General features: G+C 37.8%; 54 protein-coding genes (2 of these 54 running past the window's edge). 34 read left to right on the top strand and 20 right to left on the bottom strand.

What is annotated here, in order from left to right:
* Positions 1-331, bottom strand: the 5' portion of a protein-coding gene (ssb1, locus tag QQS39_RS16845; protein WP_099076296.1) for a single-stranded DNA-binding protein SSB1. The gene continues 197 nt to the left of window position 1, outside the view; only the first 331 of its 528 coding nucleotides appear in the window; it begins with the start codon at positions 329-331; the stop codon falls past the left edge of the window.
* Between the two features lie 251 nt (positions 332-582).
* Here ssb1 and uvrA point away from each other — a divergent pair, with 251 nt between their 5' ends.
* The 3 genes from uvrA (at position 583) to QQS39_RS16830 (ending at position 6830) form a co-directional block, all read left to right on the top strand.
* Complete coding sequence (uvrA, locus tag QQS39_RS16840) at positions 583-3417, top strand: excinuclease ABC subunit UvrA (RefSeq protein WP_285805006.1); 2835 nt, start codon at positions 583-585, stop codon at positions 3415-3417.
* 667 nt (positions 3418-4084) lie between these two features.
* Positions 4085-5416, top strand: coding sequence for an SLC5/6 family protein (locus tag QQS39_RS16835; protein ID WP_151436249.1), 1332 nt, complete (start codon positions 4085-4087; stop codon positions 5414-5416).
* Positions 5417-5480: 64 nt separating this feature from the next.
* On the top strand, positions 5481-6830 hold the full coding sequence (locus QQS39_RS16830; RefSeq protein WP_285805005.1) for an L-cysteine desulfidase family protein: 1350 nt from the start codon (positions 5481-5483) through the stop codon (positions 6828-6830).
* 113 nt (positions 6831-6943) lie between these two features.
* Here the strand turns inward: QQS39_RS16830 and QQS39_RS16825 are convergent, their stop codons facing one another.
* The 3 genes from QQS39_RS16825 to dnaB are packed head-to-tail and all read right to left on the bottom strand — an operon-like array spanning position 6944 to position 10735.
* The gene (locus tag QQS39_RS16825) at positions 6944-8140 is read right to left on the bottom strand and encodes an amino acid aminotransferase (RefSeq protein ID WP_151436247.1); all 1197 of its coding nucleotides are present in this window, start codon (positions 8138-8140) and stop codon (positions 6944-6946) included.
* 53 nt (positions 8141-8193) lie between these two features.
* Positions 8194-9285, bottom strand: a complete 1092-nt coding sequence (gene alr, locus QQS39_RS16820) for an alanine racemase (protein WP_285805004.1) — start codon at positions 9283-9285, stop codon at positions 8194-8196.
* 40 nt (positions 9286-9325) lie between these two features.
* Complete coding sequence (gene dnaB / locus QQS39_RS16815) at positions 9326-10735, bottom strand: replicative DNA helicase (RefSeq protein WP_023583065.1); 1410 nt, start codon at positions 10733-10735, stop codon at positions 9326-9328.
* A 155-nt stretch (positions 10736-10890) separates the two neighbouring features.
* Here dnaB and QQS39_RS16810 point away from each other — a divergent pair, with 155 nt between their 5' ends.
* Entirely contained in the window at positions 10891-11874 is a 984-nt protein-coding gene (locus QQS39_RS16810; RefSeq protein WP_285805003.1) for a quinone oxidoreductase, read from the top strand.
* 67 nt (positions 11875-11941) lie between these two features.
* Here the strand turns inward: QQS39_RS16810 and dusA are convergent, their stop codons facing one another.
* Complete coding sequence (dusA, locus tag QQS39_RS16805) at positions 11942-12880, bottom strand: tRNA dihydrouridine(20/20a) synthase DusA (protein WP_432711559.1); 939 nt, start codon at positions 12878-12880, stop codon at positions 11942-11944.
* 238 nt (positions 12881-13118) lie between these two features.
* On the opposite strand from dusA, the gene QQS39_RS18750 reads away from it, so the two are divergent.
* The 6 genes from QQS39_RS18750 to potD all read left to right on the top strand — a co-directional run bounded on the left by QQS39_RS18750 (position 13119) and on the right by potD (position 19068).
* Complete coding sequence (locus tag QQS39_RS18750) at positions 13119-13199, top strand: hypothetical protein (RefSeq protein WP_432711558.1); 81 nt, start codon at positions 13119-13121, stop codon at positions 13197-13199.
* A 143-nt stretch (positions 13200-13342) separates the two neighbouring features.
* Positions 13343-14629 carry a S8 family peptidase gene (locus QQS39_RS16800; protein WP_196736508.1) on the top strand — a complete coding sequence of 429 codons (1287 nt, stop codon included), beginning with the start codon at positions 13343-13345 and terminating at the stop codon, positions 14627-14629.
* A gap of 546 nt (positions 14630-15175) precedes the next feature.
* Complete coding sequence (potA, locus tag QQS39_RS16795; RefSeq protein ID WP_098941766.1) at positions 15176-16291, top strand: spermidine/putrescine ABC transporter ATP-binding protein PotA; 1116 nt, start codon at positions 15176-15178, stop codon at positions 16289-16291.
* Complete coding sequence (potB, locus tag QQS39_RS16790) at positions 16275-17135, top strand: spermidine/putrescine ABC transporter permease PotB (protein ID WP_151436242.1); 861 nt, start codon at positions 16275-16277, stop codon at positions 17133-17135. Before potA ends, potB begins: the two co-directional genes overlap by 17 nt.
* Positions 17132-17911, top strand: coding sequence for a spermidine/putrescine ABC transporter permease PotC (gene potC, locus QQS39_RS16785; RefSeq protein ID WP_036934543.1), 780 nt, complete (start codon positions 17132-17134; stop codon positions 17909-17911). Before potB ends, potC begins: the two co-directional genes overlap by 4 nt.
* Positions 17912-18024: 113 nt before the next feature.
* Entirely contained in the window at positions 18025-19068 is a 1044-nt protein-coding gene (gene potD / locus QQS39_RS16780; protein ID WP_151436241.1) for a spermidine/putrescine ABC transporter substrate-binding protein PotD, read from the top strand.
* Between the two features lie 152 nt (positions 19069-19220).
* Here potD and QQS39_RS16775 read toward each other — a convergent pair whose 3' ends face one another.
* The 6 genes from QQS39_RS16775 to QQS39_RS16750 all read right to left on the bottom strand — a co-directional run bounded on the left by QQS39_RS16775 (position 19221) and on the right by QQS39_RS16750 (position 25015).
* Positions 19221-19523: a helix-turn-helix domain-containing protein gene (locus QQS39_RS16775; protein WP_151436240.1), complete on the bottom strand. Its 303-nt coding sequence runs from the start codon at positions 19521-19523 to the stop codon at positions 19221-19223.
* Positions 19524-19549: 26 nt separating this feature from the next.
* Positions 19550-20623: a fimbrial protein gene (locus QQS39_RS16770; RefSeq protein WP_285805001.1), complete on the bottom strand. Its 1074-nt coding sequence runs from the start codon at positions 20621-20623 to the stop codon at positions 19550-19552.
* Complete coding sequence (locus tag QQS39_RS16765) at positions 20623-21141, bottom strand: fimbrial protein (RefSeq protein ID WP_285805000.1); 519 nt, start codon at positions 21139-21141, stop codon at positions 20623-20625. The genes QQS39_RS16770 and QQS39_RS16765 overlap by 1 nt, the downstream gene beginning before the upstream one ends.
* Positions 21141-23660: a fimbria/pilus outer membrane usher protein gene (locus QQS39_RS16760; RefSeq protein ID WP_285804999.1), complete on the bottom strand. Its 2520-nt coding sequence runs from the start codon at positions 23658-23660 to the stop codon at positions 21141-21143. The genes QQS39_RS16765 and QQS39_RS16760 overlap by 1 nt, the downstream gene beginning before the upstream one ends.
* Before the next feature lie 36 nt (positions 23661-23696).
* Complete coding sequence (locus tag QQS39_RS16755; protein ID WP_151436236.1) at positions 23697-24377, bottom strand: fimbrial biogenesis chaperone; 681 nt, start codon at positions 24375-24377, stop codon at positions 23697-23699.
* A 98-nt stretch (positions 24378-24475) separates the two neighbouring features.
* Positions 24476-25015: a fimbrial protein gene (locus tag QQS39_RS16750; protein ID WP_151436235.1), complete on the bottom strand. Its 540-nt coding sequence runs from the start codon at positions 25013-25015 to the stop codon at positions 24476-24478.
* Between the two features lie 853 nt (positions 25016-25868).
* Here QQS39_RS16750 and yddG point away from each other — a divergent pair.
* From yddG to QQS39_RS16655, 19 genes are all read left to right on the top strand, one after another.
* Entirely contained in the window at positions 25869-26783 is a 915-nt protein-coding gene (gene yddG, locus QQS39_RS16745; protein ID WP_285804998.1) for an aromatic amino acid DMT transporter YddG, read from the top strand.
* A 229-nt stretch (positions 26784-27012) separates the two neighbouring features.
* Complete coding sequence (locus tag QQS39_RS16740) at positions 27013-28287, top strand: bifunctional O-acetylhomoserine aminocarboxypropyltransferase/cysteine synthase (RefSeq protein WP_285804997.1); 1275 nt, start codon at positions 27013-27015, stop codon at positions 28285-28287.
* A gap of 468 nt (positions 28288-28755) precedes the next feature.
* A complete protein-coding gene (locus tag QQS39_RS16735) occupies positions 28756-29343 on the top strand; it encodes a TetR/AcrR family transcriptional regulator (protein WP_151436232.1) in 588 nt (195 codons plus the stop codon).
* Between the two features lie 26 nt (positions 29344-29369).
* Entirely contained in the window at positions 29370-30230 is an 861-nt protein-coding gene (locus tag QQS39_RS16730) for a transcriptional regulator (RefSeq protein ID WP_285804996.1), read from the top strand.
* A complete protein-coding gene (locus QQS39_RS16725) occupies positions 30230-30748 on the top strand; it encodes a FidL-like protein (protein WP_006536331.1) in 519 nt (172 codons plus the stop codon). Before QQS39_RS16730 ends, QQS39_RS16725 begins: the two co-directional genes overlap by 1 nt.
* A gap of 707 nt (positions 30749-31455) precedes the next feature.
* Positions 31456-31734 carry a BMC domain-containing protein gene (locus tag QQS39_RS16720; protein WP_004249182.1) on the top strand — a complete coding sequence of 93 codons (279 nt, stop codon included), beginning with the start codon at positions 31456-31458 and terminating at the stop codon, positions 31732-31734.
* A 20-nt stretch (positions 31735-31754) separates the two neighbouring features.
* A complete protein-coding gene (locus QQS39_RS16715) occupies positions 31755-32039 on the top strand; it encodes a BMC domain-containing protein (RefSeq protein WP_006536329.1) in 285 nt (94 codons plus the stop codon).
* A gap of 14 nt (positions 32040-32053) precedes the next feature.
* Entirely contained in the window at positions 32054-32332 is a 279-nt protein-coding gene (locus QQS39_RS16710) for a BMC domain-containing protein (RefSeq protein WP_006536328.1), read from the top strand.
* Positions 32333-32405: 73 nt separating this feature from the next.
* Positions 32406-34073, top strand: coding sequence for an acetaldehyde dehydrogenase (acetylating) (locus tag QQS39_RS16705; RefSeq protein ID WP_088494443.1), 1668 nt, complete (start codon positions 32406-32408; stop codon positions 34071-34073).
* Between the two features lie 26 nt (positions 34074-34099).
* On the top strand, positions 34100-34363 hold the full coding sequence (locus tag QQS39_RS16700; RefSeq protein ID WP_285804995.1) for a EutN/CcmL family microcompartment protein: 264 nt from the start codon (positions 34100-34102) through the stop codon (positions 34361-34363).
* A 7-nt stretch (positions 34364-34370) separates the two neighbouring features.
* The gene (locus tag QQS39_RS16695) at positions 34371-35519 is read left to right on the top strand and encodes a 1-propanol dehydrogenase PduQ (RefSeq protein ID WP_285804994.1); all 1149 of its coding nucleotides are present in this window, start codon (positions 34371-34373) and stop codon (positions 35517-35519) included.
* Positions 35520-35575: 56 nt separating this feature from the next.
* Complete coding sequence (gene cutC, locus QQS39_RS16690) at positions 35576-39004, top strand: choline trimethylamine-lyase (RefSeq protein WP_285804993.1); 3429 nt, start codon at positions 35576-35578, stop codon at positions 39002-39004.
* Between the two features lie 100 nt (positions 39005-39104).
* Entirely contained in the window at positions 39105-40055 is a 951-nt protein-coding gene (gene cutD, locus QQS39_RS16685; RefSeq protein ID WP_151436228.1) for a choline TMA-lyase-activating enzyme, read from the top strand.
* Between the two features lie 13 nt (positions 40056-40068).
* On the top strand, positions 40069-40584 hold the full coding sequence (locus QQS39_RS16680) for a BMC domain-containing protein (protein WP_285804992.1): 516 nt from the start codon (positions 40069-40071) through the stop codon (positions 40582-40584).
* The gene (locus QQS39_RS16675; RefSeq protein ID WP_285804991.1) at positions 40584-41228 is read left to right on the top strand and encodes a phosphate propanoyltransferase; all 645 of its coding nucleotides are present in this window, start codon (positions 40584-40586) and stop codon (positions 41226-41228) included. The genes QQS39_RS16680 and QQS39_RS16675 overlap by 1 nt, the downstream gene beginning before the upstream one ends.
* Before the next feature lie 17 nt (positions 41229-41245).
* A complete protein-coding gene (locus QQS39_RS16670) occupies positions 41246-41938 on the top strand; it encodes a hypothetical protein (RefSeq protein ID WP_285804990.1) in 693 nt (230 codons plus the stop codon).
* A 35-nt stretch (positions 41939-41973) separates the two neighbouring features.
* Positions 41974-42390, top strand: a complete 417-nt coding sequence (locus QQS39_RS16665; RefSeq protein WP_151436224.1) for a DMT family transporter — start codon at positions 41974-41976, stop codon at positions 42388-42390.
* An 84-nt stretch (positions 42391-42474) separates the two neighbouring features.
* The gene (locus QQS39_RS16660; protein WP_004245856.1) at positions 42475-42801 is read left to right on the top strand and encodes a DMT family transporter; all 327 of its coding nucleotides are present in this window, start codon (positions 42475-42477) and stop codon (positions 42799-42801) included.
* 169 nt (positions 42802-42970) lie between these two features.
* Positions 42971-44329: a protein-tyrosine phosphatase family protein gene (locus tag QQS39_RS16655; protein ID WP_285804989.1), complete on the top strand. Its 1359-nt coding sequence runs from the start codon at positions 42971-42973 to the stop codon at positions 44327-44329.
* Positions 44330-44414: 85 nt separating this feature from the next.
* On the opposite strand, the gene QQS39_RS16650 is transcribed toward QQS39_RS16655, so the two are convergent.
* Positions 44415-47492 (bottom strand): MexW/MexI family multidrug efflux RND transporter permease subunit, encoded by a 3078-nt coding sequence (locus QQS39_RS16650; RefSeq protein WP_285804988.1) that lies wholly within the window; start codon positions 47490-47492, stop codon positions 44415-44417.
* Positions 47493-47504: 12 nt separating this feature from the next.
* A complete protein-coding gene (locus tag QQS39_RS16645; protein ID WP_285804987.1) occupies positions 47505-48605 on the bottom strand; it encodes an efflux RND transporter periplasmic adaptor subunit in 1101 nt (366 codons plus the stop codon).
* A gap of 209 nt (positions 48606-48814) precedes the next feature.
* On the opposite strand from QQS39_RS16645, the gene soxR reads away from it, so the two are divergent.
* Positions 48815-49264, top strand: coding sequence for a redox-sensitive transcriptional activator SoxR (gene soxR, locus QQS39_RS16640; RefSeq protein WP_075673527.1), 450 nt, complete (start codon positions 48815-48817; stop codon positions 49262-49264).
* A gap of 6 nt (positions 49265-49270) precedes the next feature.
* Here the strand turns inward: soxR and QQS39_RS16635 are convergent, their stop codons facing one another.
* From QQS39_RS16635 to QQS39_RS16605, 7 genes are read right to left on the bottom strand one after another with little or no spacing between them, the layout of a single operon-like run.
* A complete protein-coding gene (locus tag QQS39_RS16635) occupies positions 49271-49702 on the bottom strand; it encodes a hypothetical protein (RefSeq protein WP_285804986.1) in 432 nt (143 codons plus the stop codon).
* On the bottom strand, positions 49692-50396 hold the full coding sequence (locus QQS39_RS16630; RefSeq protein WP_285804985.1) for a ubiquitin family protein: 705 nt from the start codon (positions 50394-50396) through the stop codon (positions 49692-49694). Before QQS39_RS16630 ends, QQS39_RS16635 begins: the two co-directional genes overlap by 11 nt.
* Positions 50377-50940: a type III secretion protein gene (locus QQS39_RS16625; RefSeq protein ID WP_285804984.1), complete on the bottom strand. Its 564-nt coding sequence runs from the start codon at positions 50938-50940 to the stop codon at positions 50377-50379. Before QQS39_RS16625 ends, QQS39_RS16630 begins: the two co-directional genes overlap by 20 nt.
* Entirely contained in the window at positions 50921-51682 is a 762-nt protein-coding gene (gene sctJ, locus QQS39_RS16620; protein ID WP_285804983.1) for a type III secretion system inner membrane ring lipoprotein SctJ, read from the bottom strand. The genes QQS39_RS16625 and sctJ overlap by 20 nt, the downstream gene beginning before the upstream one ends.
* A gap of 2 nt (positions 51683-51684) precedes the next feature.
* On the bottom strand, positions 51685-51969 hold the full coding sequence (sctI, locus tag QQS39_RS16615) for a type III secretion system inner rod subunit SctI (protein ID WP_151436217.1): 285 nt from the start codon (positions 51967-51969) through the stop codon (positions 51685-51687).
* A gap of 23 nt (positions 51970-51992) precedes the next feature.
* Entirely contained in the window at positions 51993-52247 is a 255-nt protein-coding gene (locus tag QQS39_RS16610; RefSeq protein WP_285804982.1) for an EscF/YscF/HrpA family type III secretion system needle major subunit, read from the bottom strand.
* Positions 52248-52298: 51 nt separating this feature from the next.
* The gene (locus QQS39_RS16605; RefSeq protein WP_285804981.1) at positions 52299-53369 is read right to left on the bottom strand and encodes a hypothetical protein; all 1071 of its coding nucleotides are present in this window, start codon (positions 53367-53369) and stop codon (positions 52299-52301) included.
* A 296-nt stretch (positions 53370-53665) separates the two neighbouring features.
* On the opposite strand from QQS39_RS16605, the gene QQS39_RS16600 reads away from it, so the two are divergent.
* The 4 genes in view from QQS39_RS16600 to QQS39_RS16585 are tightly spaced (at most 27 nt apart) and all read left to right on the top strand, a layout consistent with a single transcriptional unit that may run on beyond the window.
* Positions 53666-54421: a helix-turn-helix domain-containing protein gene (locus QQS39_RS16600; RefSeq protein WP_151436214.1), complete on the top strand. Its 756-nt coding sequence runs from the start codon at positions 53666-53668 to the stop codon at positions 54419-54421.
* Positions 54405-56117 (top strand): type III secretion system outer membrane ring subunit SctC, encoded by a 1713-nt coding sequence (gene sctC / locus QQS39_RS16595; protein WP_151436213.1) that lies wholly within the window; start codon positions 54405-54407, stop codon positions 56115-56117. Before QQS39_RS16600 ends, sctC begins: the two co-directional genes overlap by 17 nt.
* 4 nt (positions 56118-56121) lie before the next feature.
* Complete coding sequence (gene sctW, locus QQS39_RS16590) at positions 56122-57198, top strand: type III secretion system gatekeeper subunit SctW (protein ID WP_285804980.1); 1077 nt, start codon at positions 56122-56124, stop codon at positions 57196-57198.
* 27 nt (positions 57199-57225) lie between these two features.
* Positions 57226-57671 carry the 5' end (the start) of an EscV/YscV/HrcV family type III secretion system export apparatus protein gene (locus QQS39_RS16585; RefSeq protein WP_285804979.1) on the top strand. 1660 nt of this gene lie beyond the right edge of the window, so only the first 446 of its 2106 coding nucleotides appear in the window; the start codon lies at positions 57226-57228; its stop codon lies beyond the right edge, outside the window.

Here is a 57671-nt window from a genome sequence, read left to right as displayed (position 1 = left end):
GCATGGAGCCACCGATATTGACCACAACTTCAGTGCTATATCTGTCTTGACCGCTTTGGTCTTGCCATTTACGTGTTTGTAATTGACCTTCGATATACACTTGTGAACCTTTACGCAGATATTCGCCCGCAATTTCCGCTAATTTGCCGAAAATTACCACACGGTGCCACTCGGTTTTTTCTTTCATTTCACCGGTTTGTTTATCGCGCCAGCTTTCTGATGTTGCCAGTGTCAGGTTTGCAACTGCACCACCACTTGGCATATAACGGATTTCTGGATCCTGCCCTAAATTACCGATAAGAATAACTTTGTTTACGCCTCTGCTCGCCATGTGCGGTACTCCTGCGAAAGTAAATTTTTTGAAATCATAAGCGAATAAGTTTATCACGTACGCTAAAATTTGAATATGACGTGTGATGAATTTCTCATTTGTGAAGATTGTCGATATTTTTTGTCTCAAAATGACAGAGTTACATCATCAATCAATTTCACTATATATACTGTATATCCATTCAGTTAACTTTGTGTCATAATTATCCGATTCTTTCTTTTTCGGCGACTCTCTCAATCCGGGATATATTCATGGATAAAATCGAAGTACGGGGCGCTCGCACCCATAATCTAAAAAATATCAATTTGATCATTCCTCGCGATAAACTGATTGTTATTACGGGGCTTTCTGGTTCAGGTAAATCTTCTTTAGCCTTTGATACGCTTTATGCAGAAGGGCAGCGACGCTATGTCGAATCGCTTTCTGCCTATGCTCGTCAGTTTCTTTCGTTAATGGAAAAACCTGACGTTGATCATATTGAAGGCTTGTCTCCCGCTATTTCGATTGAGCAGAAATCTACGTCGCATAACCCGCGTTCGACTGTGGGAACGATTACAGAAATTCACGACTACTTGCGTCTTTTATTTGCTCGTGTGGGGGAGCCTCGTTGTCCTGATCACGATATTCCATTAGCCGCTCAAACCGTTAGCCAAATGGTTGATAATGTACTTGAGCAACCAGAGGGCAAGCGCTTAATGCTGTTAGCACCTGTGGTGAAAGAGCGTAAAGGTGAGCATATTAAGTTGCTCAACAACCTTGCTGCCCAAGGCTATATTCGTGCGCGTATTGATGGCGAAGTGTGCGATCTCTCTGATCCTCCAACACTAGAATTACAGAAAAAACATACCATTGAAGTAGTGATTGACCGTTTTAAAGTGCGTGACGATCTTGCTCAACGTTTAGCGGAATCTTTTGAAACCGCATTAGAGCTTTCTGGTGGTACTGCTGTTATCTCTGATATGGATGATAACAATGCCGATGATATTGTTTTTTCTGCAAACTTTGCCTGTCCTGTTTGTGGTTATAGCATGAGCGAGCTAGAACCTCGTTTATTCTCCTTTAATAATCCGGCGGGTGCTTGTCCAACTTGTGATGGTTTAGGTGTTCAGCAATTTTTTGATCCTGAATTAGTGATCCAAAATAGAGAAATCTCTCTTGCTGGTGGGGCAATTAAAGGATGGGATCGCCGTAACTTTTACTATTTCCAAATGCTTCGCTCATTGGGTGAGCATTATCATTTTGATGTTGAAGCGCCTTTTGATTCGTTACCGGATAACATTCAAAAAGTCATTTTAACGGGCTCAGGCAAAGAAAATATCGAATTTAAATACACCAATGATCGTGGTGATGTTGTTGTGCGTCATCATCCTTTTGAAGGTGTATTAAATAATATGGAACGCCGTTACCGTGAGACAGAATCTAGTGCGGTTCGTGAAGAGCTTTCTAAATATATTAGTAACCGCTCTTGTGCTTCTTGTGGTGGTACACGTTTACGTCGAGAAGCGCGCCATGTGTATGTTGAAAATACCACATTACCTGAAATAGCAGATTACAGCATTGGTCATGCAATGACCTTTTTCCAAAATCTAAAATTGAGTGGTCAGCGAGCGAAGATCGCAGAAAAAGTCTTAAAAGAGATTAGTGACCGATTAAAATTCTTGGTCAATGTGGGATTAAACTACCTCACACTTTCTCGTTCTGCGGAAACTTTATCAGGGGGAGAAGCACAACGTATTCGCTTAGCGAGTCAGATTGGTGCGGGATTAGTTGGCGTTATGTATGTGTTGGATGAACCTTCAATTGGGTTACATCAACGAGACAACGATCGTCTACTTGAAACGCTGATCCACTTGCGTAATTTGGGTAACACGGTGATCGTTGTAGAGCATGACGAAGACGCCATTCGTGCCGCTGATCATATTATTGATATTGGCCCAGGTGCGGGTGTTCATGGTGGTGAAATTGTTGCCCAAGGGACGCTTGAAGATATTATTAATAACCCGAATTCATTGACGGGGAAATTCTTAAGTGGTGAACGCCGTATCGCAATTCCAGAGCAACGTGTGCCTGTTGATCGCGAAAAAATGCTGACCATTCTTGGAGCAAAAGGCAATAACTTAAAAAATGTAAATCTAAAATTACCCGTAGGTTTATTTACTTGTATTACAGGTGTTTCGGGATCAGGTAAATCCACGCTGATCAACGATACGTTATTCCCTATTGCACAACGCCAATTAAATGGGGCTACAAACAGTGTACCTGCGCCTTATTTAGATGTTGAAGGGCTAGAATATTTCGATAAAGTCATTGATATAAACCAAAGCCCTATTGGCCGTACCCCTCGTTCAAATCCTGCAACTTATACAGGTGTCTTTACACCTATTCGTGAGTTATTTGCAGGTGTACCTGAATCTCGTACTCGTGGTTATACACCAGGTCGCTTTAGTTTTAACGTGAAAGGCGGGCGCTGTGAAGCTTGCCAAGGTGATGGTGTTATTAAAGTAGAAATGCACTTTTTACCGGATGTATATGTGCCTTGTGATCAATGTAAAGGTCAACGTTATAACCGTGAAACCCTTGAAGTAAAATACAAAGGAAAAAATATTCACGAAGCGTTGGATATGACCATTGAAGAGGCGAGAGAGTTTTTTGATGCCGTGCCTGCGTTAGCTCGTAAACTACAAACATTGATTGATGTTGGTCTTTCTTATATTCGCTTGGGGCAATCAGCAACGACTTTATCGGGTGGTGAAGCACAGCGAGTTAAGTTAGCAAAAGAGTTATCAAAACGTGGTACGGGACAGACTCTTTATATTCTCGATGAGCCTACAACAGGGCTTCATTTTGCTGATATTGAGTTGCTACTTGAAGTGCTTCATCAGTTACGTGACCAAGGTAATACCATTGTTGTTATTGAGCATAATCTTGATGTGATCAAAACAGCAGACTGGATTGTGGATCTTGGCCCTGAAGGCGGAAGTGGTGGTGGTCAAATTTTAGTGTCAGGCACACCAGAGCAAGTTGCAGAGTTTGAAGGCTCGCATACTGCAAGATTCTTAAAACCAATCTTAGAGCGGGGTTATTAAGATAACACTACTTATTCCCTTATGATCTAAGCGCTACGAACAATAAACACTTTACTGTTTGTAGCGCGCTTTCTTCAAGAAAAGTAAATCCATCAGGTGCGATAGAATTTAATTCTATCGCAAATAGTATTCTTTTGAGGCTATATACTTCCTTATCTATTTTTAATCTTATTAGTCGCCTATTTTTATAAAAAATAGATTAAATGGTTAATTATGCTGTTTTGTAACGGTATTTTAACCAAATACGAGATAACAAAGCTAAATAGAAAGGATTATCATAGACTATCGTGATGGACAGCACAGTTTATTTGGTGATTTGTTTCAATTGTTATACTTGACTATTATTGTATAACAATAGATATTTTTGATTATTAATCAATTAGTTATTTGTTTCTAAAGGTTACAGTAGAGGGAGGGTTATTATTTACTGTGCTCTTTGAACAGATAATCCTACTTTTCTCCTTACGATAGAATTTTTTTCTAAATCATTTCGGGCTATCACGATTTATAACAACTTTTTTCTCCGTAATATTTCCTATCATTTACCCATAATAAATAATACCTGCAAAAAGTAAGGCTATTTCGACATCGCAATGTTAGATAGACTTTTTTACCCCCAAAATTCGTTTTGCTATTAACAATTACAATATAAAAAGTGAGTACTAATATGGAAACGGCTTCCTCAAAAACAGAGACCACAAGCTATCCCGCAACTAGTGCTGGCGCTCGCCGCGCAGGTATGACAGAACAAGAATGGCGTGCAGCAATTAAATTTGACGGCAATGATGCGGGCTGGGTTATCATGAGTATCGGTATGGCTATCGGTGCAGGTATTGTATTTTTACCTGTGCAGGTAGGTCTGATGGGATTATGGGTTTTCCTACTATCCTCGATCATTGGTTATCCTGCTATGTACCTTTTCCAACGTCTATTTATTAATACGTTGGCTGAATCTCCTGAGTGTAAAGACTACCCAAGCGTTATCACCGGTTATCTCGGTAAAAACTGGGGTATTTTATTAGGCGCACTCTACTTTGTGATGTTAGTCATTTGGATGTTTGTTTACTCAACGGCAATTACCAATGACAGTGCTTCTTACTTACAAACATTTGGTGTTACTGACGGTTTACTGTCAGAAAATCCATTCTATGGTTTGATCTTGATTTGCGCTTTAGTCGCTATCTCTTCTCGTGGTGAACAATTACTGTTTAAAGTATCAAGCTTTATGGTACTGACTAAACTGCTTGTGGTCGCAGCGTTAGGGATCTCCATGATTGGTATGTGGCATCTTTATAACGTGGGTGCATTACCACCAGCTGGACGTTTAATCAAAGAAGCAATCATTACATTACCTTTTACCCTGACTTCAATTCTGTTTATCCAAACATTAAGCCCTATGGTTATCTCTTACCGTGGTCGTAATAAAAACCGTGAAGTTGCTCGTCACAAAGCGTTACGCGCAATGAACATCGCGTTCGGTGTGTTGTTCTGTACGGTTTTCTTCTATGCAATTTCATTCACATTAGCAATGGGTCATGATGAAGCCGTTAAAGCGTATGAACAAAATATCTCTGCATTAGCGATTGCGGCGAAATTCTTCCCTGGTGGTTGGGTAACTGTTGTAAGCGTTATGTTGAATATCTTTGCCGTAATGACTGCATTCTTTGGTGTCTACTTAGGTTTCCGTGAAGCGACACAAGGGATCGTTATGAATATTCTGCAACGCTATCTCCCAGCAGACAAAATCAACCAAAAATGGGTACAAAACGGCATCATGATTTTCGCTGTGCTTTTAGCATGGGGGGCAATCATCCTGAATGCACCAGTGCTGAGTTTTACCTCAATTTGTAGCCCTATCTTCGGTATGGTGGGTTGTCTTATTCCTGCATACTTAGTGTACAAAGTACCAATGTTACACAAATACAAAGGTGCATCGCTCTACCTGATTATTTTTACCGGTTTACTGCTCGTTATCTCTCCGTTCTTGGCATTTTCATAGTCGCCAACTTCGGTTCTAGTTAGGCGTTGTTTTTAAAAACTAAATTAATCCAAGGTGTTAGATTATGAGCCAGAACAAAAATTCTCATTTATGGTCACAGTTTGTTCGTCAGTTACGCGAAGGTGTTAAGCCAGCAGTAGGGTGTACTGAGCCAATTTCATTAGCATTGGCAGCCGCGAAAGCAACTGCGCTTTTAGGTGAACCTGTTGTTCGTGTCGAAGCTTGGGTTTCACCAAATTTGATGAAAAACGGAATGGGCGTAACAGTGCCGGGAACGGGAATGGCTGGGCTACCTATTGCAGCCGCATTAGGTGCGACAGGAGGAGATCCTGATGCTGGGTTGGAGGTCTTATTAAAAGCATCTGCTGATGCAGTTGCTCAAGCTAAGACACTGGTTGCTCAAGGTAAAATCACAGTGGGCGTAAAAGCACCTTGTGAAGATGTTCTTTACTCTGAAGCGAAAGTATATAGCCAATCTGGTTATGCCATCGTCAGTATCGCAAGAGAGCATACACACGTTGTTCGCTGTGAATGTAACGGTAACGTTGTTTTTGAAGAAGATAAATCAGCGCTTACTCATCATTGTGGATCTACTGATGAAAAACCTTTTACTGATGTTTGTGCTGAAGATATTTATCACTTCGCACTTAATGTGCCAGTGAGTGAAATTGAGTTTATGCTCAATGCTGCTCGTTTAAATGGTGCTTTATCAGAAGAAGGATTACAAAACACCTATGGATTAGCCATTGGTCGTACCTTAATTCTGCAACAAGAGAAAGGTTTGTTAGGTAAAGACTTACTTAATGAAATCATGATCAGAGCATCAGCAGCCTCTGATGCTCGTATGGGTGGGGCGGTATTGCCTGCAATGAGTAATTCAGGCTCGGGTAATCAGGGCATTGCCGCAACATTACCTGTAATGGTGGTTGCTGAATTTATTAAAGCAGATGATGAAACCTTACTGCGTGCATTGGTTTTATCTCACTTAATGGCAATTTATGTTCATAGCCATTTTCCACCACTTTCCGCCCTTTGTGCTGCAACAACCGCTTCAATGGGAGCAGCCGCAGGAATGGCATGGTTACTCACAAAAGATTTCAACACAGTCAGTATGTCTATCAACAGTATGATTGGTGATATCAGTGGCATTATCTGTGATGGCGCATCGAATAGCTGTGCAATGAAAGTATCAAGTAGTGCAGCGAGTGCTTATAAAGCCGTATTAATGGCGATGCAAAATCAAAGTGTTACGGGTACTGATGGTATTGTCAGTGACGATGTCGATAGCTCAATAGCGAATCTCTGTGCATTAGCGAGTCGTGCAATGCAACATACCGATATTCAAATCATTGAGATTATGGAAGAAAAAGCGCGTCGTAATGCTGGGGAAAAGAAGCAAGCTGTCAATATATAAAAGGCGAAAACCTAAAGCGACAGTGATGTTGTGATGCAGTATTGCAGTAAAAAGAAATACCTGCTTATGAAAATAGGCAGGTATTTTTTTATCGTGAAATTGTGTTGATTGGCTTAAATACTTACAGCCGCAAAAGCTTGTGCAATACGCTGAACATTACCTGTATTAACACCCGCCATACAAACACGGCCAGTACCGACAAGATAAATACCAAATTCGTCACGTAATCTATCAACTTGTGCTTGTGTAAAACCGGTATAGCTGAACATACCGCGTTGAGTTAATAGATGATCAAAATTCTTTTCAGGCAGGGCAATTTTTAAAGCTTCGACTAAAGTAACGCGCATTTCTTTAATGCGATCACGCATATGCGCGACTTCTTTTTGCCATTGTGCCGTTAAAACTTGGTCTGATAGCACTCTATTGACAATTTGCGCACCATAATTTGCAGGGCTTGAATAGATACGACGTACACCCGCTTTTAACTGGCCTAATACATTTTCGCATTCAGTGGCATTATCACAAACAATCGATAGACCACCAGCACGTTCACCGTAGATCCCAAATATTTTTGAAAAAGAGTTACTGATAAGTATCGGTAATCCTGCTTTTGCCATAGTACGAATAGCGTAAGCATCTTCATCTAAATTTTCAGCAAAGCCTTGATAAGCAATATCTAAGAATGGAATTGCTTGGCGAGCTTTTAATACTTCAGTGACTTGATCCCATTGATCTTTAGTCAGATCAGAGCCTGTTGGATTGTGGCAACATGGGTGCATCAATACGATGCTTTTTTCAGGCAGATTTTTAAAGCAATCGAGTAGCGCTTCAAATTTTACGCCTTTGGTTTCAGGATCAAAGTAAGGGTAGTAATTCACCTTGAAACCAGAGCCAGCAAAAATAGAGGCATGGTTATCCCAAGTTGGATCACTTATCCACACTTCTGATCCTGGGAAATAGCGATGCAGAAAATCAGCACCCACTTTTAATGCCCCTGATCCACCTAATGTTTGGATTGTGGCAATTTTCTTTTCTGCAATGAGAGGATTATCTGCACCGAAAAGGAGATCTTGAATTTCGCTGCGATAAGGTGCCAGCCCTTCCATTGGTAAATAAAGTGTTGCGGTAGGAGTCATGGCATTAAGTTGCTGACGTGCAACGGAAACTGTTCCTAAAATAGGGGTCTTGCCTTCTTCGTCATAATAAAGACCAATGCTTAAATTAATTTTATCCTGACGTGGGTCTTTGTTATAAACATCCATCAATGAGAGAATCGGATCTCCCGGAAACGCTTCAACCTGTTGAAACACGGCTTCTTCTCCAATCACTTTTAGTGTGTCATAGGGATACAATATCGTCTGTATTATTGTTCGTCTAGGTATTCCATGATGACGCGCGAGGTTAATTTCGTAATCAACTCATAGGCGCTAATACCACTATATTTGGCAATTTCTTCTACGGGCAATATATCTCCCCATAAAATTGCTTCATCACCAACACTATCAACCAGTTCTGTCCCCAAATCGACGCTTATCATATCCATTGAAACTCGACCAACAATAGGCACTTTTCGACCATTGATCCACACAGGCGTACCTGAAGGTGCGCTACGAGGATAACCATCGCCATAACCAATCGCGATCACACCAAGATAAGTGTCTTTTTCACTTACCCATGTACCACCATAACCAACAGGCTCACCCGCTTTATGTTTACGAACGGCAATCAGGCTTGTTTTCAGTGTCATTGCAGGAGTTAAGCCAAAATCTTTACCCGTTCTTTCATCACCAGTGGGAGAGATACCATAAGTAATAATACCGGGGCGAACCCACTGATAATGGACTTGAGGCCAAAATAAAATACCAGCAGAAGCGGCGATAGATTTATCACCGGCTTTATCTTGAATAAAATCTTGAAATAGTGAGATTTGTTTTTGTGTTACTTCAGGAACATCTGGCTCATCAGCGCGACTAAAATGGCTTACAATATTGACAGGTTGTTGTACATTTTTGCAGGCAGAAAGTCGTAAATAGAAGGCTTGTGCATCTTCAGGCCGCACTCCTAAACGGTGCATCCCCGTATCAATTTTCATCCATACTTTGACCGGTTCATCTAAGTTTGCCTGTTCTAATGCTTCTAATTGCTCTTGGCTATGAACAACCGTTTCAATGTGGTTGACGACTAAAATAGGTAGGTCAGCGACATCAAAAAAGCCCTCTAACAGAAGAATGGGTTTTACAATTCCCCCACTTCGTAAGGTTAATGCTTCACCAATACGCGCAACACCAAAACAATCAGCATTGTCCATTAAGGTATATGCTGTTTCTAATAACCCATGACCATAAGCGTTTGCTTTCACGACAGCTATCAGGTGGCTATGTGGGGCATAGTCTCTCACATGCTGAAAATTGTGACGCAGAGCGCGGCGATCTATCACTGCGGTTGCCGCTTTCATATTATTCCAATACTTCCTTTCATTAAGTCAAGGTTAGTGATTATTCATCATCGTAAGCAGGACCAGCATAGTTATCAAAACGTGACCATTGACCGTTAAAGGTCAGCCTGACTGTACCAATTGGGCCGTTACGTTGTTTACCGATGATGATTTCTGCAACCCCTTTTAAATCACTACTTTCGTGGTAAACCTCATCACGATAAATAAACATGATAAGGTCAGCATCTTGCTCAATAGAGCCTGATTCACGTAAGTCGGAGTTAACAGGGCGTTTATCAGCACGTTGTTCCAAACTACGGTTTAACTGTGATAAAGCAACCACAGGAACTTGTAATTCTTTAGCTAACGCTTTTAAAGAACGAGAAATTTCAGCAATTTCTAATGTTCTATTTTCAGATAATGAAGGTACTCTCATTAGCTGCAAGTAGTCAATCATGATAAGGCTTAAACCGCCATGTTCACGATAAATACGGCGAGCGCGAGAGCGAACTTCTGTTGGTGTTAAACCCGATGAGTCATCGATGTACATATTGCGCTTTTCAAGCAAAATACCCATGGTGCTTGAAATACGCGCCCAATCCTCATCATCAAGCTGCCCTGTACGAATTCTTGTCTGATCGACACGAGATAATGATGCCAACATACGCATCATGATTTGGTTGCCGGGCATCTCTAAACTGAAGATAAGGACGGGTTTTTCTTCCGTCATTGCCGCATTTTCACATAAGTTCATGGCAAATGTGGTTTTACCCATAGAAGGACGTGCAGCAACAATAATTAAATCTGACTTTTGTAATCCTGCGGTTTTTTTATCTAGATCTTGATAACCACTGGAAACCCCTGTGACACCATCATGAGGTTTTTGATAGAGCTGTTCTATCTTTTCAACCGTCTCTTCTAAAATAGCGTCTATTGCTTTAGGGCCTTCATCTTTATTGGCTCTTGTTTCAGCAATTTGGAACACTCTTGATTCAGCAAAGTCGAGTAGATCTTCACTGGTGCGTCCTTGAGGATCAAAACCTGCATCTGCAATTTCGTTGGCAACTTTTATCATATCGCGAACAACCGCACGCTCTCGGACGATATCCGCATAAGCGTTGATGTTCGCCGCACTTGGCGTATTTTTTGAAAGTTCGGCTAAATAAGCAAAACCTCCTACACTGTCTAACTCCGCATTTTGTTCTAATGCTTCGGATAGCGTAATAAGATCGATAGGCTTGCCTAATTCCAACAAACGTTGCATTTGCGAGAAAATAGTACGATGAGGTCGGCTATAAAAATCTTCAGCGGTGACGCGTTCAGAAACATTATCCCAACGTTCATTATCTATCATCAGACCGCCTAACACGGACTGCTCTGCTTCCAGCGAATGGGGAGGTAGCTTTAATCCCTCCATTTGTCGGTCTTTAATATCAGACATCAGCTTGTCAGTGGTCTTGTTTCTGGCCATAAATCCTGCATAAAATCGAAAAAGTGTCAGTCAGCGTATTAGTATACGCTAACCCAATTATCTGTGCCTTGTAGAAATAGCTATCCTTTGTCATTATCTCTGAAGGTCTTTTTGCGCTCGTTTATTTAATCTCTCATCCTACAAAGGAGATAGTAATGGCTAATCGTATTCAATTTGCAACTCATGGCGATGTAGATGTTCTTGAGTTTGCAACATTTACACCCGCTCCTCTTGGCGATCATGAAGTTCAAGTTGCCAATAAGGCAATTGGTATTAACTATATTGATACTTATGTACGTAGCGGGTTATATCCTGTAAGCCAATTCCCAAGTGGATTAGGCACTGAAGCTGCGGGCATTATTATCAAAACAGGCGCTAAAGTGACTTCACTAAAAGAAGGGGACAGAGTTGTTTATGCACAATCTCCATTAGGGGCTTATAGCGATACGCATAATGTACCAGAAAATAAAGTGGCACGTCTGCCTGATAATATCTCTTTTGAACAAGCTGCCGCCTCTTTCTTAAAAGGATTAACAGTTTATTATCTCTTCAATGAAACCTATAAATTACAAGCGGGTGAAACCTTCTTATTCCATGCGGCTGCTGGTGGCGTTGGTTTAATTGCAAGCCAATGGGCGAAAGCCATTGGTGCGAAAATGATTGGTACAGCAGGCAGCGATGAAAAAGTTGCCAAAGCAAAAACCGCAGGTGCATGGGAAGTGATTAATTACCAGACTGAGTCGATTGTGGAACGTGTGTTGGCGCTAACTAATAATCAAAAAGTGCCTGTTGTTTACGATTCTGTTGGTAAAGCAACGTGGTTAGATTCGTTAGACTGCTTGCAACGCCGTGGCTTAATGGTGAGTTTTGGCAATGCATCAGGTGCCGTAACGGGTGTTGATTTAGGTATTCTCAATAAAAAAGGTTCTCTGTATGTGACGCGCCCATCTATTTCGGGTTATATCACAACGCGTGAAGAGCTAGATGCCGCAAGTGAAGCGCTATTTACGTTAATTGGTAGCGGTAAAATTGATGTAAGTGTGCCAGATAATCAGAAATTTGCTTTAGCAGATGCGAAAGAGGCACATCGTTACCTTGAAAGTAGACAATCTCAAGGATCAAGCTTACTTATTCCTTAATTGTTATTTTTAAAATCTAAAACCTATTTAAAATAAATTAAATAGGTTTTGAGTATTTATTACTTAATTATTTTTCAGTCACAAATTTAAGTGCATTTTCTAAAACAGATAAATCAGCGCCCTGTTTATGGGCGTTTTCGCTTAAATGACGTCGCCATTGTCGAGCACCAGGGATACCTTGGAAAATCCCCAACATATGACGCGTAACATGACCTAAATAAGTACCCTGAGAGAGTTCTTTTTCGATATAAGGATACATTGCTTTTACTGCACTGACTGCATCAGCAATGGGTAGCTGATTGTCAAAAAGTTCATGATCAACATGCGTTAAAATTGACGGATTTTGATAAGCCTCACGACCCACCATCACACCATCCATATATTTTAAGTGCTCTTTAGCTTCTTCTAGCGATTTAATCCCCCCATTAATTGCCATCGTGAGATGTGGAAAATCACGTTTTAATTGATAAACACGAGGATAATCTAAAGGAGGCACTTCACGGTTTTCTTTCGGGCTTAAGCCTGATAACCATGCTTTACGGGCATGAATAATAAAGGTATCACAGTTATTATCACGGCTGACGGTATCAATAAAATCACATAGAAATTCGTAGCTATCCAGCTCGTCAATACCAATACGCGTTTTTACCGTAACAGGAATATCAACGACATCACGCATGGCTTTTACACAATCGGCAACGAGTTGTGCATCTCCCATTAAACAAGCACCAAAGCGCCCATTTTGTACGCGATCTGAAGGGCATCCCACATTTAAATTAATTTCATCATAGCCACGCTCTTGTGCCAATTTTGCACATTGCGCTAAAGCTTGGGGATCACTTCCACCTAACTGCAAAGAGACGGGATGTTCTTCTTCACTGTATTTTAGATAGTCACCTTTACCATGAATGATGGCACCTGTTGTGACCATTTCAGTATAAAGCAGGGTATTTTTACTGAGCTGACGAAAGAAATAACGACAATGGCGATCAGTCCAATCGAGCATCGGCGCAACAGAGAAACGGTTCAAATTATATATATTTGAATGGCTAATAACATGATGATTTTCTGTTGGTTTATTGAGTTCTGTATTTTCTGACATGCTGTAATTCTTTCGTCTATTTAGGCGTTGCTACCCTTGTTTTTTTTATGAGGGTAGAAAATGAGGGCGCATTATAGCATAGAGAATGACTAACGCATGGTGGATCTGATGTTAGAATTATTTTAAATATCATCCTGAACCGATAAAAACAGAGGTTGTTATCACTGATGATATCGTTATATGCGATTGTTGTGGAAAACTACGCCAAACATCATTCAAATAATATTAAGTCTATTTTTTAGAATATAGGCTTGATATTTGTTTTTATAAAATAGCCTATTTGTATTATCTCTATTAAAAATGGAAATAGTCACTGCTCAAGATTTCGCGCTATAAAGCGAAAAAATAAAAAGAGGAGCATTGAATATGAACATTAAAAGAAAGATCCTTATAAAATTAAATAATCTTAATTATGATAATAAAAAATTGTCATTTTCTACTTCCCATGAAATGCACCATTCCTTTTTAACTAATATACCTTTAGTTCCGGTAATATCATCTGTTCATCCATTACCGCCCAGAAGTTATATTGATTCTATTTCAATAAACTTTAATGATCTAAATAAATATTATTATCTTAATTTACCAGAGAATAAACATTATTCTTTAGAAGAAGTAATTAAAATATTAGAACAACACCCTGATATTGAATATGTACAAACAGTGCCGATACAGCCTATTGAACCTCCTAACATTACGCCTGATTTTACTCAATATCAGCAATACTTAAATACGCCAGAAAAAATGGTGAATATTAATAAAATTAAAGGGCTAGGGATCTGTGAAGCATGGAAGCAAGAAGCATACGGGCAAGGAATACAAGTTGCTGATATTGAATGGGATTTCAATCTTTCTCATCATGATTTATCAACAGATAATATTACGTCATTATTACCATTTAATGAAAAAACCAGTCAGGCAGATCATGGTACAGCAGTTGCAGGGTTAATTATGGGAAAAAATGATGGTAAAGGGATCACTGGACTCGCTTATAAATTAGATATGTTTTATGCCATCTCTGAATTAACTTGTGGGCGTATTGACGCGATTATTGCGAGTAAACGCATATTACATGCTGGTGATATTGTTTTATATGAAATGCAGACAATTTGTGAACATCAAGCTTATGTACCTGCGGATTATGAAATGCACATTTGGGAAGCAACTCGTGCATTAACAGATGCTGGGATCATTGTGATTATGGCAGCAGGTAATGGAGGGGTAGATCTAGATTTACCTGCTTATGAAAGTTATCGACAGCGCCATGATAATAACTCAATACGTGTTGGTGCTGGTTCGCCTTATACATTAAATCGATTACCTTTCTCAACGCATGGTTCACCTATTCATGTACAAGCATGGGGAGAGGATGTTGCAACCGCAGGTTATGGTGACCTGTTTCGAAGTGATGATAACCATACTTATACTGCTAATTTTAGTGGAACATCGTCAGCCAGTGCTTTAGTTGCGGGAGCTGCTGCTGTGATCCAATCTTGGTATAAAGACCGTACAAACAGTGTGTTAACGCCGATACAAATGCGTGACTTATTAATTAGAACAGGCACATTCCCACTGTTAAATGACAAAATTGGCCCTTTACCGAATGTGAATAACGCAATTTTATATTTAAAAAAATTAATAAAACGTCATTAAACACAATAGTATTAATTCCTTTAACACCTTCTAAAGGCTAGGAGGTGTTATCCAAATTTCATCTATATGAAATATAAAGTTTTTATCATCATCATAAGATAAAAGTATAAAAAGAAGCGTAATTTAGCTCACTTTTTTTGTATAAACAACGACCATAAAATAGCGTTGCAAATAAACGAGCTAATAAGTTTTTATAGGAAAATAAGGCGATTAGACAACTTCTAAGAGAAAATTTATTTAATTATAAACTTAATCGATTTTTACGATTTATATAAATTAATAGCATTTTGATTTTATTGTGTTTTTAGCTTAAACCCTAAAGGGCATGGTTTATGATGAAAAACTTAAATATGAATAGTTTTTCATTGTTTATGCACCTTTTTGCTTTCAATTTCACGCCACTGCGTTTATCATTTTCCGCTTGTACTATACATACGGCGTCGCTGGTTTTGGGCTTCTGTGGAGCATAATGCTCCGGCAGCTCACACAGTCTTTTCCAGTGGCGGTTCTATCTGCATTATTCTTCGGGATAGAGTATTACCTTAAATGACTGAGAAAACATCTCTGACACCAGTTGTCGAATTAAAATCCTTAAGTAAAGGTTTCGACGGAAAACAAATTATTTCCCGCCTCGATCTCACTATCAACCATGGCGAGTTTTTAACCATCCTCGGTCCTTCGGGCTGTGGTAAGACGACGGTTTTGCGTTTAATCGCGGGTTTAGAAGACGTTGACGATGGGCAAATTATCCTTGATGGGCAAGATATTACGGATATCCCAGCGGAACAACGTTTTGTAAATACGGTTTTTCAAAGTTACGCGCTTTTCCCACATATGACTGTTTTTGAAAACGTCGCATTTGGTCTTCGCATGCAAAAAACGCCTGCTGATGAGATTAATATTCGCGTTGAAGAAGCCTTGCGTATGGTGCAACTTGAAGATTTCGCACAACGGCGTCCTGCACACCTTTCTGGTGGACAACAACAACGTGTCGCGATTGCGCGTGCTGTTGTGAATAAACCAAAGGTCTTATTGCTTGATGAATCATTATCTGCACTGGATTACAAACTACGTAAACAGATGCAAAATGAATTAAAAGCCTTACAACGTAAATTAGGGATCACCTTTATTTTCGTGACTCATGACCAAGAAGAGGCGCTGACCATGTCAGACCGGATCGTGGTGATGCGTGAAGGGCGTATTGAGCAAGATGGTACTCCGCGTGAAATTTATGAGGAGCCAACAAATCTATTTGTTGCGCAATTTATAGGTGAAATTAATATCTTTGATGCGCGGGTGCTCCATCGTATTGATGAAACGCGTATTCGTGCCGATGTTGAAGGTCATGAATGTGATATTTATACCACATTACCTGTGACACAAAACCAGCAACTCAAAGTATTACTTCGACCAGAAGATCTCCGTGTTGAAGAAATTCACGATCTTGAAAACCTTCCTGGGCTAATTGGTTATGTTCGTGAACGTAACTATAAAGGCATGACGCTAGATTCTGTTGTTGAAATGGAAAATGGCAAGGTGGTCATGGTCAGCGAATTCTTTAATGAAGATGATCCGGATGTTGATCACTCGTTAGACCAAAAAATTGCAGTAACTTGGGTTGAAAGCTGGGAGGTCGTGCTGGCAGATGAAGAAAACACGTAAACTATTTCAAAACATCGTTATTACTGGTGTTGTGGGTTGGTTGATGGTGTTCGTCTTCTTGCCGAATATCATGATCATTGCGACCAGTTTTTTAACGCGTGATGATGCCAACCTTGTCGAGATGGTCTTTACACTCGATAACTACTATCGCTTATTTGATCCTATGTATGCAGAAGTGTTACTGCATTCTATTCATATGGCGGTGGTTGCAACATTAGCTTGTTTATTATTAGGTTATCCCTTTGCTTATTTCCTTGCAAAAATGCCTAAGAAAATACAGCCATTAATGTTGTTTTTATTGATTGTACCTTTTTGGACAAACTCGCTTATTCGTATTTATGGATTAAAAATATTCCTAAGTACGAAAGGTTATTTTAACGAATTCCTGTTGTGGATTGGACTTATAGATAAGCCACTCAGAATTATTTATACCCCAGAAGCTGTAGTGCTGGGACTGGTTTATATTTTATTACCTTTCATGGTATTACCGTTATATTCCAGCATTGAAAAGTTAGATAAACCTTGTTTAGAGGCAGCGCGCGATTTAGGTGCTAATAAATTTCAAACCTTTATTCGTATTATTATTCCATTAACAATGCCGGGCATTATTGCGGGTTGTTTACTCGTGATGTTACCTGCGATGGGCTTATTCTTTGTTGCTGATCTAATGGGTGGCGCGAAAAACTTATTAATTGGTAACGTAATTAAGAGCCAATTCTTAAATATTCGTGACTGGCCTTTTGGTGCAGCCACCAGTATTTGTTTAACATTGGTGATGGGACTCATGCTGTTTGTGTATTACCGAGCCGTGAAGCTACTGCATAAGAAGGTAGAAATAGAATGATAGGACGGTTATTGCGTGGTGGATTTATGTCCATTATTTACGCGTATCTTTATATCCCGATCATCATTCTGATAGTTAACTCTTTTAACTCATCGCGTTTCGGGATTAATTGGAAAGGTTTTACCACAGATTGGTACGCTATTTTATTTAATAATGACAGCCTGCTTCAAGCGGCTGGGCATTCATTAACAATGGCGGTTACTTCTGCGACATTTGCGACATTAATTGGCTCCTTAGCGGCAGTTGCGCTTTATCGCTACCGCTTTCGTGGCAAAAAATTTGTGGGTGGAATGCTGTTTGTTGTGATGATGTCGCCGGATATTGTGATGGCGATTTCGTTACTTGTCCTGTTTATGATCCTCGGTGTTTCATTAGGATTTTGGTCGCTGCTATTTTCACATATTACATTTTGTCTGCCTTTTGTTGTGGTGACTGTGTATTCACGATTAAGTGGATTTGATGTAAAAATGTTGGAAGCTGCTAAAGATTTAGGAGCTGGCGAATTTACTATTTTACGTAAAATCATTATGCCTCTGGCAATGCCAGCAGTAGCTTCAGGTTGGTTATTAAGCTTTACGTTATCCATGGATGACGTTGTTGTTTCCTCTTTTGTGACGGGACCAAGTTATGAAATTTTACCACTGAAAATTTACTCAATGGTAAAAGTAGGGGTTTCGCCAGAAGTGAATGCGCTTGCAACTATCCTTTTAGGTCTATCTTTAGTATTAGTATTAATTAGCCAGTTGATCTTAAGAGACAGGACTGGCAAAGCGTAAACATGCATTAGTGCGAGTTTCTCGCACTTTTTTGGGGTCTTGAAGACCAATCTGTTGGAGGTAGGCTCGCTGCCTATTTGATATTAACGCATCAACCACTGAAGGAAACATAAATGAAAAAGTGGTCCTCAGTACTTGCTGCCAGCGTAATGGCATTAAGTATCGGCACAGCCTCGGCTGATGATGGTAAGACATTATATTTCTACAACTGGACGGAGTATGTGCCGCCTGGTCTGCTTGAACAGTTTACGAAAGAAACTGGGATTAAGGTGATCTATTCCACCTATGAATCCAATGAAAGCATGTATACCAAGTTAAAGACCTACAAAGATGGTGCTTATGACTTGGTGGTTCCTTCTACTTATTTTATTTCTAAAATGAGCCATGAAGGCATGCTACAAAAAATCGATAAATCAAAATTAACCAATTTTGGTAATCTCGATCCTAGCTTATTACATAAATCATTCGACCCAGAAAACGATTATTCTATCCCTTATATTTGGGGAGCGACGGCTATTGGTATTAATAGCGATGAAGTTGATGTGAGTAGCATTACTTCATGGGCAGATTTATGGAAACCTGAATATAAAGATAGCTTGTTATTAACCGATGATGCCCGTGAAGTTTTCCAAATGGCATTATTGAAATTAGGCTATTCGGGCAATACAACCGATCCTAAAGAGATTGAAGAAGCCTATAAAGAGCTACAAAAGCTGATGCCAAACGTATTAGCATTCAATTCAGATAACCCTGCTAACCCTTATATGCAAGGGGAAGTTAATTTAGGGATGATTTGGAATGGCTCTGCATTTATTGCTCGTGATGCTGGCGCACCTATTGAAATGGTGTGGCCAAAAGAGGGAGGCATTTTCTGGATGGATAGCTTAGCTATTCCTGCTAATGCCAAGAATGTTGAAGGCGCTCATAAACTTATCGACTTCTTATTACGCCCAGAGGTCGCAGCAAAAGTGGCTGAAAATATTGGTTACCCAACACCGAACCTTGCAGCGCAAAAACTACTGCCAAATGTTATCACTAAAGATAATTCTCTTTACCCAACAGAAGAGATTATTAATAAAGGTGAATGGCAAAATGATGTGGGTGATGCAACAGTATTGTACGAAAGCTATTACCAAAAATTAAAAGCAGGACGCTAATCGCATCTGCTTATTGCCAAAAAGCCACCTTGATAAAGGTGGCTTTTTTTCTGTCGAAAAGAGTATGCGGTTTCCATTAAGTGAACAATAAAAATAAATGAGAGAGATTGTGTAAGCCAAAAGATAATTAAAGAAAATAAGAGTGGCTTGTATTATTTTTTTATACAACATTCAGCAATAAGTCGGCTATTTTTTTCTTGAGTTTTACGTTGTTGTTCAATATTAATTAAATAATTGCTCTGTAGAAAATAACTAATATGAACATCAAATTTTTCAGAAATCAGATAAATAAACTCAATACTTATCCTATTTGTTCCTCGTTCATAGCGAGAAAGTTGCTGTTGGCTTATGCCTAACTCTTGAGCAAAAAGGGTTCCTGAGTATTTTAATTTCTTTCGTAAATGACGTATTCGTTGCCCTATACGAAAATTAATAGTTTTGCTGTTATCAATCATTTAATCAGCCTTAAAAATTCAAATCATTATTGATAAGAAAAAGTCAGACTGGCTAACCCGTTTGCTTTACCAGGTTTTAGTGTTCCAGTCGTGATATAACGAGTTGACAGGTTTAATGTGTAGTTTTCGTTATTAGATGTTGTTATATGAAGTAAACGTTGATTCGGTTGCCCGGTAGCACTGATATCAGGTCCATAAACAACAGGGGTTGGATCATCATTAAAAAGAAATTGGATCCCAATACCTGAAGCGTCAGAGTCTGATGTCAATGTGAGTACATCTGTATTATTAGAATAGGTAGATTGATCGGTCATGCTGGCATATAGGTGAACGTTGGTATCACAAGTGACAGAAAGGGGCTTACTTTGTGTTTTTGACGTTGAACCAATGGTTGCCATATCTCGCATTGAGATATCGCCTAATTCATAGGTAAGATTTTTCGTACTGACCGTACAACCTCTGGCTTTAATGGTGATTGTTACTGGGTTAATCGCAACGAGAGAGGTGTTATTACCTTTATGCCCACCACCATATTCAGACCAAGTATTTGCGATAACGGTATAAGGAATATTATAAATACCCGTTTCTAAGTGTTCATCTGTGACAACAAACACGACTTTGCCTTTTAACGAAACGCGGTCAACATTATGGTTAACAGTAGAGCCTGCTGCTGGATAAATAATGGTTGCACCAGAACCATTATCAACGTCAATTGGCACATAAGAAACACTGTCATTGTTATCTTTTAGACCAAAAGCATAGCCAATGCCTTTGACGCCAGGCAGTGAATAAACTGGATAACGATTTCCCCCTTCGTAATAGTAAATACCACTAATTTTGGAGCCTAACGCATTGGCATACAGTGTTTCTACCCAACATTTTTGTAAGAACTTATTTTCACATTTAAAGCCATTATGGACGGAAGTTTCACCTATCCATGTTGAGGTAATGGGCGTGCCCGCGGGTGTACCATCTGCAGCGCCATCAAAATTCATTGGAGGTGGTGATACGACAAGAGGATCTGCCACTGCCCATGCCATTTCTGTAGGAAGACAAATAAGGGAAACCAGTAATGTAAGGGGGAATAAAGTACGTTTCATTATTGGTACTCCAATAAAAATGTGGTGGTTGCATTGGCTTGCCCTGCACTGACTGGCACCTGTGTGGCGACATAGCGAGCGTAAAATTGCAGGGTATTATCTTGATTAGGTAACAGGGGATAAGATTGGCTTTTATCATTAATAGGAATTGATGTTCCTGATTTATCCATAATTGAAATGGCGACACCTTTTGCGCCATCATTATTAATCGCCAATAAAGCATTATCAGTCAGGTCATTTGTCCCCTTAAAACTGACTTTTACTGCACTGGCTTCAGGCTGACAATCCACTAATTTGATACTAAAAGGAATAATCGGTGTTCGTTGTTGACTCATCGCTGTTGATGTGAAGTCTTTTGTCGCAATGTCGCCAAGTTTCACGGTAATATTTTCTGAGTTTGTCTCAACGGTACAGGTGTTGCCTGTCACTCGTGCATGCACTTGCACTAAGGTGTCATAGGCATACCCTTTAGTGATAAAAAGGAGTGGTAGAGCCAAAATAAGCGTGAATTTATGCATTATTGGCACTCCTGTGTCATTTTTACAAAAGGTTCATCATGTTCATTTTCAGGTAATGTATAATTAACTTGGCAATGTTCAGATGTGTTATTTCCCCAGCGAATATCTAATACGCCAGACTTTGGTACACCTGAAAGGTAAAGTAAGCCATCGTCACCAATAATGCCGGAGAGGTGATTTTGCTTGTCAGATGCAATGGCACCAAAAGGCAGCGGACGCCCTTGTCGTTGCAGTGTTAGCAGTAGACGATATCCAGTTTTAGCCTCAAAATTGACTTTGATAACAGCGCCTTGAGTTGGAATAACTTGCTGAATATTCTGTTCAATTTCGACATTATCAGGAAGTGCTGTGGTATCAAGCGCAACTTTATTTTGGCGATAAGCGGTTGCATAAGGAATAACGGCAAACCCACGCCAGTCGGTATAAATCCCAGTTGCATTATCGATGGGAACGTCTGCGGTTTTGCGAGCATCAACAAGAATAGCATTGGAGCTTAAAGGCTGACTTAACGTTAAACCTTCGCTGTGAAGTAACATTCCCCCTGCAACGCTATAATTTAGTTGTTGAGTCTCTTTATGATAGTTATACCCCACGTTAAGGTTGCCATAGCGACTTTGATAACCTAATGCCGCGTTACCCGTATAACTTCCGCCTTGATTGCTATAGCCTTGCTGAACACTGTAATTAAGCGTGTTATCTTCAAATAAGGTACCTGCTACACCCGCATTATGTGCTGAATAACCATTATCATTATGACTATAGTTATAAGTGAGATAAGCACTATTTACGGATTGATAGCTTGAAGGCATTAATAATTGCAATGGAATTGAAATACCCAAAGAGAGCGTTTGATCGCGCTGACCGCTATTCATCATGCGGTTGTATCCATAAATAATATTGTAAGAAAGACCTTTTACATTGCCGTTATAGCCAGCTTGAAACAGCACATTTTTTTCATTGGTTTCCCAATAATTTTGCCAATTTGTTGTCATAAAAACAGAACCATAATCTCCAAGTTGTTGTGATAAATTCACTTGAAGACTGCCTTTTTTTCTATTGTTTAAATTAAAATAGCGTAATGGCTCTTCTTTATTATTTTCATAGAGATAGCCTGACATTCGAGTATTCAATGTTTCATCTAGCGTATAAAAACCCGAAGTGGAGTAGCGATATCCTAATAATTGGAAATTTGTTCCAAATTGGTTTAATGATTTTGCATAGAGAAAGCGTAGGGAGTAGCCTTCGGAAGTCGAATTATCGGGTAATTTGCTATGGGCAAAGGTGATATCCGTTGAGAATGCACCTAACGTTCCCATATTCTGACCTGCACCTAATGCATAAGATTGATAATCAGAGGTAATTAATGCACCACCGTAAGCGGTACTGTCATAAGGTAGACCATAAATAAGATGACCTTGGATAAAGTGTGGTTTTTTATCTTGTCTATCTTGGCGAACTTCACCCGCTTGAATAACAAACTTTTTTTGACCTTCTCGTTGTAAAATAGGCACAGCAGAATAAGGCACAATATAGTCGTGCTTACTTCCATCGTTCTCTTCAACCGAGACATATAAATCACCACTATTTGAAGTGGGATAGAGATCGCGAATTTCAAATGCACCCGGAGAGACAAAAGTCTGATAAATAACATAGCCATTTTGTCGAATAACAACTTTGGCATTGCTGCTTGCAATACCTCTTACAACAGGTGCAAATCCACGTTGGCTATCTGGCAACATGGTGTCATCGCTTTCTAAAGAAATACCGCGGAAATTAACGCTGTCGAATAAGGTTGATGAAGTATAACTATCGCCAACTTTTAACTGACTTCTTAATGACACAATATTTCTTTGAAGATAGGTATTGATATGATCCCACTGATGCTTTCCATTTGATGAATTCCATGTGGAATAATCTCTCAATCGCCAAGCGCCAATATTGATCCCACTACGTAGATTAAGGTAATAGCTATTATTATGAGAATTTCCCCAGTTATTGGCACCACTAAAACTGTAATTCAATAAGCCTGCGGTAATTCCGTTATCCCATTTTTCAGGTGGAATATAACCTCGTGCTTGAAGGTTTAATGCGGCTTGAGGAACTTGGATCTTTAATGCTTGTTTTTCAATATCATAATTAACGCTGGTATCAGGAATAGAATCTGAAATATCAATACATTCTTTTTCTGATTTCAAATCGAAGTCAGTGATTAACTTAACGTTAATCCCGAGTGACGCTAAAAAAGCTTTATTTAAACAAGGGATCACATTTTTATTATCGCTAATAAAATGAATGCTTTCATTTCGTAGATATTCATTATTAAAAATAATATCAAGATGATAATCACCAGGTTTAATACTGTTTCCTGCTTCAAAATAGCTTAGATCAGTGACTGCTTCAGGTGAGTCAGATAAAAATGCAGGATTAAATCGGTTTGCACTATATGAAGGAAATGGCAATATTAATGAAATCGTAATGATGCCAGAAAAAAGAAAACAAACTGTATTTTTATTAACCATGATTTTTAACCAACAAGCTAAAAGCAGATGTAATTATTAATGAGTAATTTCTTTTTTTAATACTGGGGTTTGTGCGCCGTAATCATTAATTGTTTGGAATGAAATTGTATTTTCATTTCTATTTATTTTTCCCAATGTTAATTGAGATAAAGGATTGATCATGATGCTTGATGGAAGCTGACTACCAGCCACAGCTAGATTTACCATCGTAATATAATAAGGCGTTGGATTAGTGGCAATAAGCTCACCATTTTGATATGAAAACTTAATTTCATTAGCAAATTTTTCACTATAAGCCGGTAAAATACTTGGTCGATAAAACAATTTAATTCGGCTTTGTATCGCAATTTGCATGGTATTTTCTTTCTCAAGCCCTTCTTGTAATGAAGGTATTACTTTTACATTCATCCAAAATAAACTTTCTTTATCTTTTGGTAATGCTTTACCGACATACATAATTCTTAATGCATTTTCTTTATTGGCATCAATAATATATAAAGGCGGTGTAACGATAAAGTCAGCAGTTTTATTTCCTTCGATATCTGAAACCCAAGATTGAATTAAAAAACTATTTTCTTTATCTGAATTCGTTACCACAAGATTCGTTTGTTTAATATTGGAATTATAAACAATACGTGTTGCACCTAATGAAACACCATTAGAATAAGAAAATAATGGAAATAAAAATGCAATAAGGAAAATAAGTGTCTTTTTCATAATAATAATTATCAAGTAATAAAGATATCGCAATAATATTTTGATAGGAAAATATGCCGTCCTTGGCAATAAGACATCAATCAAAAGTCATAAAGCAATTAAGAGTAAGTCACCATAAAGTTTGTGGTGACGTTTGCGCTACCTGCCTTAACCGCATCTTCAGTTGAAATAAGGGAGGCGTTGTAATTTAATTTGTTTTCACCATCAATCAGTTTTTGAGTTGTAGAAGCTTGGTTTGGCGCAACAATTGCACTTGTAGAATCTGTGATTTTTAAGGCAACATTTTCTGCCGCATCAGCACCTTGTAATGCAAACGCATTTGCATCACCACTTGAAGCTGTACCGTTGAAGGTAATTGCAGCATTAGTTGATACTGTAGTATCACAGTTATTTAATTTGATACTAAAAGGAATACGGCCTGTCTCATCACCTTTTGCTGCGAATTCAGCAACACGGAATTGACCTAAGCGAACGGTTTGGTTTGATGAACTACTATCAACACCACAAGCCGCATTAACAACAGAACCTTCGAAGTTAACAGAACCGCCATTTACAGTGGTGGTAGTCGCTGCTAATGCAGGTGCAGCCATGACTGCCATTGTTGAAGTAATAATTGCAGATAATAATAACTTTTTCATTCATTGTTCCTATATTTTCAATATATATCTTTATTTTTAGCTTAATAAACTAAGCTATATTTAACTCTGCTTATCATTTATATATAAATGAAGAAACAGTGATTAAAATATGTTTGAGGGGCGTAAATAGAATTATTAATACACTTATTAAAATAAGAGTAGATAGATCAAGTTTTAATTAAATAGAAATAAAATAAATATTTCACTTAAGTCAAATTTACGAAAATTATAGATGTGCCAGAAAAATTATAGAAATCGTTTAAAACGATCATTTTTTAGGGGTTTGATAGTTAAAAACTACTGATAATCTGTTAACTATAGGTGAGAATCAATGTTAAGAAATAGGAAGATACATAAGTTTGGATAATGTATGTCAAATTTGAATTTATCCAATTGATATTTATTGTGTTTTTTCTAGTCCGATAAAGAACTTCTAAAATAGATATGGTGTTTATACGTATAACATTATGTTTCATAATATATATTTTATGATAAAAATGTTTACATGGTGAAACAAAAATTTACACGTATTATGGGGAAAAAAACGATATAGAATGTCTTTTTACAGAAATAAAATATTTAAAGTTGTTTTTTTATAAAAAAAATAGAAATAATATTAATTCATTTTTTTTTGAAATTAGATGTCATAATTTTACAATTTAGAATTATTCTTCCTTTTTTTACAACCAATGGGAGTGGATCAATATATTTTATTTTCAATATAAATTGTAACAAAATGTTTCGTTGTTCCTGTTTCCTTTTTATTTTTTGTATGACAGTAATTAAAGCAATTACATTGATTCTGTTTTAATATCGGCTCTAATGACAGGATCTTGAACCCGAAGGCAAAAAAATGATATCTAGCTCATCAAAAGGGACATTATATGGCATTGTTGCCATTCTACTTTGGAGCACTATTGTTGGTTTAATTCGTAATATTAGTGAGTATTTTGGTGCCGTAGGTGGTGCCGCACTGATTTATACCGCAGGTACACTCTTTCTTATTTTAATTTTAGGCGTACCTAAGTTATCACGCTTTCCTAAACGCTATCTTTTTTGGGGAGGGCTATTATTTGTTACTTATGAAATCTGTTTATCTTTGGCTTTGGGATTTGCAACAGACAGAACACAAGCCATAGAACTGGGAATGGTGAATTATTTATGGCCTAGTTTCACGCTGGCGCTTGCCGTCATACTTAATAAGCAGCGATTCTCTATTTTACTGATTGCCGGATTATTATGTGCATTTAGTGGATTGGTCTGGGTTGTTAGTGGCGATAACCCGCTGACAATTGACGGTTTATGGAAGAATATTCAAAGCAACCCATTAAGCTATATATTGGCGTTTTCAGGTGCCATTTTATGGGCGTTTTATAGTAATTTAACTCGCCTTATGTCTGGCGGGAATAACGGCATTGTGCCTTTCTTTTTATTAACGTCACTTGCATTGTGGGGACAATATCTTTTTTCAACACCCGTAGAGTGGATCGTTAATACAAAAAGTATCACGCTATTATTAATAACGGGGGCTGCTATAGGGCTTGCAAATGCGGCTTGGACCATTGGCATGATCAGAGGTAATGTGACCTTATTAGCTACACTTTCTTATTTTACTCCCGTTATTTCTACTGCATTTTCATCAATATTATTGTCTACCGCGCTTTCTTTCTCATTTTGGCAGGGTGTAATGATGGTGACGGGTGGCTCTTTAATTTGCTGGTTAGCGACTCGTCAAAAAAAGATAAAAGTACTTAAAACGATAAAATAGTGGGAAAAGCAAGACTCTTAACTCAAATATGACAGTGAAAAGCGGCGTTTTGAATTATTAACGGTATGGTACTTTAGTCGTATTAATCTAAGTTGAAATTTTTTCACTATACGACAGAGGCGATATACGCTTATTTATATGGCTTATATACTAAGAATGCTTACTTTGATTTAAGTTATTTAAAATATAAGTAATACGATAAGAACAAATGCAACAAAAAGGGATTGCTATGAAACTTGAGACACTTTCTGTTCACGCCGGTTATTCACCTGATCCAACTACAAAAGCAGTAGCTGTACCTATTTACCAAACCACATCTTATGCATTTGATGATACGCAACATGGTGCCGATCTCTTTGACTTAAAAGTACCCGGCAATATCTATACCCGCATAATGAACCCAACCAATGACGTATTAGAAAAAAGGGTTGCGGCATTAGAAGGGGGAATAGCCTCTGTTGCCGTCGCATCGGGTATGGCTGCTATTACTTATGCAATTCAAACTATTGCGCAAGTAGGTGATAATATCGTTTCCGTCGCTAAGCTTTATGGCGGTACTTATAACTTAATGGCACACACGTTTCCGCGTATTGGTATTGAAGCACGTTTTGCTCCCCATGATGATATTGCGGCTCTTGAAGCGTTAATTGATGACAAAACAAAAGCGGTATTTTGTGAAACTATCACCAACCCAAGCGGAAATATTGTCGATATTCAAGCATTAGCTGATGTTGCTCATCGCCATGGTGTGCCTTTGATTGTTGATAATACGGTTGCAACACCTTATTTATGTCGTCCTTTTGAACATGGCGCAGATATTATTATCCACTCTTTAACTAAATATATTGGTGGTCACGGTAATTCGATTGGCGGCATTGTTGTGGATTCTGGTAAGTTCCCTTGGGCCGAGCATAAAGATCGTTTTGAAATATTAAATACACCTGATGTTTCTTATCATGGAGTAAATTATGTTGAGCACTTTGGTGTGGCTGCTTATATAGCAAGATGTCGTGTTGCACCGTTGCGTGGAACTGGTGCTGCATTATCACCATTTAATGCTTTTTTAATTCTACAAGGGCTAGAAACGCTGGCGTTGCGTATGGATCGCCACACTGAAAATGCACAGAAAGTAGCAGAATATCTGCAAAATCATCCTCAAGTTGCATGGGTTAAATATGCGGGATTAAGCAATCATCCTGAGCATGCTTTAGCGGTACGTTATATGTCAGGTAAACCTGCGGGTATTCTCTCTTTTGGTATTAAAGGGGGCGCTGAAGCGGGTGCAAAATTTATCGATGCATTGCAACTTATTGTTCGCCTCGTGAATATTGGTGATGCAAAATCATTAGCATGTCATCCCGCATCAACCACACATCGCCAATTAAATGATGAAGAGTTAGAGCGTGCAGGCGTTTCACGCGATTTAATTCGTTTATCTATTGGTATTGAACATATCGATGACATTCTTGCCGATTTAGAGCAAGCATTAAAAGCCAGCCTTTAATTACTTTTATTGGTTAATAAGCCACCTTCTTTAATATAAAGACGGTGGCTTTATCTATTTCATTTTTTGATAATAAGTGAAATTTAGTACTTAATACATAAAGACGATGTGTTTTTTTATTTAAATAAAATTAATAAATATAATTTATATAATTATATTAATGTCACAAAAATAGAGAGTATAAATTCAGCAGTAAATAGAAAAATAACTATTTTGATAAAAAACAAATTACGATTTTTAATCAATCAGGCTTTTTTGATTATTATCAAATGTTATTTTTTTGACTTAAGTGATTGCAATATTTAAATCAATATTTGTTTATTTATTTTATTTTTTTAAAAATAATTTAATTGAAGAAATAAAGGAATGTGAAGTCAACGGCATTATTTACATATAATAAGTACGAGTCCAAAAGGGATTGATTTTGATCAATAAGGAACATACCGACTGGTCGGTATCATCCTATGCATGAATACAACTGCGCATCACAGAAAAAAAGACCCTATCCGAGTTCAAGAACAATTATTGGAAGCGGCAAGTGTTATTGTGGCTAATGAAGGGATAGCGTCTCTATCTTTAAATGCCGTGGCAAAAGAAGCGGGTGTGAGTAAAGGTGGATTACTTCATCATTTCCCGGGAAAACTAGAATTAGTGCATGCGGTTTTTAAACGTTTATTAGGTATTATGGATAGCCGTATTGCGGTAATTATGGAGAATGATCCTATCGAAGCCGGTCGTTTTTCTCGCGCCTATTTAACCTATATTTCTAATTTGAAGCAGTCAGATGAAAGTCGCCAATTAGCGATACTTTCTTTAGCCATGCCAAATGAACCTATTATGCGTAAATGTTGGCGTGATTGGATGTTAGAGCATTTAGCCAAAGGCGATAAACTCGATAATAGTTATTTAGGTACGTTAATTCGTTATGCTGCAGATGGTCTTTGGTTATCGGAATTAACCGAAGGCCCTACGATTTCACAAGAAGAGCGTAGCGCATTAGTTGAAAGATTATCTGAGATGACATTTGACTATATGGCAAACACAGCAAATCAGTAATTTTAATCAGGATGAATGAGGGCACAATGAAATACAAAATAAATGCCTTAATTTATTACGACGCAACGGATGGCGCGATATCGTTAGAAAAAGAGAGTGTTGATACACATCTTTCTATTACCGCAAATGCGTTACTCTTTTATTTTATTCAGCATCCCGGCGTTGTTAATCGTGATGAAGTATTAAAACGTGTTTGGGATGATAATGGATTAGTTTCATCAAACAGTAATTTAAACCAATATTTGAGTTTATTACGAAAAACATTTCGCCATTATGGCATTGAAAATATCATTGTTACCATTGCGAAAGGGCGGTTAGAGTTTAATCCCGATATCTCAGTTGAACTGATTGATGATTCAACGTTATTACCTTCAACTCAACCAGATGAAGAAGCGCCTATTTTAGTTAAAGATGAAAATCAAATAGCGGTTGAAACAACAACACCTTTATCTTTAATACAAACGCAAACATCTTTAGAGCCTACACAAGAAGAAGCACCACAAAAAACACAGAAACCCGAAATTTGTTGGTATTTAGCCAGCATCGGTTTTTTATTAGGTGCGGTATTTCTTGCGGTGATCATCTTTTTTAATCAATATCAATCAAAGCCAATTTCACTGACACCATTAACACATAATGATTGTGAGTTACTTTCTAATGAAGCCATGATTAATTCAGTAGTCAGTGATAATTATGTTCGCAATTTTGATGCGGTAAGAAAGAAACTTAATTTACAGTGCGTGAAAGGTGAGCGATTTGTTTTCTTTTATGGTGATAAATTACAAACAAATGGATTGGGACGTGTATTTTTAGCGCACTGTGCTAAGAACGAAGATAACCCATTTAGTTATTGTGACAATTACTTTTACTATTCTTGGAAATACTAATGAAAATCTCAGGGAAACTTTTATGTTTTTTATCGGCCCTGATTTTTATCTTGGTCGCCACTTATGCTGCAACACGATTATTAACCATTAAAAATGAAGGTGTCATGGTTTGTTCAACCAAAGGCATTATGCGTTTTGAAAATATGGAAGATGAAAATGTAAATGGTAATATTCATTTTTCATTTGGTGCTAATGGTAAAGGGTCGATTGTTGTTGAAGGTTATACCACTTCAAAAGCAGGATGGTTATATTTACAACGCTATGTAAAATTTGATTATACAACCAAGCGTGTTTCACCGACAGAACGTCACTATTTTGTTAGCCAATGGGATGCGAGCGCATCATCAATTGATGAATCTCCTGATGTAATTTTTGACTATTTTATGCGTGAAATGTCAGACAGTCATGATGGGTTATTTATTAATGCACAGAAGCTAAATGAGAAAACATTGCTATTAAGTTCGCTTAATTCACCACTCTATATTTGTACCTTAAAGCCGGGGAGTAAATTCGATTAATTGCCCTGATTGTCTGATCTTATTTTTGCAAGGTGACCTCGATATAGTCACCTTTTTATTTCTCTAAAACTCAATATATCCCATCTAATTAATCGTCCTTTTCTTCTCATCTATTCCTGATATTCGCTCTTTAGCCTATTGCGCTATTGGAACGGATTGTTTGCATGACTTTATATAGCAAAGAGTACTTACCGTTATGTTATATAGACAGTTTTATATACACCGCTTTTTATACACAGATTTTTATACACAGTAGTGAAGGTTTAAATTTGATAAAGACGTTATCAATAAAAAAATAGCACGATTTGTATATAGACTCGATTTAGCCTTTTTCAATTATTGATCTCACATTGAAATATCAGTGATATTCCGCACATCTTTCTCGTCGATATGTACTGCCTTTTTTCACCTTTTCAACATCCTTCTAACAAAGTTAATTTGTCTATTTTTTCATCTGTTTTTTATGAAAATAAATAAATTTATAACGATGAAAAAAACAAATTAACAGCATAGACACATAAATAGAGAAATAAAAAACACTAAATATCAGAACTAAATTCTATATATGCTCATATCATGGATTTATATTTTGTTTTGTTTTTTGCGCGCTATAGTGATTTTGAAACCAACGTCTGCGTTTAAAAAATCACCACGCAGACACAATGGGCAAACGTAAACCGTTAAACGGCTTCTCGGAGGAAATGAAAATGGGTGATGCATTAGGTCTGATCGAAACCAAGGGTCTGGTGGCATGTATTGAAGCCGCTGACGCTATGTGTAAAGCCGCGAACGTTGAACTTATTGGCTATGAAAATGTGGGTTCAGGTCTCGTGACTGCGATGGTGAAAGGCGACGTAGGCGCAGTGAAAGCTGCAGTGGATTCAGGTGTGGAGTCAGCACAACGCGTGGGTGAAGTTGTTACATCGCTCGTGATTGCTCGTCCTCACAATGACATCAACAAGATTGTTATCAAACACAAGGCATAGTTTTTGTCTTAGGAGAACGTATGGGTGATGCATTAGGACTTATTGAAACTCAAGGGCTGGTTGCTTGTATTGAAGCAGCAGACGCGATGTGTAAAGCGGCCAATGTTGAGTTAATCGGCTACGAAAATGTGGGTTCAGGTTTAGTCACAGCAATGGTGAAAGGCGATGTTGGTGCCGTTAAAGCCGCTGTCGAATCTGGCTTAGAAGCGGCTCAACGTGTTGGTACTGTTGTGACTTCATTAGTCATCGCTCGTCCACATAACGATATTCAAAAAATCGTTGCCCAGTACAAAGTGACTGAATAACGAAGGAAATAAATATGAAAGAAGCACTAGGTCTAGTTGAAACCAAAGGTCTTGTCGCTTGCATTGAAGCTGCAGATGCAATGTGTAAAGCAGCCAATGTTGAACTGATTGGTTATGAAAACGTCGGTTCAGGTTTAGTGACAGCCATGGTGAAAGGCGATGTCGGTGCAGTCAATGCAGCGGTTGAGTCAGGTGTTGAAGCGGCAAAACGTATCGGCACCGTGGTGACTTCTCGTGTTATTGCAAGACCGCATAACGATATCGAGAAAATCGCACAACAGCACAAAGCCTGATTATTCAGGCGTGCTGTAAAGCAAAGAAATAAGTTATTCAGCTAAATTTTTTAACTCCTGTATGGGGGAAGACATGGTTGCATTAGATAAAGATTTGCAATCCAGACAACTGGCTCGTGAGCTAGTTCGTAACGCGAAAAATGCACAACTTGTTTATGCTAAATTTTCGCAGGAAAAAATCGACAGTATTGTAAAACACATTGCATTTGAAGCCGCTCGTCACGCAGAAGAGCTGGCAAAAATGGCAAACGAAGAGACAGGCTTTGGTAAGTGGGAAGATAAAGTTCTGAAAAATACCTTCGCGTCATTGCGTGTGTATGAACATATGAAAGACATGAAGACCGTTGGCATTATCAATGACGATAAAGTAAAAAAAGTCATGGATGTTGGCGTGCCTTTAGGAGTTATCACTGCGTTAGTTCCTTCAACTAACCCAACATCAACCATTATCTATAAAACCCTAATTGCACTGAAAGCAGGTAATGCGATTATTTTCTCTCCGCATCCAAATGCAAAACAGTGTAGTTTCCGTGCGTTAGAAATTGTTAAAAAAGCGGCACTAGAAGCTGGTGCGCCAGCCGGTATTGTTGATGGTGTGACATTACTGACACTGGAAGCGACAAAAGAATTAATGCACAGCAAAGATGTGTCATTGATTTTAGCAACTGGCGGCGAAGGTATGGTGCGTGCAGCTTATGCATCAGGTACACCAACCATCAGTGGTGGTCCAGGTAATGGCCCTGCTTTTATCGAACGCAGTGCCGATATCAAAAAAGCCGTGAGCGATATCATCACCAGTAAAACATTCGATAACGGCGTTATCTGCGCATCAGAGCAATCCATTATTGTTGAACGTTGCATTTATAACGAAGTTCACCGCGAGCTATTAGCGCAAGGTGCTTACTTTATGAATGACGAAGAAGCAACAAAAGTGGCTTCAATGTTACTGCGTGCTAACGGCACAATTAACCCAGCAGTTGTAGGTAAAGATGCGATTTATTTAAGTCAGCGTGCTGGTTTTAGCGTACCCGCAAATACGCGTGTATTAATCGCATTACAAGACACTGTTTCACCAAAAAATCCGTATTCACGCGAAAAATTATGCCCAATCTTAGGGATGTATATTGAAGAAGATTGGAAATCAGCATGCGATCGCGTGGTGCAGTTACTGACTAATGAAGGTTTAGGTCATACCTTAGTTATTCATACCAAAAATGAAGATGTTATTCGTCAGTTCTCTTTAGAAAAACCTGTTAACCGTATCCTAATTAATACCCCTGCGGCATTAGGTGGTATCGGTGCAACAACCAATATTACGCCTGCACTGACTTTAGGTTGCGGTGCTGTTGGTGGCGGTTCTAGCTCTGACAACGTTGGTCCAATGAATCTACTGAATATTCGTAAAGTAGGTTATGGCGTGCGTACTGTTGAAGAGTTGAAACAACCTTGCCCTTTAGCACAAGAAGCTGCTCAACCTGCTGTTTCTGCTTGTGCTGTTTCTAGCGCAAATCACCAGACCAGCATTCTTGATGATGATCGTTTTCGTTCACCTTCTTTAACGCCTGTTCATGCTGAATGTGCCACTGCACAACGTCAAACTCAAGGTGATGATCGCTTTGGTGCATCTCCTTATGCAACGACAGTCAGTGCTTGTGCGCAACAAGTGATTGAACAAGGTGATATTACCGAAGAAAACGTGGAACGCATTATCAAGGAAGTTCTCGGACGTCTGAGTAAATAACTCATTGATATAAGGCGATATAAACCATGATCCTCGCAAAGGTAATCGGACACGTAGTAGCGACACAAAAAAGCCCAGAACTTAAAGGTAGCAATTTATTAATGATAGCCACCTTAGATGATGAGCTTAAGCCACTGAAAAATAAAACGTATGTTGCAGTGGATAGTGTAGGTGCAGGTATCAACGATGTTGTGTTGGCTGAAGAGTACTTTGCACTGAACAAAGATCGTTACAAGGTGATGTCAGTGGTTGCCATTGTGGAGAAGGTTTATCGGGACAGTAAGGAGTAATAACGACATGAGTGAGTTTCTGATAAAACCCAAAATTCAGTTTGGCGCCAATGCACTGGATTTTCTCTCTGGGTTAACTGCCCGCCGCGCATTTGTGGTGACAGATAAAGCAATGGTGAAGTTTGGCTTTGCAAATAAAGTCACTGACAAGTTAATGCAACGAGGTATCGAGTTCCACGTTTACGATGATGTTGCTTCAGATCCAGATATTTCAGCCATCGTGAGTGGTATGAAGATCATGGATGCTCATTATCCAGACTTGGTTATTGCACTCGGTGGTGGATCAGTGATTGATGCCGCGAAAGCCGTTATGTACTCCCTCTGGCATACCCGTAAAGAGAGCAACAGAACCAAACCACAGTTTATTGCGATCCCAACCACGAGTGGTACGGGTTCTGAAGTAACCTCTTTTTCAGTGATCAAATCACGCAGTGAAAAACTGGTCTTGGTTGATGAGTTTATGTTGCCTGATGTCGCCATTCTCGATCCTGAGTTGGTGAAATCTGTGCCACCTGCCATTACGGCAGATACCGGTATGGATGTCCTTTGCCATGCGCTAGAAGCGTATGTTTCTAAAGCGGCATCTGATTTTTCTGATGCGATGGCAGAGAAAGCTGTCAAGTTAGTTTTTGGTCATCTTATTGATTGCCACCATCAAGGCGACAACTTGATGGCTCGTGAAAAAATGCATAACGCATCTTGTATTGCCGGCATGGCATTTACTAACGCCTCTTTGGGTATTACTCACAGTCTTGCCCACGCATTAGGCGGTGTATTCCACGTTCCTCACGGTCGTGCAAATGCGTTATTGATGACACATGTCGTCGCCTTTAACGCCAATCTTCATGGTGATTGTAATAGTGAAGCAGCAAAACGTTACGCCTATCTTGCTCAAAGCTTAGGGCTTCCGGCTAACACCGTAAGAGAAGGGGTAACCAGTTTAATCGTCGCCATTAATGTATTGAAAGATGAAATGGGTATGCCGAAGAGTATTCGCGATACCGGTGTCAGTGAAGCGGACTTTTATGCCCGTTTAACGGAAATGGTCGGACAGGCTTTACGAGATAGCTGTACGCCGACAAATCCGCGTGACGTGAACACACACCAATTAGAAACATTGTATCGTCAGGCATTTGCCGGTGTATCACACAGTTAATGCTCAACCGAATGAATACCGATTAGGTCAAGTAAAGAACATCAGGAGAGCCTCACATGGCCAAATATTCTTTGACGCCACGCGTAAAAATGCTGGCAGAACGTTTAGTTTCACGTAATAGCTCAATCAGTACCGAGCGTGCAACCATTTTTGATTCATTAGACAACAGCATTGCAGGTGTTCCACAAGCGATTAAACCTGCACAACGTTTTTATGAGTTTATCCGCCATTTTCCAAGCTATATCGCACAAGATGAATTGATTATCGGTAGCCAATCATCAACACCACGCGGTGCGATTTTTCACACTGAAGATGAAGTACGTAGCGATTCTATCTACCGTTTCTTAAGTATTAACAATAGCGTTGCATCACCTGATTATATGCTGGTGGTAAACCAAGGTTTCTTAGCAATCAAAGCACAGCTTGAAGACAGAATTAGAAGCATTGGTAGTGCAGTAAACCGCAGCAGTATGGATGAAGCCAATTTCTGTAAATCTGCTATTTATGCATGTGATGCAGCACTGTATTTTGCACAAATTCTGTCTGCAAAAGCAGAGAATTTAGCAGCAATGGAAGGTAACCCATACCGTAAAGCAGAGCTATTAGACAGCGCGGCAGTATTACGTAAAGTGCCAGCAAAACCCGCAGAAACTTTTAAAGAAGCGGTTCAAGTATTCTATTTATTGCAATTAGTCTTACATCTGGAAAATGGTAGCTACGCCATTAACCCAATGGGATTTGATAAAGCACTTTATCCATTCTATCAACGTGATATCGACCAAGGTCGTTTAACACAAGCACAAGCCTATGAAATTGTTGAAAGCGTATGGTTGAAATTGGCTGAGCTTTCAGAAGTACGCGCAACCAAAGAAGTTGATGGTTATCCAATGTTTGATGCAATGACACAGGGTGTGGATATTAACGATCCACGCGTCAGCATTAACGAATTGTCAGAGATGCTATTATCCGCGCGCGCTAATCTGTCAACCTTACACAGTTCACTGCAAGTGCGTTTATACAATGGTCGTGCGAATTCACAACCTCAATACGCTGCACCTTCTGCAAATTTTGTAGCACCAAGCACTGATGCGAGCGAATTTAAAGTGATGGAAGGTTTAACGCCTCGCTTACAACGCTTACGTAATCGCTATTTAGAAGCACGTCCAAGTGTCTCTATTTATAGAGCATTAGCATTTACTGAAATTGTTCGTAATAACCCAGGTTTACCACCAATTTTACTGCGCGCTAAAGCTTTCCGTCGCGCATGTGAAACCGCACCTATCTTAATTCAAGATGAAGAGCTGATTGTTGGACATCCTTGTGGAAAAGCGCGTGCTGGTGCTTTCTCTCCTGATATCGCATGGCGCTGGGTTCGTGATGAACTCGATACCATGAGCACTCGCCCACAAGATCCATTCCAAATTTCAGAAGAAGACAAAAAAGTCATTCGTGAAGAGATTGTTCCATTCTGGGAAGGTCGTTCTTTAGATGAGATCTGTGAAGCACAATATCGCGAAGCGGGTGTGTGGGAATTTAGTGGTGAAACCTTTGTCAGTGATCTTTCTTATCACCAAATCAATGGTGGTGGCGATACTTGCCCAGGTTATGACGTCCTGCTTTTCACTAAGGGTATGAACGGCATTAAAGCCGATGCACAAGCCAAACTGGCTGAGTTAAGCATGGAAAACCCTGCTGATATCGACCGTATCTACTTCTACAAAGCATCTATTGAAAGCTGTGAAGGTGTGATTGCTTACGCACATCGCATTGCAGAACATGCGCGTGAATTAGCATCAAAAGAGAGCAATCCACAACGTCGCGAAGAGTTACTGACGATTGCTCAAGTCAACGAAAATGTACCTGCTAACCCACCAAAAACACTACAAGAAGCATTGCAAAGTATTTGGACTGTAGAGTCACTGTTTGAAGTAGAAGAAAACCAAACAGGTCTTTCTTTAGGTCGTTTAGACCAATATTGCTTCCCAATGTATGAAAACGACATCAAATCAGGTCGTTTAACGCGTGAACAAGCATTGGAAATGATGCAAGCCTTTATCATCAAATGTGCTGAGTTAATGTGGATGTCGAGTGAACTGGGTGCGAAATATTTCGCCGGTTATCAGCCATTTATCAACTTAACCATTGGTGGACAAAAACGCTCTGGTGGCGATGCGTGTAACGACTTAACTTACCTGATTATGGATGCGGTACGCTTTGTGAAAGTGTATCAACCATCATTAGCATGTCGTATTCATAACCAATCTCCACAGCAATATATGGAAAAAATCGTTGATGTAGTAAAAGCCGGTATGGGCTTCCCTGCGTGTCACTTCGATGATTCTCATATCAAGATGATGCTACGTAAAGGCTTCGACTTTGAAGATGCGCGTGACTACTGCTTGATGGGTTGTGTAGAGCCACAAAAATCAGGTCGTATTTATCAGTGGACATCAACAGGTTATACCCAATGGCCTATCGCAATTGAGTTTGTATTAAATCGTGGTCGTATGGTGCTATTTGATAGCTATCAAGGTTTAGATACAGGCGATTTACGCGACCTGCGTACTTATGAAGATTTCGACCGTGCTGTAAAAGAGCAAGTGGCACATATCGTTCGTTTATCGGCAATTGGTACTGTGATCAGCCAACGTGTTCACCGCGATGTTGCACCAAAACCATTAATGTCTCTGCTGGTTGAAGGCTGTATGGAACAAGGCAAAGACGTTACTGCGGGTGGTGCGATGGTTAACCATGGTCCAGGGTTGATTTTCTCTGGCTTAGCAACTTACGTTGACTCCATGGCAGCTATTCGCAAACTTGTTTATGAAGATAAAAAATACACCTTAGAGCAAATTCGTGATGCGTTATTAGCTAACTTTGAAGGTCATGACGAGCTTTTACGTGACTGCTTAAATGCACCGAAATTTGGTAATGATGACGATGTTGTTGACCAATATGCGCTGGATATTACGGAATGGACTGAGCGTGAATGTCGTAAATACAAAATGCTCTATTCCACTCTGAGCCACGGCACATTGTCTATCTCTAACAATACACCAATTGGCGAATTAACGGCTGCCACACCAAATGGTCGCTTTGCATGGAAACCATTGTCAGATGGTATCAGCCCAACACAAGGCGCAGATAAACATGGTCCAACAGCAATCATCAAATCAATCAGTAAGATGAATGTTGAAACCATGAATATCGGTATGGTTCATAACTTCAAATTCCTGAAAGGTTTGTTAGATACCAATGAAGGACGCCAAGGTTTAATTACCTTATTAAGAACGGCTTCAATTCTGGGTAACGGCCAGATGCAATTTAGCTATGTTGATAATGAAGTACTGAAAAAAGCGCAATTAGAGCCTGAGAAATACCGCGATTTGATTGTTCGTGTTGCAGGTTACAGTGCTTACTTCGTTGAATTATGTAAAGAAGTTCAGGATGAAATTATCAGTCGTACTGTGATTGAGAAATTCTAATCATAGCCATAGGGATGGCACAGGCTATCCCTTTTAATCGACAAGACATGATTTAAATTTATCAAACAGGGATGTTTGATGCAGATTTGGAGGCGTAAAGATGGAGACGGCGGCAGAAACAAGAGGTCGGATATTTAATATCCAGAAATACTCTATTTATGACGGTGATGGTATTCGTACTCTCGTTTTTTTAAAAGGCTGTAATATCCGCTGCCCTTGGTGTTCAAATCCAGAAGGTCTTAGCAGTGAATTTCAGGTGATGTACTCTCACGACAAATGTGTTGATTGCGGTAAATGCGTTGATGTTTGTCCGGCGGGTGTGCATTACATGACAACCAATGAGAATGGTAAACAAGTTCATCGTGTTGATCGCGCTGTTGATTGTATTGGTTGTCGCAAATGTGAAGAAGTCTGTATCTCTGATGCGCTTGATATTATGGGCAAAGATGTTTCTGTCTCCGAGTTAATGAAAATCATCATGCAAGATTATGACTTTTACATCTCTTCAGGTGGTGGTGTCACCATCGGTGGCGGCGAAATGAGTTTACAAACTGATTTTGCGGTGGCGCTTTTACGAGAATGTAAAAAGATGATGATCAATACCGCGGTAGAGACACAAGCAACCACCAATGTGGCGAACTATGAGAAATTAGCAGAAGTCGTTGATCAATTTCTGATTGATATCAAACACATTGATACTACTCAGCATAAAGCGTTGTTTGGTGTAGGTAATGAGAATGTCCGTCGTAATCTAGAACGTTTAATGGATCTCGGTGCAAATGTGGTTGTTCGTATGCCTTTAGTGCGAGGTTATAACGACTCTTATGATGCGATCACTGGCGCGATTAACTACGCAATGGAACTTTCAAAACGCGGTAATATTCAGCGCATTGATATTCTTCCTTATCACCAATTTGGTCGTAATAAATACGAAAAATTGGAAATGATTTACCCCATTAAAAATGACCCAAGTTATACGCCAGAAGAGTTAGACAGTTTAGAAGCCTTCTTTAAGAAATTTGATTTCGATATCCGTCTTGTCCGTCACTAAGTAGGAGAGAAAGATGAACAGTTTAGGTGTGATTGAAACACGAGGGCTAACCGCAGCCATTCAAGCGGCAGATGCCGCCTGTAAAGCGGCAAATGTAGAAATTATCGGATACCGAAAAGTAGGATCTGGCTTGGTATCAATCTGTTTTCAGGGCGAGATCAGTGCAGTAAGAACAGCGGTTGATCATGGTGTTGATGTCGTGAGCCAAAAAGAGTTGGTGATTGGTTCATTGGTTATCGCAAGACCAGAGCCAAGTGTGATTACTAAATTACTGACAATAAAAAGTAAGAAAAAAGCGCCTGCTGTTGCTGAAAAAGTGCAAGAGACTGCTATTGAAAAAGTCGTTGAAACGGTCGTTGAAACAATAGTTGAAGCCCCTGTTAAAAACGACGTTGAAAACGCTGAAGCCACAAAAGCAGTTGCAGATTTACAAGCTCCAAATATTGCCTCTGAAACTAAGGCCGCAACAGATAAAGCACAAAGCAGTAAAAAAGAGATCAAACCAGAAAGCCGCAAAGGTAAAAAATAATGATTAATCAACAACTCATGGGAAAAATTCTCTCTCGTTTACCCGCACACGGCGTGATGTTGAGTGAGACGCAAGGAATGGCTATCCCTGTTGGTATTTCTAATCGTCATGTGCATCTTTCACAGCAAGATGTAGAAGCATTATTCGGCAAAGGTTATCAACTTACTCCGTTTAAAGATCTTAAACAACCGGGTCAGTTTGCTGCAAAAGAGTGTGTAATTGTTGTGGGATCTAAAGGCTCGATCAGTAAAGTTCGTGTTTTAGGACCTGTTCGTCCACAAAGCCAATTAGAAATTTCAAAAGCGGACTGTTTTGCATTAGGTGTAAAAGCGCCAGTACGTGAGTCGGGTGATTTAGTTGGTTCTGGCAATGCTGTTTTAATGGGACCTGCGGGTCATGTTGAATTAAAAGAGCAAGTGATTTGCGCTCAACGTCATATTCATATGAGTGAAATTGACGCCAGAATGTTAAACGTCACCAATGGACAAAAAGTACATGTTAAAACAGAAGGTGAACGTAGCCTGATTTTTGATGAAGTCGTTGTTCGTGTCAGTGAAAAATTTTCTTTGGAATTTCATATTGATACCGATGAAGCGAATGCGGCAGGGCTTCGTAACAACGATAGCGTATTTATTGTCAGCTAAGGCAATGAGGTGACGTAATGGACTTTCAGTTAATAGAAAGGATTGTTGCTGAAATAGAAAAAAGAATGAAAAAATCGGTGTTGTTAGCACTTACCCCAGCACCGGGATACCAAGATGAAATCTGTCAACGTATCAACACGTTTTCTCATATTCGATTTTCGCTTTTTGTTACAACACAGGCACAAGTCAGTCATGATTTATCGAAATGGCGTCATCTAGGAGAAATGTATAACGCGAGTGAGTTCGATTGCCAGCAGTTATCGACTTATCACGCGCTGTTTGTTCCTTATTTTGATAAAAAGCTGGTGGGTGAAATTATTAACGGGCTATTTATCAGTGAAGAAGGGAAGTTAATTCATTCTGCACTCGCTCAAAATATTCCTGTTATCGCATTACCTTATTTCTGCCAACCAGAAAGTGAGTTAAATGAAATTTTAGGTTTAAATAAAAATAAAGAGTACAACCTGCTTATTCAGGAAAATATTAGTCGATTAAAATCAATGGGTATTATGTTTCATCCTATAAATAATGTTGAAGCTAATTTAATAAACCATGATATGAGTCATCAAGCTAAACCTGAAATTAAACAAGAGAATAATAATCGCTATATTACTTTAAACGAAGTAATGAATAAGCCTGGAGAATATCATTTATCGCAAGATAAATTGACGGATTCTGCTATTGAATATTTAAAAAGTTTGAAAAATTAATCTTAAATTATATCTGATAACTCAGGAGTCTTATTATGTCACCAAAAGCTAAATCATGGCTTTGGATGCTGGCGGTTATTATTTCAGAAACCTCAGCAACCTCTACCTTAAAAATGTTTGATAATAGTGAAGGTACAACTAAAACATTATTATTAGGTTTAATTGTTGTTCTTTATGTTATTTGTTATTACTCACTATCACGCGCAGTAAAAAATATTCCCGTTGGTTTAGCGTATGCGACGTGGTCTGGTACAGGTATTTTAGTGGTCTCTTCTTTAGGGATGTTGTTTTATGGTCAACATCCTGATACTGCGGCAATGATAGGAATGGCTGTTATTGCCAGTGGTATTGTGATTATGAATCTCTTCTCCAAAATGGGATCAGAAGAAGAGGAAGAAGAGACAACTGAAACTTCTAATATTAAACAGGCAGCATCGCCAGTTAATAAATAAATCTATTTCTTAATAAATTTAATTTTTAATAAAACTTATCTTTGATAAATAAGTATTTTATTAAAATAAATAAGGATAACAATTATGTTTACCGGATTCTTATGGCTGGCGCTGTCTATCGGTTCTGAAATCACTGGCACGTCGATGATCAAAAAGACCAATGGCTTTAGCAAATTAGCCCCTTCTGTTTTAGTGATTGCTGCTTACTGTATTTGTTATTTCGCTTTAACGCGTGCAATGGGATATATTCCTGTTGGTGTAGCATATTCACTGTGGTGTGGGTTTGGTATTGTGGGGGTAACATTAGTTGCCATGATTTTATATAAACAAAAACCAGATTTACCGGCTATATTTTCTATGGCTTTAATTATCTCAGGCGGGATAATTATGAATACATTTTCAACAATGTAAAAAGAATTTTTAAATTAGATATTCTATTTTACCTTTTGAATTCAAATACCGATATGTTATTAAATAGTATCGGTATTTTTATTTTTTATAAATTTTATAAAGGTGTTTTTTTTATATATCAACTCGTTCTCTAATAAGATAATATAGTTTTATATTTAAGGGAATAGATATGTTATTATCACCAGTTAATTTTAGATATGTACCTATTACAAATTCATTAGGATCAAGTAGAGAGGTAAAAAATAGTACTTGGAACAATATAATAAGTATTGGAAATAGTCATAAAGAAATTAAGCCAATACTGCCTCCTAAACCACCCGTAGGTTCATCAATATATAAATCATCGAAACGTATTGATAATCCTCTACCATTACCGCCTAAACCGCCAGCAAATTCACCAATATATAAATTATCAAATACGACTTATAGTCCTCCTACTGACTTGCCATCTAAAATACGAATAGTAAATAATGAGCCTCATTTATTACAACCTCAGAGAATAAACACAGAACATAATAGCTTACGTTCTAGACGACAAATTAATTATGCAGATATACCAAAATTCAACCTCTCTCACTCTAATAAAGAAGTAACGTTGAATGATACTAAAGATAATTTTTTAGTTGCAGTTTATAAATGTACTGATACAACAAGTTATAATGAAAGAGCTGAAAAGTTATTTAATAATTTAAACGGTTTAAACTATAGTTCAACTGATTATCAATCGGTTGAAAATTCAAGATATAGTAAACAATTAAAGTATCGTACAGATACTTTAATAAAATCTGGCAATATATCATTACCGGCGAATGATGTTAGTTCTTATAATTCCCCTAATATGACTATTGCATCCCAATACCCTTTGAATACTAAAGAGAATCTAAATCATTATTTCAATATGTTATTTAATAACAATATAGATACAGTTTATATTTTAGCATCGAATGATGATATCAAAAAAGATCTCTCAAAACTGGGTAGTGAATATAATAAAAGTGATTTTGAAAAAGAAGGTTTTAAATATTTTAGAGAGAATTTAGATTTAGACGATATAAAGTCTAGTCATATTGAAAAGTGGGCTTTAAGTAAAAATAAAACCAATGGAGCATGTTTAGATTGTAAAACATACACTAAGTTAGTGACTAAAGAAAACAGTGATGAAAAGAAAAAAATAAATTTTGTGCATATTTATGATTGGACTGACCATACAGGAATAGATGCGACTAAGTTAAAAAATACCATCGATATTATTGGTGGCAATTTAAAAATAAATCCAACAAAAGAAAATATCGCTGTCCATTGCCTTGCTGGATTAGGAAGAACAGGGGAATTTATTGCTCTAATGGAAATGATGAAAGCAGAACAATCAGGAAATAAAGAAAGAAAAAGTTTAGAAAGCATTATTTCTGATTTAAGAGAAAAACGCAGTGTCCGAGCGCTTTATCAGCCTGAGCAAATAGCTGAACTTTTGAAATATGCAATAAATAATGATATTCCGCTACTTAATGATGATATTAAAATAAAATAATATTTGTTTAAATGGCTATAAAAGATCCCCATTGCATTCACAATGGGGATTATTTTTACGACATTACTATTTATTATTATCTGACTTATAACTCACTCACTTGCTGTAACTGTTTTTGACGCTCCGTTTGGGCGCTGATTTGATGGTTTCGTGCTAAGAAACTGTACATGGTTGGTAAGACAAACAGAGTAAACAGCGTGCCGACTAACATACCTGATACAATAATCAGCCCTAATCCATAGCGGCTATTCGCTCCCGCACCACTGGCAAATAACAGTGGAATAAGCCCAATCACCATTGCTGCGGTGGTCATTAATACAGGACGTAAGCGGATTTTTGCGGCTTCAATAATCGCGTCACGACGGTTTAGATTTTTATGAATTTGCAGTTCATTAGCAAATTCCACCATTAAAATACCGTGCTTACTAATTAGCCCTATTAATGTGACTAAACCAATTTGCGTGTAGATATTGAGTGTCACCATGCCTAACGCTAATGGCACAAGAGCGCCACAAATAGAGAGTGGTACAGTAATCAAAATAATCAATGGATCAACTAAGCTTTCATATTGTGCTGCTAACACTAAATAGATAATGATCAGTGCGGCAATAAATGCAAAAACTAACGTATTTCCTTCTTGAGTAAATTGGCGAGAATCAGATTGCCAATCATGACTAAAGCCGGCTGGTAATGAATCTGCCACGTTTTCAAGAAATGCGACCGCTTGCCCCATGGTGACACCCGGTGCGGGGATCGCTTGGAATATTGCCGCATTTTGTTGATTAAACTGCGTTAATTTATTGGGTTCAACTTGAGTGGTAATATTCACCACAGTAGATAATGGAATTAACACGTTATCTTGAGTACGAATATAGTGCCCTGCCAGCGCAGCCGGTGTTAAACGTTGGTGTTTCACACTTTGTGGAATAACATCATAAGAGCGGCCATCCATACCAAAACGGTTAATATAGTGCTCGCCCACTAACAGAGAAAGTGATTCACCAATATCTTGCATACGAATACCTAGGCTATTGGCTTTCGCTCTGTCTATGGCAACTTGAACGACAGGGTTGTTGTAATCTAAATCGCTATCCACCACGACAAACAGACCGCTTTCTCGTGCTTGTTGTTTGATTTGCTCCATTGTTTCAAATAAAACGGGATAACCTAACGGGCTACGTAATACCATTTGTACTGGTAATCCTCCCACGGAGCCGGGTAACGAGGCCAATTGGAAAGCAAAAATGCTGGTTCCTTCAACATTATTGACGCGGTTTTGCAAATCAGCTTGGATTTGATCTGCATTGCGATCACGTAAATCCCAACCATCAAAGTTGATCCCACCAAAGCTGGCTGAAGGACCATCAGTACCGTTAATTATCCATGTGCTGTCTGTTTCAGGCAGGCTCATATAAATTTCATCAAGCTTCTGATTAAAACGTTCCGCATAGGTTAAATTTGCATGTTGTGGTGCTTTGACAGCGGTTAAAACACTCGCCTGATCTTCTGAAGGTGCCAACTCTTGTTTTGTCTGGCTATATAAAAACGGCAAACTGACAAACACGGCTAAAGCGAAAACTAGGGTTAACCAGCGATTAGCTAAAGAAAAATGGAGGACGTAACCATAGTAATGAGCCAACTTATCAAAGAAATACTCGGCCATTTTAGCCATTCTGCCTTCATTTTCTTTGGGTTTTAACATTAATGAACTCATCACTGGTGATAAGGTTAATGCCACAATACCGGATACAATCACACTGCCTGCCAATGTTATGGCAAATTCTTTAAATAATGCGCCTGTTAATCCAGCCATTAAACCAATCGGTGCATAAACAGCCGCTAAAGTGATGGTCATTGCAATAACAGGGCCTGCCACTTCTCTTGCACCTACTAAAGCGGCTTGGACAGGCGATAATCCTTCTTCAATATGGCGATGCACGTTTTCAACAACCACTATCGCATCATCCACAACTAACCCAATAGCTAAAACCATAGCCAGCAAAGTGAGCAAATTAATACTAAAACCAAAGGCAAGCATTAATCCTGCGGCACCTAACATTGATAAGGGAATGGCAAGTACAGGAATAAGAACAGAGCGAAACGATCCCAAACAGAGATAAATAACAGCGATAACAATTAAAATCGCTTCAATTAATGTTTGCACTACTTGGTTAATAGAGGCTTTGATAAAACGCGAAGTTTCAAATGCCAGTTCTACATCGACACTTGGCGGTAAGGTTTTTTGAATATCAACAAGATGCTCGCGAATACCATCAACAATTACCAACGGATTACCTGTCGGTGTCGGAAATAGACCTAAGAAGACGGCTTTTTTACCATTCATAATACCACTGGTTTCAGTGGCAGCAGCACCTAGCTCCACAGTACCAATATCACGTAAACGGACAAGATTATTGCCATCATTAATGATAACCATGTCTTTAAACTCTTCGACATTAGTGAGATCCGTATTGACATAAACGTTGGCAATCACAAACTCACCTTCGACTTTCCCAGGTGCGGCTTGATAGTTATTACGGCGTACAGCTTCTGCAACATCACTTGCCGTTAAATTACGACCGGCCAGTTTGTCTGCATCTAACCACAGACGCATTGCTAATTGTTGTCCACCAAAAACTTGTACTTTGGCAACGCCATTGATGGATGAGAACATCGGTTCAACAACACGAGAAAGGTAGTCGGTGAGTTCAGGGATAGAAAGCTGTTCACTTGAGAATCCGACATAAGCCACCGCAGTAGATTCGCCAGATGAAAGCTCGATAACAGGATCATAAGCTTGCTCAGGTAGCTTATAGCGCACTTGATTTACCTTCGCCATGACCTGTGTTAAGGCTTGAGTAGGGTCACGGTTTAATTCCATTCTGACGGTAACCAAGCTTTTTCCTTGTACAGAAGAAGACGAAATATAATCCACGCCCTCTACAGAGGAAACGGCTTGTGTGATTGGTTGTGTCACAAACCCTTGCATCAGTTCAGATGATGCACCTGGGTAGTCTGTTGCAATCGTTATGGTTGAATTTTGCAACATCGGATATTGGCGAATTGGCAGTTTACTGAATGCAAATGCCCCCAGTAAAAAGATGAGTGTGCTAACAACTAATGCCAAAACAGGGCGACGAACAAAAATATCGGTAAATTTCATTATTAGCCCCTGTTATGACTTAGTGCTGACTAATTGAGTCAGTGTATCTTGTTCAATAGGCTCAATAGTGATGCCATCACTGAGTTTTATTTGACCGGATGAGACCACATGATCACCAAGGGATAATCCTTCTTTGATCTCAATAAGGCCGTTGTAGCGCAATCCAACTTTCACAGAGACACGCTTAGCGATAAGGTTTTTTTGATTGTCAGATTGCGCTACAAACACGGTATCTCCATAGGCAGTATAAGTGACGGCCGTTTCCGGTACGGTTAATACCATCGGACTATCAGGAGAAGTAACTTGAACACGAGCAAACATGCCCGCTTTTAATTTATTGTCAGTATTCGGTAAAACAGCCTGTATTTGCACTGTTCGAGAAGGGCCAATAAGAGGATCAATCGCATTTATTGAACCCGTAAAAATAATATCTGGGTAGGCATCGACTTCGATATTAATTGGCTGTTTGGTTGAAATTTTTGGTGCAGCTTGTTCATCAAGTGAGAAATTAAGTTTTAAACGGCTCGCATCGACAAGTGAAGCGACACGTTCACCCGCATTAAGATATTGACCTTCATGAACTAGTTTTATCCCAACAATACCGTCAAAGGGCGCTTTAATTGCCTTTTGTGCAATCCGCGCTTTCACTTCACGAATGGAAGCCACAATCATATCGCGCTCTGATAAGGTGCTATCTAATTGCGCTGTTGCCACCATATTTTTACTATAAAGTTGTCTGGTTCGAGAATAGAGTTTTTCTGCGTTGGTTAATTGCGCTTGTAAACGTAATAACTCGGCTTGTTCAGGTTCATCATTTAATTTCGCTAAAACTTGACCCGCTTTAACAGTTTGCCCCGACTCAAAATTAATCACAGCAATTCGACCATTGGTTTCAGCGGCTAAATAAACTTGGCGCGCAGCTTCTAATTCTCCAACCCCTTGCATATTGTTGGGTAATTTTGATGATTGTACGGTTGCTAATGCCACTTTCGTTGGAGGGTAAGCAAATTGCTGCGTTTCCTCATCATTTGATGAAGTTGTCGCGTAGACCATCGCACCTGCACTGAGCAAAAAGAGCGAGGCACAGACGGTAAAAGTGAGTTTTTTATTCATATTATTGCCTATCCCATGATGAGCGTTTTTCTATTTTTATTGATTGAATTATTGCCACAGTGCTTTGAAATAACGGCTATTTACCGTTGCCATAAATCATTTTTCAGCGATCTTAAACACAGAAGTCAGTATCCCTCTGACTTGACTTAATTTGAGGAGAGGACTATAAAACCTCAAGTTAAGTTGAGGTCAAGAGGAAAAAATAAAAAATGAAAAAAGAAAAAATAGATTTCAATAGGGCGCTTACTGTCGGTGAGGTAGCAAAACGAAGTGGTGTTGCAATTTCAACGTTACATTTTTATGAAGAAAAAGGGTTGATAGAAAGCTATCGAAGTGCAGGTAATCAGCGTCGTTACCCTCCGGTTGTATTGCGCTATGTGGCAATTATTAAAGCTGCGCAGAGTACCGGTATCCCACTAAAAGAAATTCAGGAAATACTAGGAAAATATCCACCAAATAGTAAATTAACCGCAGAACAATGGCACGAAATATCAACGGATTGGAAAGTTCGGTTAGATGAAAGAATTCGTCGCCTTAAGCGACTACGTAACGGGCTTGACCACTGTATTGGCTGTGGTTGTTTATCATTAAGTGATTGCCCATTACGTAATCCAGACGATATTTTAGGTGAGAAAGGTGCTGGAGCACAGATCTTATAATGAATGTTAAAATGAAAACGAAGCGTTATCGGGTTTAAAAAAGCCCTCATAATCATCTTGGTTATCGTTCATACCTAATAAGTCGAGTGTAAATTGGTGATAAAAACCTTGGTAAGAAAGAAGTGAAATTAACGCCTGATTAATGACTTCTTTATTATCACTATTTTCTAATTCACTCTCTTGGTGAGCATACATTAATAGCGCAACTTGACGTTTTTCTTTTAAGGTTTGATTGCCTTCATTTTTAACATCAAATTTATTTAATAACGCTAAGATATCTTTGACTGTATTCACGTTGGCTGTTTTTAAATATTGGTAAAAAGTAGGATTTAGTGTCGCCATTAAAGGATCTAATTCCTGATTTGCAACGGGCTTTGATGCAGAAAAATGAGGCTGTGACGCATATAAGCTCTGTGCATTTAAAGCATCAATCTTCATTATTACCCTCACTGGATGTTTCTATTTGAGGATGCATATCATCTGATGCATCAAACGTATTAATAAATTTCAGCAGAGTGTCTTTAATTTCTTGAGTAAATGTTGCTTGATAAGATTCAGAAAAAGGCTGGTGAAATTGTGATTTTAAATCATTGAGTAACAGCGCAGGATCAAAAAAAGCCACTTGATCACCGGCATGAATAGCAATTGCCTTGCTATCATGAGATATCAATTCAATATTGATATTATTAAGCTCTTTCTCAAGCTCTTTCTCAAGATAAGGGCGTAGCGTTGCTGGAATATCTAGTGTTATTTTTTTCTCTGAAGGTATTGCTGAAATTAAACGACGTGTAAGTTCAACTTGTATTTTTGGTGAGTCAAAAAATTGAGCAAGAGTTGCGATTATTTGCTCTCTTTGTTGAAATTCATACTGTGCCAGTTGCTCTTGATATTGAATTGAGAATTTTAATATATCCCCTAATAATGCTTGTAATCCTTTACTATAAGCTTGGTTTGCTATCTCCTTATTATGCGCATCTAATTTCTTATTAAAATCTCGGAGTATTTTTTTTGTTGCGAGTTTGGCCGCTAATTCGGTTTTATAAATATTATCAAGTTGTCGAACATATTTAGCCCGTATTAATACACCTTCACGAGTGTATGTTAAAAGATTTTCAGACAGCGAGCGCAGCATAATCTAGCACCAAAAGAAAAAGTGAACGGGATAAAAAGAGTGACTGAGGAAGTTCAACCAGTGATGATTGTGGTGCAAAAAGCAATGTAAAACGTTGGGCCAGTGCGGTTGAAATCGAATTAATAAAATCAAAGAGTAATTGATAGCCGATATTTATGGGTACGATACTTTCCAGAGGAGTCGTTATCTTCTTATCTATATTTAACACAGCATAAAGAGATAAAAATGCTTTTAATTGTGGTTCTAGCTGATAGTAATTACCAGATAATAAAAGCGTTTCTCTAGAATACAAATAGCCTAAAAATAGAGCGCAACGGGGAAGTAATACCCAATGCGTAAAGATTTTCTCTACAATAATATCGATGTCACAATCTAGTTGATTAATAAGTTGATATTGCTGAATTAATTGGCGATTAGCGAGTTTCTGCCAAATTATACTTTCTTTATTTGACGCTAATACATCGTAATCTGCATGAAGATAACTAAGTGGCTCATACATTACACGGGATATCATTTCGAATTGCTCAGAAGTTAGATTTGTCATTATTCTCTTCCTTCTGTGTTTTTTTACGTCGGAATATTACCAATGAAACCGTAATGAGAACGGCGATAACGACCAATAATAAACTTAGAAATAGCCAAGAAGTAAGAAATGAATCAGAGCTATTTTGATGAAGTTGATTATTTATTATGTTGAACTTATTAATATTTCGTGGATACAACAAAACGGTAATATTATTCTCATCCATATCGTTAAAGGCATTATGAATAAAAGCACGAACATCTTCGCTTAATTGATCATTATCTAGCATACCCTCTTCATAAAAGACTAAAGCTGAAGCATGAGGTGTTGGAATAACGCGTTCAGCCGGAGATATTGGGTAACTTACATGTACCCTAGCATCAATAATATGGTCAATTGTGAGTAATGATTGTTCTAATCGTTGCTCAATAGCAGAAATTAAACGTGCTTTTTCGGCTTGCGGTGATGATACCAATGCATCTGATGGAAATAACTGGGTCACTTCAATTCGAGATAGTGTGGGTAATTGATATTCTTCTAAAATTTGAATCGCAATTCCCATATCTTCTTTTTTGACCGAAACATCAAATAACCCTTTTCCTAATGCTTTACGAGTGCTGGTTATTTGGTGTTTTTGTAAAACAGCTTGAATTTCTGTTGCCTGTCTTTGATCCAAATTAGTGAGTAGAGATTGATCTTTACAACCACTTAATAATGGAAACAGGCAACATAATAATGCCAAAAACAAATATCGCATTTTCATTACTATTGTGCCTTGAGTAATGTTTCAACAATATTCAGTGATTTTCTGGCTAACGTGCTTGCTAAATTCATTGTAATTGTATAATCGTTAAGTGTTGTTTGTAGCTGTGTGTAACTTTGAACATCACTTAATTGGCTTAATGTAGTTAGCTTTTCTTGGATCTGTTTTTCATATTGAAAACCACTTGTGATGCTGTTTACCATTATTGAAGATAAATTATCATCACTTGTGCTTTTATCGTTTGGTAATGTAGCCAAATGAACAGGAACAACTGGGGTAATCGCCATATACAGCCTCCATTAAATAAAAACTAACGCATATTCCCGATAATGCTCATTGCCAAGTCTTTCACAACTTTAATCGACGTTGATTCTGCATTACGCGTAATATTATATTCAGCAAGTCTTGCTTGGTAATCGGCTAAGGCCGCGGCGTTTGATGTATCTGCCTTTAATGCATCTAATGCAATTTTTAATGCCTCACTTTGTTTTAGTACAGGTTCTTGAAAATAACTATCAACTTTATTAATAGTGCTGACATCTTCGGCAACAGGATAAGCTGGCATAATTGTATTCCTCTAAGATTGATTCTAAGTTATCGGTTATAAATATCGTTATTATCCTTGAGGAAAATAACGATGTTGGTTATCAAGAAAGATATATCCATGATCTTCTTGTAATGTAGCTTTATTTTTCAACATAGGATTGCTTATATTTTCACGGTAAAAAATAAATTTTCTGCCAAAAATGGCCGTTTGTTTTTTGATATAAGTATCCAGTTTTTCTTTGTTACTGATATTTAATACATCATCAAAAATAAAGGTTAATCCGTTATTTTTTTCTTCAATGGTATAACCTATTGTTTTAGTTAGCTCAAATTCATTTATATCATTAATAATGTTAGGTATTGATATTCCTTTAATGGTTGGATGGCAATTTTTTGAAAAATCAGAAGTTATATTATTGATCATTTTTAATTTTTCATTTTCATTATGATAAAAAAAACTAACAATAGGTTTGTATTTATCTTTAAAAATTATATGTATTTTTTGATGATTATTACCGGTAGATAATTTTTTTACTTTTTCCAGATAGATAATTTTATTTTCTAATCCGCTTTCTATTTTTGAGGTCGGGTATAAATTATCATAAATACAATAATATCCATTTTCCCCTTGATATCCTTTAAAATTTAAACTTTTTGATACTGTTGGAATAATTTTTTCTTCTGTCGGTCTTTTTATATAAAAAACTAATGCTATAAAGAATAGCGTTATTAATGTTAATAATAAAAGAGTTTTTTTATTTATGGTGCCTGTTTTTTTCTTTTTTTTAAAATCAAATGATTCGAGAGATAAATCATTTTTATCACTAATCAAAAAGATAGGCGTATCATTGCTATATATTGGACTATCGATTTTCAACGGATATTCTTCATCAATCTCTTTTTGTATTAAGCTACTTTCAATTCTATATTTATTATTTTCACTATTATCTTCATCAAGTATAATAGCGAGCTTTTTCTCATCTTCCTGTTTATTACAAGGGATGTAAAGTATAGTTTTATCATTTTCTTCTTTATTTTCAATGCATTCTTTATTATATAAGAATAATGAATAGCGATTGGGTGGTAGAGGAATGATAGTTCCTTTTAAGGGGCCACTGAGGATGTAAATATAATAAAGCATGGAATTAGCCTAATGATAAATTGTTATTAATTCATAATATAAATATAGTTTAGTCAAATGAGCATAAAATTTCTTTTAAAAAAAAGCACATGTTTTTTATTTGATAGTGGGTATTGATATATTACTGCCACTTTTTTTAAATAATAAACGGAAAAAATTTGTTATTCATCTTTATAGTTAATAATAGGTGATATTATTGTAAGATTATATAAAGCAAAACCATAAAAATGAGTTAACTAAAAATTTATTATCTTTACTTTTTAATTTTATGATAAGTATAACGAGAGGTATTTACCATGTTGATAAATGATATAAAAATAAGCGGCGATAAAAATATATTACTAGGTAATTCATTGTTCTTTTGTATTCCTTTAAAGAATGATTATCCGGTAAAAATATATGATGAAAAAAAGACCAAAATTATAAAAGGAAAGGCTTTTATTTATAATGCCAAAAGTGATGACGTTATTTTTCAATCAGAAAACCAGTCTTGGCGTATTGAAAAACGATCATTTTTTATTTGTGCAAGATTATTGGCATTTATTGATTATGCTCGTGATTTTTCAAAAATGACAGCGATAGGATCTGAATTTGATATTAATCAGCAGATTTTTTATATAGAAGATACTAATAAATCTCTAGAATACGTATTAATAAATGAAGCAATAAAATCAGAAAGCCAATTAGAACCTCTATTTGTCACAATAAGACACAGTGAAAGTTATTGGCTTATTTTGCATCTCATTAGTTATTTAGATGAGAAGAAAAGTAATATTGCACAAATTGGAGAACGATATGGAGTATCAGGTACGCATTTTAGACGACTGTGTAAACGTTATTTAGGTAACTGTGGAAAAAGCCAATTGCGTTCATGGCGTGCAGCATCTTCAATTTTAACAACGCTATCAACCGATGAATCATTGACACAAATCGCAGTCGATAATGGATTTAGTTCCGCGTCTCATTTCTCTAATGAAATTAAGACGTTATTTGGTATTACACCAACAGAATTTCGTCGAATTGGTCAACATCTTTATGAAAATAAAAAATAAAATTTATTGTGTTATTGGGCTAGCACTTTGTTGTAGTTTATCTTTTCAAATTCAAGCTGCGCAAGGAAAGGTTATCTACACGCATCAGGTGAAAAAACCGGATGTTTTTATTGCAGTTGATACACGAGTTGAACAATTTTTTCTCGTGTTATCAGATAAATTAGATAAACCTTTTATTCTGAGTAATGCAGTAAAAAAGGAAAGAATAACTGGAAATTTTGATATTTCCTCACCAGAAGAAGCATTTGAATTGATGGTGAAACGTTTGTCATTACTCTATTTTAATGATGGGAAATCAATCTATATTTATGAGAGCAGTGAGATATTACAAGAACTCTTTCAGGTAAAAAATATAGGTCTAGCTGAGCTAAAAGACTATTTACAAGATGTAGGATTATATGATCAGCGTTATCCACTGCGTGCAGGCCAAGATCAACGTACTTTTTATATTTCGGGGCCTCCTGTTTATATTAAATTAGTCAAAGCCGCAGCCGAGTTTTTAGATAATGATGTACAAGAAAAAATTAATGAAAATACCAATAACCAAGTACCGGTGGGGAGTTCTCGCTATGGTGATGAGTTTGTACAGATATTTCCATTAAAAAATACCTTTGTACAAGATAGAACTTATACCTTACGTGGTGAAACAGTGGTGCTACCGGGTATTACTTCTGTTTTACAGCAGTTATTTATGCCCTCTAAAGGAATAGAAAGAACAGCGATAGAACCTAATAAAACGCGAGAAAATAACGATAGTCAGCAATACGATGAAGCGGTAAATGGGATTGAAGAAACGAATGCGCCTATTATAACTAAAATAGGACAATATAACGTCGAATTAGTGCCATTACCGGGTTCAAATAGTCTTTTAGTAAAGACAAGCCGAGAAGGATTAGCATTAATCGATTCACTCATTTCTCAATTAGATAAACCCAAAAGACAAGTTGAATTGTCGTTATGGATAATCGATATTTCTAAAAATAAAGCAGATAGTTTAGGTGTTAATTGGCAAGCAAGTTATGACTCGGGTAAAGGCAGCTTCTTTTTTAATACGGCAAGTCTAAGTGCTGCATCTGGTTTTAACTTTTTAGGAAAAATTAAAGCATTGAGTGAAGATGGTGAAGCGCAAATGGTATCTCGCCCAATGTTATTAACACAAGAAAATACCCCCGCTATTTTTGATAACAACACGACTTTTTATACTCAAATAAAAGGTGAACGCGTTGCTTCATTAGAGTCTACAACATTTGGCACGATGATCAGTGTGTTACCACGTATTGGTAATTCAAGTAAAGATATTGAGATGATCATTAATCTTGAAGATGGTGCAGAAAAAAAAGACGACAATGGTGATGATGAAAGTGTTGAAAAATTACCTGTAATTAACCGTACAAATATTAGTACTGTTGCTCGTGTTTCGGAAGGTGGAAGTTTATTAATTGGTGGATATACACGAGAAGATAATGTGAAAGCCGAAACTAAAGTTCCTTTTTTAAGTGCTATCCCTTTAGTTGGTCGAGCTTTTAAATATGAGTCTGATAATAATAAAAAAATGATCCGTATTTTTATGCTGCAACCTAGATTATTAGAAAACACGGATGCTGAAGATTTTGGATCTTTAATTGAGGATCCATTTCAACCAATGGATAAAAAAACATCTCAAGCATTAAAACAGCTTCAAGCCTTTATGAGGTAGCACTATGATCGGGCCAATTAATAGCTTTACGTCTTCGAATTTGGCAAACAATAGTATTGGTAAAAAAAGCCAACAAGAAACCGAGTATAAACAACCAAAAATAAATGAAAGCCAAAACTATCAAAATCAATTAATAGAGATATCTGATGATATGTCTATGGTTGCAACACTATTTTCTCAACGTTTTGGTCAATCATTAGATAAAAAAGCAAATAGAGGACAAAGTACATTATATATTGCAGAAGAGGGCGCGGATAAAAAACTTGATAAAGTCATGATGCTATTTAGAAAATCAGGGCGAAGTTTGCAAGAATTGCTTAGTTATTTACGTAAAATGTTCCCTGATGAAAGTGATCTCGTTATGGTTTTACGAGAATTACTTAGAAAAAAAAAGCTGGGTTCACAATTAGATGCAGGTATTGAGAATGAGATAAATCGTTTACTTGAGGGTGAAAATGGAAAGCAAATTAGAGCTGGTATTAATATTGCGCTTCAAGCTAAAACATTTGCAAAGTTACTCTCTCTCAATGCTTCGGCATTAAGAAATCTTTATCGTAGTTTTATTAATCTTGATTTTGAGCCTATTTATTTTTTTAAAATGTGGATAGAAGAATATGACATTAAACAATGTACAATCATCTTGAGCTTTCTAACACAAAGCTTGATTTGTGATATGCAATCATTAATGCCTAGTTGTTCTCAAAGTTCAGAATTTGGTTATTTTCTCGACCGAGTTAATAAATTACGGGCTTTAAGTAGTTTTATCGAAATCAATATAGATAAACTCGATAAACAAGATTTAAAAAATACAATAACAGATAAAGAACTGTGTCAATTGGTTTTTCATGGAATGACATTTCCAGAGGAAATGGAAAAATATTTAGTCTCTCTTTTAGAAAATCAATGGATGAATTATTTAGTTAATATAAAAATGAAATTATTACAAGGGCTAAAGACGATATTCAATAATTATCCTGAATCATTATATTTATCTTATGAATTTAGAGAAGAATGCCAAATAATTATACAAAAGCTTATAGATAATTACCTCCGATTAGAACAATATCAACAAAGAAAATAAATAAAAAATAATTTATGGATAATTTCTATGATTTATAGATTCCTATTGGCAATAAAAAATAAACCAGAGCTAATCGTATTATCGGTTATGATTTTGGTTATTATGATGTTAATTATACCTTTGCCAACGTATATTGTTGATTTCCTTATTGGGTTGAATATTACGATCTCTCTTCTTATTTTTATGAGTTCATTTTATATTACCCGAATATTAAACTTTATGACTTTTCCTGCATTATTACTGATTACGACACTTTTTCGACTTGCTCTTTCTATTAGTACAAGTCGATTAATATTGTTAGATGCAGATGCGGGTGAAATTATTACGTCATTCGGTGAGTTTGTTATCGGTGAAAATTTAGTCGTTGGTTTTGTTGTTTTCTCTATTGTCACTATCGTGCAATTTTTAGTGATTACTAAAGGCTCTGAGCGTGTGGCAGAAGTTGCGGCACGCTTTTCTTTGGATGGTATGCC

Source organism: Proteus appendicitidis, assembly GCF_030271835.1.
Classification (GTDB): domain Bacteria; phylum Pseudomonadota; class Gammaproteobacteria; order Enterobacterales; family Enterobacteriaceae; genus Proteus; species Proteus appendicitidis.
Note: the sequence above shows the minus strand (reverse complement) of the source record. Positions and strands in the feature narration are given on the sequence as shown.

Excerpts from the sequence above, each read along its gene's own strand:
- uvrA (WP_285805006.1), top strand. The coding sequence starts at position 583 with ATGGATAAAATCGAAGTACGGGGCGCTCGCACCCATAATCTAAAAAAT.
- QQS39_RS16835 (WP_151436249.1), top strand. The coding sequence starts at position 4,085 with ATGGAAACGGCTTCCTCAAAAACAGAGACCACAAGCTATCCCGCAACT.
- QQS39_RS16830 (WP_285805005.1), top strand. The coding sequence starts at position 5,481 with ATGAGCCAGAACAAAAATTCTCATTTATGGTCACAGTTTGTTCGTCAG.
- alr (WP_285805004.1), bottom strand. The coding sequence starts at position 9,285 with ATGAAAGCGGCAACCGCAGTGATAGATCGCCGCGCTCTGCGTCACAAT.
- dnaB (WP_023583065.1), bottom strand. The coding sequence starts at position 10,735 with ATGGCCAGAAACAAGACCACTGACAAGCTGATGTCTGATATTAAAGAC.
- QQS39_RS16810 (WP_285805003.1), top strand. The coding sequence starts at position 10,891 with ATGGCTAATCGTATTCAATTTGCAACTCATGGCGATGTAGATGTTCTT.
- dusA (WP_432711559.1), bottom strand. The coding sequence starts at position 12,880 with ATGCTCGATTGGACTGATCGCCATTGTCGTTATTTCTTTCGTCAGCTC.
- QQS39_RS16800 (WP_196736508.1), top strand. The coding sequence starts at position 13,343 with ATGAACATTAAAAGAAAGATCCTTATAAAATTAAATAATCTTAATTAT.
- potA (WP_098941766.1), top strand. The coding sequence starts at position 15,176 with ATGACTGAGAAAACATCTCTGACACCAGTTGTCGAATTAAAATCCTTA.
- potB (WP_151436242.1), top strand. The coding sequence starts at position 16,275 with ATGAAGAAAACACGTAAACTATTTCAAAACATCGTTATTACTGGTGTT.
- potC (WP_036934543.1), top strand. The coding sequence starts at position 17,132 with ATGATAGGACGGTTATTGCGTGGTGGATTTATGTCCATTATTTACGCG.
- potD (WP_151436241.1), top strand. The coding sequence starts at position 18,025 with ATGAAAAAGTGGTCCTCAGTACTTGCTGCCAGCGTAATGGCATTAAGT.
- QQS39_RS16775 (WP_151436240.1), bottom strand. The coding sequence starts at position 19,523 with ATGATTGATAACAGCAAAACTATTAATTTTCGTATAGGGCAACGAATA.
- QQS39_RS16770 (WP_285805001.1), bottom strand. The coding sequence starts at position 20,623 with ATGAAACGTACTTTATTCCCCCTTACATTACTGGTTTCCCTTATTTGT.
- QQS39_RS16765 (WP_285805000.1), bottom strand. The coding sequence starts at position 21,141 with ATGCATAAATTCACGCTTATTTTGGCTCTACCACTCCTTTTTATCACT.
- QQS39_RS16760 (WP_285804999.1), bottom strand. The coding sequence starts at position 23,660 with ATGGTTAATAAAAATACAGTTTGTTTTCTTTTTTCTGGCATCATTACG.
- QQS39_RS16755 (WP_151436236.1), bottom strand. The coding sequence starts at position 24,377 with ATGAAAAAGACACTTATTTTCCTTATTGCATTTTTATTTCCATTATTT.
- QQS39_RS16750 (WP_151436235.1), bottom strand. The coding sequence starts at position 25,015 with ATGAAAAAGTTATTATTATCTGCAATTATTACTTCAACAATGGCAGTC.
- yddG (WP_285804998.1), top strand. The coding sequence starts at position 25,869 with ATGATATCTAGCTCATCAAAAGGGACATTATATGGCATTGTTGCCATT.
- QQS39_RS16740 (WP_285804997.1), top strand. The coding sequence starts at position 27,013 with ATGAAACTTGAGACACTTTCTGTTCACGCCGGTTATTCACCTGATCCA.
- QQS39_RS16735 (WP_151436232.1), top strand. The coding sequence starts at position 28,756 with ATGAATACAACTGCGCATCACAGAAAAAAAGACCCTATCCGAGTTCAA.
- QQS39_RS16730 (WP_285804996.1), top strand. The coding sequence starts at position 29,370 with ATGAAATACAAAATAAATGCCTTAATTTATTACGACGCAACGGATGGC.
- QQS39_RS16725 (WP_006536331.1), top strand. The coding sequence starts at position 30,230 with ATGAAAATCTCAGGGAAACTTTTATGTTTTTTATCGGCCCTGATTTTT.
- QQS39_RS16720 (WP_004249182.1), top strand. The coding sequence starts at position 31,456 with ATGGGTGATGCATTAGGTCTGATCGAAACCAAGGGTCTGGTGGCATGT.
- QQS39_RS16715 (WP_006536329.1), top strand. The coding sequence starts at position 31,755 with ATGGGTGATGCATTAGGACTTATTGAAACTCAAGGGCTGGTTGCTTGT.
- QQS39_RS16710 (WP_006536328.1), top strand. The coding sequence starts at position 32,054 with ATGAAAGAAGCACTAGGTCTAGTTGAAACCAAAGGTCTTGTCGCTTGC.
- QQS39_RS16705 (WP_088494443.1), top strand. The coding sequence starts at position 32,406 with ATGGTTGCATTAGATAAAGATTTGCAATCCAGACAACTGGCTCGTGAG.
- QQS39_RS16700 (WP_285804995.1), top strand. The coding sequence starts at position 34,100 with ATGATCCTCGCAAAGGTAATCGGACACGTAGTAGCGACACAAAAAAGC.
- QQS39_RS16695 (WP_285804994.1), top strand. The coding sequence starts at position 34,371 with ATGAGTGAGTTTCTGATAAAACCCAAAATTCAGTTTGGCGCCAATGCA.
- cutC (WP_285804993.1), top strand. The coding sequence starts at position 35,576 with ATGGCCAAATATTCTTTGACGCCACGCGTAAAAATGCTGGCAGAACGT.
- cutD (WP_151436228.1), top strand. The coding sequence starts at position 39,105 with ATGGAGACGGCGGCAGAAACAAGAGGTCGGATATTTAATATCCAGAAA.
- QQS39_RS16680 (WP_285804992.1), top strand. The coding sequence starts at position 40,069 with ATGAACAGTTTAGGTGTGATTGAAACACGAGGGCTAACCGCAGCCATT.
- QQS39_RS16675 (WP_285804991.1), top strand. The coding sequence starts at position 40,584 with ATGATTAATCAACAACTCATGGGAAAAATTCTCTCTCGTTTACCCGCA.
- QQS39_RS16670 (WP_285804990.1), top strand. The coding sequence starts at position 41,246 with ATGGACTTTCAGTTAATAGAAAGGATTGTTGCTGAAATAGAAAAAAGA.
- QQS39_RS16665 (WP_151436224.1), top strand. The coding sequence starts at position 41,974 with ATGTCACCAAAAGCTAAATCATGGCTTTGGATGCTGGCGGTTATTATT.
- QQS39_RS16660 (WP_004245856.1), top strand. The coding sequence starts at position 42,475 with ATGTTTACCGGATTCTTATGGCTGGCGCTGTCTATCGGTTCTGAAATC.
- QQS39_RS16655 (WP_285804989.1), top strand. The coding sequence starts at position 42,971 with ATGTTATTATCACCAGTTAATTTTAGATATGTACCTATTACAAATTCA.
- QQS39_RS16650 (WP_285804988.1), bottom strand. The coding sequence starts at position 47,492 with ATGAAATTTACCGATATTTTTGTTCGTCGCCCTGTTTTGGCATTAGTT.
- QQS39_RS16645 (WP_285804987.1), bottom strand. The coding sequence starts at position 48,605 with ATGAATAAAAAACTCACTTTTACCGTCTGTGCCTCGCTCTTTTTGCTC.
- soxR (WP_075673527.1), top strand. The coding sequence starts at position 48,815 with ATGAAAAAAGAAAAAATAGATTTCAATAGGGCGCTTACTGTCGGTGAG.
- QQS39_RS16635 (WP_285804986.1), bottom strand. The coding sequence starts at position 49,702 with ATGAAGATTGATGCTTTAAATGCACAGAGCTTATATGCGTCACAGCCT.
- QQS39_RS16630 (WP_285804985.1), bottom strand. The coding sequence starts at position 50,396 with ATGCTGCGCTCGCTGTCTGAAAATCTTTTAACATACACTCGTGAAGGT.
- QQS39_RS16625 (WP_285804984.1), bottom strand. The coding sequence starts at position 50,940 with ATGACAAATCTAACTTCTGAGCAATTCGAAATGATATCCCGTGTAATG.
- sctJ (WP_285804983.1), bottom strand. The coding sequence starts at position 51,682 with ATGAAAATGCGATATTTGTTTTTGGCATTATTATGTTGCCTGTTTCCA.
- sctI (WP_151436217.1), bottom strand. The coding sequence starts at position 51,969 with ATGGCGATTACCCCAGTTGTTCCTGTTCATTTGGCTACATTACCAAAC.
- QQS39_RS16610 (WP_285804982.1), bottom strand. The coding sequence starts at position 52,247 with ATGCCAGCTTATCCTGTTGCCGAAGATGTCAGCACTATTAATAAAGTT.
- QQS39_RS16605 (WP_285804981.1), bottom strand. The coding sequence starts at position 53,369 with ATGCTTTATTATATTTACATCCTCAGTGGCCCCTTAAAAGGAACTATC.
- QQS39_RS16600 (WP_151436214.1), top strand. The coding sequence starts at position 53,666 with ATGTTGATAAATGATATAAAAATAAGCGGCGATAAAAATATATTACTA.
- sctC (WP_151436213.1), top strand. The coding sequence starts at position 54,405 with ATGAAAATAAAAAATAAAATTTATTGTGTTATTGGGCTAGCACTTTGT.
- sctW (WP_285804980.1), top strand. The coding sequence starts at position 56,122 with ATGATCGGGCCAATTAATAGCTTTACGTCTTCGAATTTGGCAAACAAT.